This window comes from Actinomadura sp. B10D3 (assembly GCF_039871695.1).
In the GTDB taxonomy this organism is placed as follows: domain Bacteria; phylum Actinomycetota; class Actinomycetes; order Streptosporangiales; family Streptosporangiaceae; genus Spirillospora; species Spirillospora madurae.
In genome coordinates, this window is sequence record NZ_JBDPLY010000008.1 from 113,823 (window position 1) to 171,182 (window position 57,360).

Genomic DNA, 57,360 nt, shown 5'->3' on the forward strand with positions numbered 1-57,360 from the left:
AGCCGCAGCCGCCGCTGCTCGGCCTGCAGGTCGCGCTGGAGCGGCACCATCGGGGTCCGCTCCGGGACGGCGCCGAGCCGCTCGCCGACCACCATGCGCTTCTGGATCAGCTCCACGGGGAGGTCGGCGCCCTCGCACAGGACGGCCCGGGTCGCCTCGGTGACCTCGTCCAGCCCGGCGAGGGGGCGCCCGCGCAGCGCGGCCAGCGCCTCGGCCAGCCGGACGGCCTCGATCACGTGCGCGGAGGAGACGTGCAGGTCCTCCTCGCGCAGGACGCGGGCGGCATCGGTGAGCCAGCGCTCGATCGGCCGGTCGCGGGCCGTGAACAGGTGGTGGTACCAGCCGGGGGAGCGGACCCCCGCGCCGTACCCGGAGCGCCCGGCGAGCCGCCCGTGCGTCCACGGCACCCAGGTCATCGCGACCTTCGTCTTCGGCAGCCCGCGCAGAGTCCGGTCGTCGCGGGTCGCCGGGACCTTCGCCCGCAGCGCCGGGACGTGCCAGGCCCCGCAGACCACGGCGACCTGCTCGTAACCCTCCTTGAGCGTACGGCGCAGCGTCCGGCGCATGTGCGCCTCCCGCTGCTCCTCGCGCCGCAGGTGGCCGGCCGGCAGCCCGGCGGACGCGGCCTCGTCCGGCAGCGCGGCCAGCTGGGCGCGCAGCTCCGCCATGGCCTCGGCGATGGCGGGGAACGGGGAGGGGCCGTCGCCGCGGTGCTCGACGACGTCGTCCCACCAGCGCTCGGCGTCGTCGTAGCCGGCCGCCTTCGCCAGCCAGCCCAGCGGGTCGAGCCGGATGCCCTCCACGGCCGCGGGTGCCTCGGAGTCCGCAGGCGCCTCGGAGTCCGCGGGGGGCGGCCCGGCCTCCCCGGCCGGTTCGGGCTCGGCGGCCTCGTCGTCGTCCGCTTCGTCGCCGGCCGGGACGAGCTGGTTCGCCGCCGGCAGGTCGCAGAACCGGATCTGCGCGCCCGTCGACAGCGCGTACCGGATCGCCTGCCACTCGGGGCTGAACTCGGCGAACGGCCAGAACGCGGCCCTGCGGTCGCCGTCCTCCGGAGCGGGGGAGTAGGCGAGCAGCGCCACCGGCGGCACCATCCCGGGGTCGCCGGCGAGCGCCACGATGGGGTCGGCCTCGGGCGGCCCCTCGATCAGCACCGCGTCGGGCTTGAAGTCCTCCAGCGCGCCGCGCAGCGCACGCGCCGACCCCGGCCCGTGGTGCCGGACGCCGAAGACCTCGACCTGGCTCAAGAGACCTCCCGGCAGGCGCGGTAGAAGTCGCGCCACTCGGGACGGTCGCGGACGACCGCCTCCAGGTACTCCTGCCACACGACGCGGTCGGACACCGGGTCCTGGACGACCGCGCCGACGATCCCGCCCGCGACGTCGGCGGCGCGCAGCACCCCGTCGCCGAAGTGCGCGGCCAGCGCCAGCCCGTTGGTGATCACGGAGATGGCCTCCGCGGTGCTGAGCGTCCCGCTGGGCGACTTGAGCTTGGTGCGGCCGTCCGCGGTGACCCCGGACCGCAGCTCCCGGAACACCGTGACCACGCGGCGGATCTCCTCCAGCCCCGCCGGGGCCTCGGGCAGCTCCAGCCCGGCGCCGATCTGGTCGACGCGGCGGGCGACGATGCCGACCTCGTCCTCGACGCTCTCCGGGAGCGGCAGCACGACGGTGTTGAAGCGGCGGCGCAGCGCGCTGGACAGCTCGTTCACGCCCCGGTCGCGGTCGTTGGCGGTCGCGATGACCGTGAACCCCTTGCGGGCCTGGACCTCGGTGCTCAGCTCGGGCACCGGCAGCGTCTTCTCCGACAGCACGGTGATCAGCGTGTCCTGGACGTCGGACGGCATCCGGGTCAGCTCCTCGATGCGGGCGACGGCGCCGCGCCGCATCGCGCGCATCAGCGGGCTCTCCACCAGCGCCCTCTCCGACGGCCCCTCGGCGAGCAGCCGCGCGTAGTTCCACCCGTACCGGATGGCCTCCTCCGCCGTGCCCGCCGTCCCCTGCACGAGCAGCGTGGAGTCGCCGCTGACCGCGGCGGCGAGATGCTCCGACACCCACGTCTTGGCCGTGCCGGGGACGCCGAGGAGCAGCAGCGCCCGGTCGGTGGCGAGCGTCGCCACCGCCACCTCCATCAGCCGCCGCGGCCCCACGTACTTGGGGCTGATCGCCGTCCCGTCCGGCAGCTCGCCGCCGAGCAGGTAGGTGGTGACCGCCCACGGCGACAGCCGCCAGCCGGGCGGCCGGGGCCGGTCGTCGTGCTCGGCCAGCCGGGCCAGCTCACCGGCGTACTGCTGCTCGGCGTGCGGCCGGAGGACGGCGCCGTCCTCCGCGTCGGGCCGGCCTCCCAGGCCCTCCGATGCAGGCTTGTCTGTCACGGGGTGAGCTCCTTCAGCATCTCGTCGCGGAACCGCAGGGTCGCGGTCAGGTCGGTGACGGCGCGCGGGGCGGCCGGCTCCAGCTCCTCCAGCCGCCCCGCGGCGGCGGGGTCGAGCCGCTGGTCGGCCAGCCGGCACAGCTGGGTGACCAGATGCTCGTCGCGCCGCGTGGGGCGCTCGGCGGACAGGGAGAGCGTCGCGACCACCGCCGCCGCGAGCGGCCCCGTCCACGGCCCGGGGACCCGTTCGAGCACCCGCAGGAGGTCGGGCCGCCCCTCGACCCAGCGGATCAGGTCGGCCGCCGCCGCGTCGCGCTCGCCCCCGGGCAGGACCGAGAGCAGGTCGGCGAGCGCCTCCGGCTCGTCCACCATGACGCCGCCCTTCAGCAGCGCCCGCGCCCACTCGGTGTCGTGCTGGCCGAGCGCGGCCCTCGCCCACCCGATGTGGACGTCGCGCCCGTCCGAGTCCGACACGGCGTCGTTCCGGCCGGACGACCGTCCCGGGCTCCCGGCGGCTGCGCCGAAGGGCAGGCAGACGATCTCCATGGGCGGCAGCCCGAACAGGTCCGTCCAGGTGGACAGCGGGGTGCGGGCGAGGATCTCGCGGAGCCACGCCGCCCGCGTCCCGACCGGCGAGCCCCCGCCCCGCGGCGCGAACGACCCGCTGGGGTGGAAGGGGACGCCGTCGCGCGCCAGGTCCTCGCCGTGGGCCTGCGGCGGTTCCACCTGGATCCACGTCTGCGTGCGGCCGCGCACCGTGCGGGTCCGCGGGATCAGGCAGGCCCGCGCACGCGCCGCCATCCGCTCCCCGTAGGCCGATCCCGGCATGCGGGCCAGCAGGTCGGACGCGAGCTGCCGGACGTCCTTGCCGCGGTCCTCCAGGGCGTCCTCGAGGAACTCCTCGTCGTCGGGCGAGAGGCCGTGCTCGAACGTGGCGAGGAAGGCCGCGCGGTCGGGCGCGGGCTCCTTGGCCCACGTCCCGCGCAGCAGCTCCCGCGCCTTCTCCGGCTCGGTGCGGCGCAGCCTGGTCAGGTAGGCCACGCGGCGGTTGCGGGTCCCGGTCTCCCAGACCTCGGGACCGCCGCCGGGGTCGTCCCCCGAGCCGACCAGGTAGGCCCAGTCGGTGTTCTGCAGCGCCAGCCAGACACCGCGCCTCCCGGACGCCCGCGCGATGGGCGCCCGCAGCACCCGGTCGCCGCGGCCCCGCTCCAGCAGGTCGGGAAGCGACTGCGCGGGCACCCGGAAGCCCCGCGCCGCCGCCGCGTCCAGCCACTCGGGCAGCACCCGGATCTGCTCCCCGCCGAGGATCCGCCGCAGCCGCGCCGCCGCGGCCGTCGGCACGACCGGCGCGTCCTCCACCGGGGCGAGCGCCACCGGCTCGGGCGCGACCGCCGCCGGCGCGCGCCCGGCCCGCCGCCGCACGGCCAGCAGCGCCGCCTGGTCGAGCAGCCGTCCCGCCGGGTCGCCGTTACCGGCGGGCGCCTCCGCCAGGACGGGCGGGTCGCGGCGCTCGGTACCGAGCAGCGCCGCGGTGACGTGCTCGTTCCACGCGCTCACAGGATCACCGTCCCCTCGTCCTCGTGCCATGCGGTCAGCGGGCGCAGGCCGCGCGGGCTCCACTCGCCGGCCATCGTCACCGGCCCGCCGCCCGACAGCGCGAGCAGCCGCCACGGATCGCCCATCCGGAGCGGCAGCGCGTCGCCGGCGTCGTCGACCACGTACAGGTCCCCTCCCGCACGGGCCAGGCGGACGTCCGCCAGCGTCGCGGGCCACCGGTCCAGCCAGGGGTCCCGCGCGAGGGCCGCCGCGTGCTCGTCCAGGAACGCCCGGACGGAGGCCCCGCGCGGCGCGGCCGCCAGGGCCGTCCCCTGGCGTTCGGCGACCAGCGCCCGCAGCGGCTGCGCACCCGCATAGAAGGCCAGCTCCGCATCGACCTCCGTACCCACGACGAGCGACGTGTCCAGAGACGTGCCCGGCGCGGCGAAGGACAGCACGAGCGCGGGACGCCCTGTCCGCCCCTGGAGCCACACCCGCCGCGTGGTCAGCAGGTCTTGCGCGGTGTCGTGCGCCCCCGTCACCGTCCACCGGTCCCGGACGCGCTCCCCTTCGGTGAGCACGTCGTCCTGCGAGACGGTGAAGCCCACCCGCGAACGGACGGTCTCGCGCAACCCGCCGGGCAGCTCGTCACGCCGCCGGTAGGCCTGGACGAGCAGCCGCAGCAGCGCGTACTCCTCCAGCAGGCGGTCGGGCCACCCGGGCCGCCGCGGGACCGACGCGAGCCCCCTGACCTGCCCGGCGAGGGCGCTCGCCTGCGCGTCGACGAGCCGCCGCGCCACGTCGTCCCACAGCCGGTAGGGGGCCTTCTCCGCCTGGGCCAGCCCGTGCGCGACCTGGTCGCGCAGCCACTGGTCGAGCTCGGCCACCCCGTCGTCGACGCGCCGCGCCCGCCGCTCCACCGTCTTCGGATCCCGGGCCTTGGCCGTCGCCGCCGCCCGCCTCTCGGCGGCCTTCCCGGCGCGCTCTCGCCGGTCCTCCACCCATTCGGCGACCCATTCCGGCCGCGGCCCGCCTTCCACCACGGCGTCCGCCCACAGGAGCAGCAGCCCCAGACCGTGCTTGCACGGGAACTTCCGGCTCGGGCAGGTGCAGCAGAAGGCGGGGCCGGTCAGGTCGGCGCACGTCCGGTAGACGGACTTCCCGCTGCCCTGGCACTCGCCCCAGACGGCCTCGTCGTCGCAGCCCGTACGGCTCCACTTGGCGGGCTTGGCGACGCCGCCCGCCGCCTTCGCGGCCGCCGCGTCGGGTGCGAGCCCGACCACCTGCTCCCGAGACCATCGTTCGCTCACACCACCGAAACTATCGGCGGCCTCGGACACTCAGTGGTCCGGACGACCGGCGGCGTCCGGCGGATCCGGCCTCAGCCCGTCCCGCCGAAGCCGGGCGGGGTGGGCAGGTCGGGGACGGAGACGTCCGGGACGAGGAGGGCGCCGCCGGTCAGCAGGGCGAGCAGGGCCGTGGCGCCGAACAGCGCAACCCAGGCGAGGCCCGGGACGCCGGTGAGGTGCGCGAGCTGGTCGGCGTCGGAGCTCGGCGCCATGTGCCGGGCGCGCATCCGCTGCAGCTCGATCACCGGGCGGGTGGCGGCGAGCAGCAGGAACCAGGCGGCCAGGTAGGCGAACCCGGCCTGCACCTCGGCGCTGCCCAGCCACGACACCGCGAAGACGATCGCGCCCGTGGCGATCACCGACAGCGCGCCGTAGGCGTTGCGGATCATCACCAGCATCGCGGCGAGCAGCGCGAGCGAGAACCACAGCATCAGCGTGATCCGCCCGGCCGCCAGCAGCAGCGCGAAGAACAGCCCGAGCAGCGGGGGAGTGAGGTAGCCGGCCATCGCCGTGAAGATCATCCCGGGGCCGTGCGGCTTGCCGCGCGACACGGTCACGCCCGAGGTGTCGGAGTGCAGCTTGATGCCGTCCAGCTTGCGTCCGGTGACCAGCGCGATGAGCGCGTGCCCGCCCTCGTGCGCGATCGTCACGGTGTTGCGCGCGACCCGCCAGGTGGGGCCGTGGAGCACCGAGCCGAGCGCCACGAGGCCGACGAGCGCGACCAGCCAGAGCGGGGGGTCGGGCTGCGTTCCCGTCACGCGGTCCCACAGGTCGGCGATGCTCACTTGAGCCTCCGAAGGATGTCGCCGACCTGAAACCGGGAAGGAATTCGGATCCGGTCGTGACCGGCCCGCCGGAGCCGGGACGTGCCTGGAGGAGAACTCGCCGACAGGTTCCCACATCGTTTACATGACAGCATGGTGAAGTTGCAAGCTCCGTGTTCGTGAGGAGGGCGTACAAGTGTCGGGCCTACCCGGATCCCGGGCAGGCCGCGGTGCTGAACCGCACGTTCGGGTGCGTGCGCAGAACCCCTCCGGAGCGATCCGGGTCGCGCGAGCGGCGGACGGCCCTAGGGCGTTCGGAAGTCCCCGGGTTTCGGCCGGGGGCGAAGTCAAGTTGTCCACGTCCACCTCGGAGTCGTCGTCGCGATGCCCAACATTAGGACGCCGGGGATGACGTTCGCGTTCGGTTCGCCTGGGTCGTTGTCCGGGGACGGCAGTGAATGTGATCAATGTCATGACGTGTCGCCCGTAACCCGCCGTGTCACGGTGGTTCCGCCAGGTCGATCTTCGCGCTCCCGTTCCTCCGTGACCCGCATTACCGTTATCGTGCCCTTCGCGTCCGGGGTGGTGAGCTCCCGCTCCGGGGCGACGAGAGGGTGAGCGGGGATTGAACGGGGACCGATCCTTCGCGCGTGCCGTGGGTGCGCGCGGGTTTTTACGACATTTCCGGCGTGACCGGCTGACCGGCCAGATCGCGACCGGGCTGGTCGGCGTGCTGTGCGTGAGCGCGCTCGTCTACGGAGTGGGCACCGCCAGCGCGCGGTACAAGCTCTCCGACGTGGGGGCCTGGCTGAGCGCGAGCGCACGGGGCCTCGTCGTGCACGCCAACGGGCTGGCCGGCAAGGTCGACGGCAAGGCCGCGGTGGTGCCGCAGATGCGCGGCCACCGTATCAAGATCGTCCAGGACGGCACCACCGTCCTGCTCGTGGACGAGGACACCGGCGTCGTCAGCCGCATCGACCCGTCCCAGCTCAAGATCACCACGAGCCGGCAGGTCGGCGGCCCGGGCATGCAGGTGCTCTCCGGCGCCGGGGCCGCCTACACGATCGACCTCGTCAGGGGCACCGTCCAGCAGATCGACCCGCTGCGGCTGACGCCGGTCGGGGCGCCCGCGACGCTGACCGCGCCGCTCGGGCAGGCCGGCATCGACGCGAACGGCGGCCTGTGGGTGCCCGTCCCGCAGACGGGGCAGGTCGTGCCGTTCCAGCAGGGCCGCCAGGGCGAGCCCGTCGCGGCCGGGAAGGCCGGCGACCGCCTGGCCCTGACGATCGCCGCCGGCACGCCCGTGATCGTCGACAGCACGTCCGCGACGGCGCTGATCGTCCGGCCCGAGGGGACGCAGCGGATCAACCTGCCCGCGCCGGTCACGGAGGCGAGGAACGGGGTCAAGGTCCCGGCGGTCGCCGACGGGCAGGTCGTCCCGATGCTCGGCGACGGCGGCGCGCTGTACCTGCTGAACACCGGGGTCGGCCGGGTCGACTCGGTCGCGCTGCGCATGCCGGATCATGCCTTCGAGCCGCCGCACGTCCTCGGCGCCCGCGTCTACCTCCCGGACCGGACGTCCGGGCGGCTGCTGGTCTTCAACACCGACCGCAACGCCTGGGAGAGGCCGATCACGGCCACCCGGCCCGGCGGGACCATCGAGGTCATCGTCCGCGATCACATGCTGTGGGTGAACGACCCGCTCGGCCCGACGGCGCTCGCGTTCGGCCCGGACGGCCGGGTCAGGCGCATCAAGAAGTACGAGGACAAGATCCCTGGCAGCGCGCGGCGCCCACTGCCCGTCCAGGCGAACCCGGGCAACGGGCAGGGCAACCGCAACGGCGGCGGGGGAGGCCACGGCGGATCCAACGAGGTCCCGCCGCCGGGCCGTCCCGCGCAGCCGCCGCAGAAGAAGGACCCGACCGCGCCCGACCCGCCGACACCCGCCGCGTCCGGCGACAACGGCAGGATCCGGGTCCGGTTCACCGCGCCCGCGCAGCCACAGGGCGTCTACCCGGTGACCCGGTTCGTCCTCCTCGGCCAGGACGGCAGGCCCGTCGCCGATGCGAGCCCGGCGCAGTTCGCCGGGAACAGCCAGGGCGGGACGTTCACCGTCGGCGGCCTCACCTGCGACACGACGACCCACATCTACAAGGTCGCCGCCGAGTACAAGGGCAGGAACGGCAGGACGGCCTACAGCGAGTCCGGCGAGGTCGGCGCCACCGCCTGCACCGCCCCCGGCCCGCCGACCGCCTTCACCGCGAGCGGCGTCAACCATGGCGCGAACCTGACGTGGGGCCGCTCGTCCGGCTACGACGTGACCTACGACATCACCTGGAACGGCGGGTCGGCCGCAGCCACGGGCACCTCCAAGCAGATCACCGGGCTGGCCAACGCGCAGACCTACACGTTCCAGGTGACGGCCCGCAACGGGGCCGGTTCGTCGACGGCCGTGAGCGCTTCGGCGAACCTCGACCCCGCCGCCCACGCCAAGACCTACAACGGGCACCACAACGAGGCCACGAACACCTACCTGCACACCGGGCCGAGCACCACGGCCCCACGTGACGGCTCGTTCCCGAAGGGCTTCACGGGCGCGGTGAAGGTGATCTGCCAGGAGCGGGGCAACACCGTGACCGACGAGCAGGATCCCAGCCTCGTCAGCAGTATCTGGGACAAGATCGAATACGGCGGGCGCGTCCGCTGGGTCAGCGACATCTACGTGAGCACCCCCGGCTCGAACTCGGGGGCCTTCTCCTCGACTCTCTGGGGGTGCACCTGATGACCGAGAACCCAGGAGCGGACGCGGACGCGCTGGCGGGGCGGTTCGCGCAGATGTTCGCGGCGCTGGCCGGGAACATCGAGCGGGTCGTGCGCGGTAAGCGGGAAAAGGTCGAGCTGGCGCTGATCTGCCTGCTGTCCGAGGGGCACCTGCTGGTGGAGGACGTCCCGGGCGTCGGGAAGACGACCCTGGCGCGGGCGATGTCGGCGTCGGTCGAGGCGAAGTGGACGCGGATCCAGTTCACGCCGGACCTGCTGCCCAGCGACATCACCGGCGTGTCGATCTTCAACCAGGGGACGAGCGCGTTCGAGTTCCACCCCGGTCCGATCTTCGCGAACCTGGCCGTCGCGGACGAGATCAACCGCGGCTCGCCCAAGACGCAGTCGGCGCTGCTGGAGGTCATGGAGGAGCGCCGGGTGACGGTCGAGGGCACCCCGCATCCGGTGCCGCGCCCCTTCATGGTGATCGCCACGCAGAACCCGGTCGACATGGACGGCACGTACCCGCTGCCGGAGGCGCAGCTCGACCGGTTCCTGATGCGGATCTCCATGGGCTACCCCGACCACCAGGCCGAGGTGGCGCTGCTCGCGGGCGCCCCGACCGGCGCGATGCTCGACCAGATGCCGCCGGTGATGACCCGCGAGGACCTCTCCCACATGATCGACTTCGCGCAGCGGCTGCACGTGGCGGCGCCGCTGTACGACTACCTCGTCCGGGTCGTCGCGGCCACCCGCGAGCACCCCGACCTGCGGCTCGGCGCGAGCCCACGGGCCAGCATCGCGCTGCTGCGCGCGGCGCGGGTGCGGGCGGCGGCGGCCGGCCGCTCCTACATCGTCCCGGAGGACGTGAAGGCGCTCGCGGTCCCCGTCATCGCGCACCGGCTGATCGTCACGCCGGAGGCCGAGCTGCGCGGGCGCACCGGCGCCGACGTGGTCGCCGAGGCCCTGCAGAACGTCCCGACCCCGCAGGCCGCCGGGGTGTGACGTGCTGACGCCGCTCGGATGGGGGACGGCGGCCGTCTCGGTGCCGCTGTACGCGGCGGGCTGGTGGCTCGGCTATCCGGAGCCCGCGATGCTCGCCGTCGCGGGCCTGGTGGCGGTGGCGGGCGCAGCGCTGTGGACGCTCCCGCGGCCGAAGCTGGACGTGCGCCGGGAGATCGCGCCGCTGAAGGTCGAGCGCGGCGAACCTGCCGTCGGTGTGCTGCACGTGACCAACCGAGGGCGTAGCGCGCGGGGCTTGAGCGCCCGGGATGCGGCCGGGGCGACGTCGGTCGCCGTCGACATCCCGCGCCTGCGGGCCGGCGGGAAACGCTCGGTGACCTACCGGTTGCCGACGGACCGGCGCGGCGAGATCCCGGTCGGGCCGCTGCGGCTGGTGCGCGCCGACCCGCTCCGGCTGGCCCGCCGGGTGCGGGAGTACGGGGCGCCGCAAACGATGCTCGTCCGGCCGAAGACCGTACGGCTGGGGCTGCTGCCGTCCGGGCGCGCCCACCACCTGGAGGGCCCGACCAGCGACCGGTCCCCGGCCGGGACGGCGACGTTCCACGCGCTGCGCGAGTACGTGATCGGGGACGAGCTGCGGCACATCCACTGGAAGTCGTCCGCGCGCACCGGGACGCTGATGGTCCGCCGGCTCGTGGACGCGAGCCTGCCGACCACGACGGTCGTGCTGGAGGCGCGGCCCGAAGCGTGGCCGGAGCCCGACGACTTCGAGCTGGCCGTGGACGCGGCGGCGTCGGTCGCGGTCGGCGCGGCGTCGGCGAGCTTCCCCGTCCGGATCCTCACCGGGAACGGCGCGCTGGCCGACACGCGGGGCGGGCCCGGTGACGTGGAGGTCCTCCTCGACCGGCTGACCGCCGTCCAGCCGGAGGACGGACCGCGGTCGACCGTGGACGCGGTGCGCCGCGTGCCCGCGGGCGGGTCCCTCGTCGTCGTGGCGAACGGGGGCGCGGAGCTGGGGCGGATCGCGTCCGTGCGGAGCCGCTTCGACCGGGTCGTGGTACTGCGGGTCCGGCCGCCGGAGCCGGCGTCGGCGCCGCCCGGTGTCCAGGTCGTCGACGTCGCCGACCTCGACGACCTGGCGGAGTCGTGGCGGCGGCTGGGGAGCGCCCGGTGACCCGGTACGTCTCGCTCGCCGTGACGGCGTGCCTGGTCGCGGTCTCCGGGCTCGCGTTCCAGCGGGTCTTCGGGATCGGACCGGTCGTGCCCGTCGTGGCCGTCGCCGCGGTGGTCCCGACCCTGCTGTGCGGGCTGCTGTCGGGCCCGCGCAAGGACAAGGGCCCGTGGCCGCTGTGGATCTCGCTCGTGCTCACGGTCGTCGCCTGGGCGGGGACGGTCTCGGTCACCGTCCTGCGGCCGGCCCTCGGCGACGGGACGCTGCCGCAGACCCTCCGCGAGGGCGTGCTCGGCTCGTGGAAGTCGATCCTGACGACGCTGCTGCCCGCGCCCGCGAAGCCCGAGTTCCTCGTGCTGGTCAACGTGGTGGTGTGGCTCGCGGCGTTCGCGTCCGCGGAGCTGGCGCTGCGGACCTCGCTGCGCGCCGTCCCGGGCGTCCCGGCCCTCGCCGTGTGGGCGGTCGCGCTGCTGCTCGGCGTGGACGGCCCCGGGACGAACCTCCCGCTCGCCGCCGCGACCGTCGTGCTCATCGCCGTGCTCGTCCTGGTCCGCGCGGACGGTCCCGGCGCGGGGATCGCGTGGCGGCCCCTCGTCATCGGCGTGCCGGCCGCCGGCGTGCTCGGCGGGCTGGCGTTCGCCGCCGGGCCCGTCGTCCCCGTCAGCGCCGAGCCCTACAACCCGCGCGAGCAGGTCGAGGCCCCGCCGCCGCAGCAGCGCGACAGCGTCAGCCCGCTCGACCGCGTCGGCGGCTGGCTACTGAGCCCGGACCAGGTCATGTTCACCGTCGAGGCGAAGCGGAACGAGATCGAGCGGCTCGCCGTCCTGGACAGGTTCGACGGCGTCACGTGGTCGTCCACGGCCCGGTTCGTCCCGACCGGGAGCCGCGTGCCCGAGGGGCCGGCCCCGGACAAGAAGCACGAGGTCGCGCAGCGCATCACGATCCGCGACCTGCCCGGCGTGTGGGTGCCGGCCGCCGACCGGCCCCGGCAGGTCGACGGCCTCCCGGTCGTCGTCGACCCCGGCAGCGGCGCGCTCGCCGCCGCCGAGCCGCTCCGCTCCGGCCAGACGTACCGGGTCGCCTCCGTCGTGCCCGAATGGACGGCCGACGATCTCGCGGACGCGGCCGTCGCGAACGACGCCGAGGCCAGGGCGGCGCGGGAGCTGCCGTGGGGGCCGGGCGCCAAGGAGCCGCCCGTCCAGCTCGCCGAGTTCCGCAAGTTCGCCGAGGCCGCGACCCAGGGCGCCGTGTCGCCCATCCAGAAGGCCGCGATGCTCGCCGAGTACCTCAAGCGCTACGCCAGGTACGACGTGACCGCGCCTCCCGGCCACAGCTACCGGCAGCTCGACTACTTCCTCGGCGAGGGCAGGCGCGGCACGCCCGAGCACTTCGCGACCGCCTACGCGCTGCTGGCCCGGTCGCTGGGGCTCCCCTCCCGGGTCGTCGTCGGCTTCGACGGGGGGAACCGCGCGGGCGGCGCGGTCCAGGTCCGCTCCGGGGACGTGATGGTGTGGCCCGAGATCAAGTTCGACGAGCTCGGCTGGATCCGCTTCAACCCCCTTCCCGACAGCGCCCGCAGGTCGAAGAAGAACGACGCCGTCGCGGCGGGGGAGACCGAGCAGAAGCTGGAGCAGGCGCAGAAGAACGCGGCCTCCCAGCAGCGGGGCCAGGGCCCGGGCAACACCGCGCAGAAGGGCCCGCAGAAGGCACCCGCCGCCGAGCCGGCCCCGAGGCCGTGGTGGGTGTTCGCCGCGATCGGGGCGGGCGTGCTCGTCCTCGGCTACCTGCTCGCCGTCCTCCTCGCGCCCGCCCTGCGGACACGGCGCCGGAGGGCCGGGACGCCCGCCGCCCGCATCACCGGCGCCTGGCACGAGGCGCTCGACCACCTCTCGGACGTCGGCCTGTCCACGGCCCGGACGCTGACCGCGCACGAGGTCGCGCGGTTCGGCGCGTCCGCCGTCGGCGAGGAGGCGCACGGGCACCTCGGCCCGCTCGCCGACCTCGTCAACCGCAGCCGCTTCGCCGCGTCCCGCCCGGACCCGGGCACCGCCGACCAGGCCTGGCACCACACCGACCGGCTGGGGCGCCTCGTCACCACCCGGGCCGGGCGGCTGCGCCGGTTCCGCCGCCGCCTGCATCCGCGTTCACTGCGGGACCGCCGGGGCGGCGCGGACGTCACGACGGGGGAAGGCTGACCGCGATCTCGCCACCGAGGACGGCGCCGCCCTCCAGCTCCAGGTCGTCCCCGCTCCAGAACCGGCCGGGGTCGAACCAGTTCGGCCGGCGGCCCTTCGGCAGCAGCCCCATCGACTGGTACGTCACCGCGACGATCTCCGCGCAGAACGCGGTCTCCATGGCGTTGGCGCCGCGACGCGCGTCGCGCTCCGCCGGCCGCCGGACCGGCACGCGCCCGCGCACCCACCGCGTCGCGAGCTTCGACGTGGACGGGAACGGCGTGCCGTCCAGCCGCGCCACCGCGCGCAGCGCCGCGTCCTCCATCTCCCGGGACGGCGGCGGGTCGAGCTGCCGCAGCCAGGCCCGCTGCCCGTAGCGGTTCCCCCACGCCAGGACGGCGTCGCGCAGGTCGTGCAGCTGCGCGCCGCGGTGGTGCCCGCCGGTCCACATGTCACGCAGCGAGCGGCCGAGCTCGGCGTGCCACATCAGCGGCGGCAGGTCGTCGATGACCAGTGACATGCCGACGTGGTTGACGGGGCTGTTCGTCGTCATCTGGATGGCGCGGTCCGCGACCGTCCGGCCGCGGAACAGCCACACGTCCCCGGTGCGGGTCAGCTCGGCGGCCTCGTCGAGGGAGATGCTCGTACCCGGCATGATCGCTACGGTAGCCGCATGCGAGCGTGGAGAGCGTCAGGTCCGTGGAAGGCACCCAGCCTGTGGAAGGCACCCAGCCTGTGGAAAGCATTGGGCATCGCCGGGTTCATCGGTGTCGCCGCGACGGGTGCGGTGATCGTGCGATCCGAGCGCCGGCGGCGTTCCTACACGCCGGACGAGATCCGGCAGCGCCTCCACGAGCGGCTGGACGGGTCGTCCGGGGAGCGGGCGTGACCGTTCGCACCGTCCGCCCGCCGGACCTGGACGACCTGGAGCGCGCCTGGCGGGCCGTCTCCGCCGTGCTCGCACCCACGCCGCTGATCCCGTCCGGCCTCGCGCCCGGGGCGCTGCTGAAGCTGGAGACGTTCCAGCCGACCGGCGCGTTCAAGGTGCGCGGCGCGCTCGCGGCGGTCGCCGCCCTCCCGGAAGGGGAGCCCGTCGTCACCGCGAGCGCCGGGAACCACGGCCTCGGCATGGGGTACGCCGCCGCGCGGTCCGGCGCGGACGTCGCCGTCGTCGTGTCGACCAAGGCCTCCCCGGTCAAGGTCGACCGGATCGGCGCGTTCCCGGTGCGGCTCGTCCAGCACGGGACGACCTACGACGAGGCCGAGGCGCACGCGATGACGCTGCCCGGCCACTACGTCTCGCCGTACAACGACCCGGCGGTCATCGCCGGGCAGGGCACCATCGGGCGGGAGCTGGACGAGCAGGCGGACGGGCCGCTGACCGTCATCGCGCCGGTCGGCGGGGGCGGCCTCCTCGCCGGCCTCTGCCTGTGGGCCCGCGAGCGCGGGAACGTCCGGGTGCTCGGCGTGGAGTCGGCGGTGTCGCGCGGCGTGTCCGCCTCGCTGGCGGCCGGGCGGGTCGCCGCCGTCGAGGTCGGCGAGACCTTCGCCGACGGCCTGCCCGGCAACCTCGAACCGGGCTGCGTCACCCCGGAGGTGATCGGGGACACCGCGGAGATGACGGCCGTCACCGATGACCAGATCCGGACGGCCCTGCGCTGGCTGTTCCACGAGCACGGCCTGGTCGCCGAAGGTGCGGGCGCCGCGGGCGTCGCCGCCGTCCTCGCCGGGAAGGCCGAGGTCACCGGCCGCCCCGTAGTGATCATTTCCGGGCGGAACATAACCGTCCCGACTTTCACCGACGCCATTCAAGAAAGCTGACTTTCTCCCTTTCTTTCAGAACACACCCCTATAGCGGACGGATTTCACTACGGTGTCCGATGCGACGGGGTAGGTGATCGGGACGTGGCGGGACCGGTGGGGATGCTGTTCCGGCGCGACCGGCTGACGGGCCAGGTCGCGGTCGGGCTCGTCGGCGTGCTCGTCATCGCCGCCGGCGTCTACGGGGTCGGCGTCGCCAGCGCCAAGTACCGCCTCGCCGACGTCGGCGCCTGGCTGGGCGCGCGGGGCAAAGGCCTCGCCGTGCACGTCAACGGCCCGGCCGGCAAGGTGGACGGCCGGGCGGCCGTGGCCCCGCAGATGCGCGGCCACAACATCAAGGTCGTCCAGGACGGCTCCACGGTGCTGATCGTCGACCTGGACACCGGCGTGGTCAGCCGGCTCGACCCGGCCCAGCTGGACATCGGCACGAGCCGCCCGCTCGGCGCGGGCCTCCAGGTCCTCGCGGGCGCGGGGAAGGCGTACACGGTCGACTCCGTCAAGGGCGTCGTCCAGCAGATCGACCCGGTGGCCCTGACCCCGGTCGGCGCGTCCGCCACGCTGCCGCCGGTCCTCGGCCAGGCGGGCATCGACGCGCGGGGCACCCTGTGGGTGCCGGTGTCGAAGGACGGGCAGGTCTCGCCGTTCGCGGACGGCCGCCTCGGGCCGCCCGTCCGGGTAGGCGGGCCCGGCGACGCCTCGGCGCTCACCATCGCGGCCGGGGAGCCGGTCGTCACGAACGCCACCGCCGCCACGGCCACCGTCGTCAAGCCGTCCGGTGGGCGGCTCACGCTGAGCCTGCCGACGACCGTCCGGCAGGCGGGACGCGGCGGCGTGCTGGCCCCGCCCGCCACCGACGGCGTGACCGTCCCGCTCCTGGTGCCCGGAACCGGGTCCCTCATCACCGTCGACACAGGTACCGGTCGCTACTCCAGCACCCGGCTCGCAATGCCGCGGCACCGCTACCGGGCGCCGCAGATGCTCGGCCCGAAGGTCTACATCCCGGACGAGACGGCCGGCGCCCTGCTCGTGTACGACGCCGCGGCCAACCGGTTCGAGGAGCCAGTCCGGGTCACCGGGCGGCGTGCCACGCTGGACGTCTTCGTCAAGGACGGGATGCTGTGGGCGCACGACCCGTCCGGTCCGCGCGCCGTCGTGGTCGACGAACGGGGCGGCCGCAAGAACGTCGACAAGTACAAGGACCGGGTGGCGGGCGGGCCGAACCGGCGCGCGATCCCCCTCCCCGGCGGAGGAGACGCCCCGCCGGCGGACGCCGGCCGTCCGCCGCGGACGCCCGCCCCGCCGCGTCCCGGGCAGCCGCCGGCGCCGCCGGGCAACGTGGCCGTCACCCCGGGGGCGGGCACGATGCGGATCGACTTCCAGCCCTCCCAGGGCCAGGGGATCATCGGGTACGTGCTCAAGGACGTCCCGTCCGGCCTGGCGGCGAGCCCGGCGGTGATTCCCCAGAGCGCCGGCCCGCTCACCTTCACGGTCAGGGGCGGCGACTGCGGGCGCGAGTACCGGTTCCGCGTCGCCGTCCGCTACCGGGACTCCCGGGGCCGGACGCGGGAGCGGGTCTCGGCGGCGAGCGACCCCGTCCGGCCGTGCGTGACCCCGGGCGCGCCGACCGGACTCGGCGCGCGGGCCACCGCGACCGGGGCCAGGGTCTCCTGGACCGCCCCGGCCGGCGCCTCCGCCTACCGGCTCAGCTGGGACGGGCCCGTCAGCGGCAGCAGGACGGTCTCCACGACGTCCGCGACGCTCGGCGACGTCGCGACGAACGGGTCCTACACCTTCACCGTCGCGGCCGTGAACGGCGCCGGCACCGGGACGACGGCGTCCGTGAACGCGACGCTGACCGGCCCGACCAACCGGTACCCGGTGGAACGCAATGAGAACTCCAATGCTTACATCAGGAACACACCGGACGCCAACAACGGCACCACCGTCGCCACCATGAAGGACAACAACGGCGAGATGGTGACCGTGCATTGCCAGGTGAAAGGCGCCTACTACAACAGGAACGCCACCCTCGCCGGCGATATGTACGTCCGGCTCACCTGGCAGGGGAAGACCGGCTACCTGATCGGCTACCTCGTCGACACGCCGGGGGAGTGGACGAGCTTCGCCGGGCCGCCGGTGTGGAAGTGCGGTTAGCCCTTCTTCGTCTTCGTCTTCGTCTTTCCCGGGCGGATGCAGGCCGGCTGCGACCATGACACGTCGGGCGCCTGGCCCTGGTTGAGGCGCAGCACCGCGCCGACCTTGAAGCAGTAGGCGACCTTGGGTCGCAGGCCCGGGATCGTCGCCGACCGCGAGCCGGCCTGGACCGACACGATCGGCCTCGACCCGGCCGGCTGCTGCTGGACGAGCAGCGGCAGTTCCCGCGCGGCGGGCGGCAGCGCCCACAGGAGCGCCGCCGTCCGCCCGACCGGCCGGGCGACCACCTTGCGCGGGCGGGTCGCCGCGAGCTGCGCGGGCGTGATCGGCTGCGGCGCGCCCGTGACCTGCCCCTGCGGGGCGGCCCGGGTCGCCGGTGCCGGGTCGGCGGGCTGCCCGCCCTCCCCGGAGCCGCCGTCCCCGGCGAGCGCGAGCGCCCCGATGCCGAGCGCGAGCCCGCCGGTGAGCGCGACGCCCGCCGCGACGATCAGGCCGCGGCGGGGACCGTCCTGCGGCCGGTCCTGGGTGATCTGGTCCGGGGCGCCGTGCGGCGTCGTGCGGGAGCCCGCGGGAGAGCCGACGGTGTGGGCCCCGCTCGCCCGGGGGTCGCCCGCTTCCGGTGCTTGCGGCCAGGCGGGCGCGGGTGCGGGCGCGGGGCGCGGGCCGTCCTGCGGGAGGAGCGCGTCCGGCGTCTGCGGCGGGAGGGCGCCCGGCGCCCACGGGGACGGCGGCTGCTCCGGCGGCGCGGCGGGCGCCTGGGGCGGCGCGGCGGCGGCCGGCGCGGCCGGCGGCTGGGCGGTGGGCGCCCACTCCGGCACGCGCGGCGGCCCCGAGGTGTCGGGGAAGGAGGGGCGCGGACCGGCCTCGGGGGCCGGCAGGGCGGACCCGCTGCTGTGCGGCACGTCCGTGACCGGCAGCCCCAGCTCCGCCTGCACGCGCTGGAGCGCCTGCGCGAACTCGACGGCGGTCGCGAACCGCTGCTCCGGCGTCTTCGCCATCGACTGCGCGATGACGTCGGCGACCTGCCGGGGGACGTCCGGACGCGGGATCGGCGGCGGCGCGTCGTTCAGGATCCGCAGCATCAGCAGCGCGATGCCCTCGCCGGGCGGGCCCTTGAACGCGGGCTGCCCGGCCAGGAGCTGGTACAGCGTCGAGCCGAGCGAGTAGATGTCGGCGCCGACGCCCGGGGGCCGGCCCTCCAGAACCTCGGGCGCGGCGTGGTGCGGGGTGAACGCCTGCGTGTGGGTCGCGTCGAACGAGTCGACCAGGCGGGCGATGCCGAAGTCGGCGAGCGCGGGCTCCCCGTACCGCGACAGCAGCACGTTCTGCGGCTTGACGTCCCGGTGCAGCACGTCGGTCTCGTGGGTCGCGGCGAGCGCGCCCGCCATCTTCACCCCGATCCGCAGCACCTCGGCGAACGGCAGCGGCCCCTCCCGCGCGAGCCGGTCGGTGAGAGCGCCGTGCTCGAAGTACTCCATCGCGATGTAGGGGCGGCCGGAGCGGGTGGTGCCGGTGTCGAGGACGGTCACGATGTTCGGGTGGCCGGAGAGCCGCCCGGTGATCTTGGACTCGCGCTGGAAGCGCCGCATCGCCGCGTCGTCGACGGCGCTGACCGACAGGACCTTCAGCGCGACCATCCGGTCGAGGCGCTCCTGGTGCGCGCGGTAGACGACGCTGAAGCCGCCCTCGCCGACCTGCTCCAGTACCCGGTAGCCCGGGACGTCCTCGGTCATGGGTCCGGGGATCCCTCTCCGTTGCTCGTCTCGTCCGGGTCGCGGCGGGGGCGCGATCATTCGATGTCCTGCGGCCCGGGGAGGTTCCCCCGGAGGTCAACAGCGTAGTACGGGGACGAATCAGACGCGGCTGGTCTCCGCGGATGGTCCCGCGCCGCCGTGGCCTGGCGGATGGCACGGAAATGAGATGACATTTCCATCGGCCTCGGTAATCATTGCGCCAATTCCGTTCGGTGGCCGCTTTCCGCGCCCTAACCTCGGGGTTCGCGACGAAGGAACGGCCCAGAGGGAGTGGCTCGCCGTGACGGACGATGTCATGACGAATCCGCGGACGGAAATGCCGCCGACGAAATCGGCATATGGCGACCTTGTCCGAATGGCTTATTTCGTTCTGCCGGGACGGGGCAAGCGCGTCTACCGGCTGGCGATCGCCCGCCGGATCGTGGACTCCACCGCCCGCGGCCCCCGCGACCGCTCCCCGGCCGGGCACGCCCGGCGCCGCACCCGCGTCCTGCGCCGGGCCATGCGCCCCTCCCGCCGGTTCCAGATCGGGCTCGGCCCGTGGCTGCGCGCGCTCCCCACCCGGCTGCCCGACCCCGCGCTGACCGCGGCCCTGTCCAAGCTCGAACCGCACGTCCGCGTCGCCTACGTCCTGCGGTACGTGGAGGGGATGCCCCGCTACGCCGTCCACGACCAGCTCGTCGAGCTCCGGGTGCGCGAGCCGTGGCCGGTGATCCGCGCCGCCGAGGCCGCCGTCGTGCCCGCCCCCCGGCGCGGCGAGGAGTTCGAGCCCGCGCTGCTGCGTCCCGTCCGCAACCGCTCGCTGCTGCCCGTCGCCACGGCCGCCGCCCTCACCGTCGCGCTCGCCGGCGCGCTGGTCATGACCGAGCGCTCCGCCCCCCGCGAGGCGCCGAGTGCACTGCGCGTCGTCACGGCGGCACCGGACGCCTGGACGCGCGGCGCGCGCACCCTCGACGTCTGGCCCGCCCGCGGCGACCTCGCCGGCGACCGGGCCTTCACCCGGCGCGCCGCCGCGGCGTGGGCCGCCGCCCCCGCGGACCGCCGCGCCTCCGGCGGCACCGCCCAGCTCCTCTTCGCCGGCCGCCTCGGCGGCGCGCCCCTCGCCGTGCTGCGCAGCGGCGGCCGGCTGGCCCGCTACACCGGCGGCCGGCTCGACGTCGTCACCGCCGGCACCGGCGCGTCCGCCCCGATCGCCCTCGGCGGCGGGCACTACCTCCTCGCCCCCTGGGACACCGTGCCCGAGAGCCTCACCGGGCGGCGGCTGGCGGTGTCCGGCGGGGTGACCGGTCCCGTCCGCCCGGAGAGCGGGTGCGGCCGCGGCCCCCTCTTCCACCTCGGCTCCCGGACGTTCGGCGACCTCGGCGCCCCGCGCGCCGCCGTCCTGACCTACCACTCGCCCGCCTACCGCCCCGGCGGGCCCGGCCGCCCGGCGCGCCTCGGCCCGGCGGCCCGCGACCTGTGGGACCGCGTGGCCTGCGCGACGCCCCGCCAGGAGCGGCCCGTCGCCGAGGCCATGGCGTTCGAGTTCTGGTCGGGGAGGCTGCCGCACGGCGGGAGGTCCGCGAGCTGGGCCTGCACCCGGCTGACGTACGCCGACGCGGGGACGGCCGCCGCCGCGACGCTCCTCGCGGCCGAGGACCGGGCCACCGGTCCCTGCGACGCGGACCGCCCGGTGAGCGGGACGTGGTGGCGCGCCCCCTCCGGCCGCTCGTACTACGTGGCCGCGGCCGGGCGGGGCCTCGTCCCGCACGCCGACGGCGTCCGCCGCACGACGACGCGGAAGCGCCTGCTCGTCGCCAAGGGCACCCCCGGATCGCGCGTGACCCTGACGGCTCGCTGACGGTGCCCCGGATCAGCGCCCGCTTACCCTGATCGGGCACACTGGGGGGAACCGAACGAGATTCAGGGAGTCGCAGATGGGCAAGGGGCCGCTCTCCGGAGTACGGGTGATCGAGCTGGCCGGGATCGGCCCGGGGCCGTTCGCGGCGATGCTGCTGGCCGACCTCGGCGCCGAGGTGTTCCGGGTGGACCGCGCCTCCGCCGTCCGGGACGGCGAGACCGCCGGGGGGACCGACTTCAGCAACCGCGGCAAGCGGTCGATCGCCGTCGACCTCAAGAACGAGCGCGGCACGGAGGTCATGCTCCGCCTGGTCGAGAAGTCCGACATCCTCCTCGAAGGGTTCCGGCCGGGCGTCACCGAGCGCCTCGGCATCGGCCCGGACGCCTGCCTCGCCCGCAACCCGCGCCTCGTCTACGGGCGGATGACCGGCTGGGGCCAGGAGGGCCCGCTGTCGCGGACCGCCGGCCACGACGTCGGCTACATCGCGATCACCGGCGCGCTGCACGCCATCGGCCGCGCCGGCGGCCCGCCGCAGGTCCCGATGAACCTGCTCGGCGACTTCGCGGGCGGCAGCATGTACCTGGTCGTCGGCGTGCTGTCGGCCCTCCTGGAGGCGCGGGCGAGCGGCCGCGGCCAGGTCGTCGACGCCGCCATCGTGGACGGCACCGCGCACCTGTCCACCTTCATCCACGGCTTCCTCGCGGGCGGCCTCTGGGAGGACCGCCGCGGCGTCAACATGCTCGACACCGGCGCCCCCTGGTACGACGTCTACGAGACCGCCGACGGCCGCCACATGGCCGTCGGCGCCATCGAGCCCCAGTTCTACGCCGAGTTCCTCCGCCTGATCGGCCTCGACGGCGAGGACCTGCCGGGCCAGCACGACCGGTCCGGCTGGCCCGCGCTGCGCGAGCGCTTCGTCGCCGTCTTCAGGACGAAGACCCGGGACGAGTGGACGGAGATCTTCGTCCCGAGCGACGCGTGCGTGGCCCCCGTCCTGTCCATGACCGAGGCCGCCGCGCACCCCTACAACACGGCCCGCGACGTCTTCCCCGACCTGGCCGGCCACCGCCAGCCCGCCCCCGCCCCCCGCTTCTCCCGCACCCCCGCCGCGACCGACGGCGTCCCCGTCCTGCCCGGCGGCCAGACGAGGGCCGTCCTCGACGACCTGGGCTTCGAGGACACCGACGCCCTCCTCAAGGAGGGCGCCGTCGCCCAGGCCTGACCCGGTCACCGGCGGGTGTCAGGAGGCGGCACGAGGCTCGAGGCGCGTGCCCTGGCGGAGGCCGATGGACATGATGTCGCTGGGCGCGTCCAGCTCCAGGCGGTGCCACAGGCCGCGCGGCACGATGAAGGCGTGGCCGGCGGGCAGCGCCGCCATCTGCTCCTCGCCACCCGGCTCCTCGGGACGCAGGTAGATCCGCACGCCGCCGGACAGGCAGCACACCGCCTCCTCGGCCGCCGGGTGCATCTCCCAGTGGTCGGCGTGGACGTCGGCGTCGGTCTCCACGTGGAACGTCGCGACGTGCCAGGAGCCGTCGCCGGTCGTCATGCGGCGCTCCGCGGCCCGGACGTCGCCGTCCGGGTGGAACGTGAGGCCGGAGGCGAACATGTCGATGGGGTTCATGAGCGTGTTCCTTCCAGTCGGTTCTCGCGATTCGAGGGGATGGACGGGGTCTGCGCCGTGCGGCGGGGGAGGGCCGCGGCGGCCGCGGCCGCCAGCAGGAAGAGAGCGGCCGAGACGGTGAGGGACAGGGCGTAGCCGCTGTTCAGAGCGGACTCGGTCGCGGCGCCGCCGGTGCGGTGCGCGGCGACGGTGGCGAGCGCGGCCAGGCCGATGCAGCCGCCGAGCTGGCGGGAACTGTTGAGCAGCCCGGAGGCCATGCCGGCCTCGCCGGGGGCGACTCCGGTGGTGGCCGCGACGGTGACCGGCGCCAGGACGAGGCCGGTGCCGACGCTGCACACCAGGGACGGGCCGAGGACGTCGGTGAGGAAGCCGCCGCCCGGACTGATCAGCGCGAACCAGCCGAGGCCCGCCGCGCCGAGCAGCGCGCCCGGGACGAGCGAGGCGCGCGGCGAGCGGGCCGAGGTGATCCGGGTGGCGGCCACGGAGCCCGCCACGAGCCCGGCCGAGAAGGGCAGGAACGCCAGGCCCGTCTCCGCGGCGCCCATGTGCAGGACCTCCTGCATGTACAGCGACACGAAGTAGAACGCGGAGAACTGGCCCGCGGCGGCGAGGAACACGATCACGTTTGCGCCGGCCACCCACCGGCTGCGCAGCAAGCCGAGGCGGACGAGCGGCGCCCTGACCCTGGACTCGGTGAACACGAACGCCGCCAGGAGGCACGCGGCGGTGGCGAGCGTGGCGAGGGTCGCCGGGGACGTCCAGCCGAGGGAGTCGGTGCGGACCACGCCGAAGACGAGGAGGCCGATCCCGCAGGTCGCGAGGACCGCCCCGAGGACGTCCGGCCGGTCGCGTCCCGCCGCCGCCCCGGCGGGGACGCCCGCGGGCACGAGCGCCAGCGCGGCGGCGACGATGGGCAGGTTGACCAGCATCACCCAGCGCCAGCCCGCGTACTCGGCCAGCACGCCGCCGGCCAGCACGCCGAGCGCGCCGCCCGCCGCGTTCACCGCGCTCCAGACGCCGAACGCCCGGACGCGGGCGCGTCCCTCGAACGTGGTGGTCAGCAGGGCGAGCGCGGCCGGCGCGACGGCGGCGGCGCCGAGGCCCTGGCCCGCCCGGGCGGCGATGAGCTGCCAGGGCGCCTGGGCGAGACCGCCGGCGAGCGAGCACAGGCCGAAGACCGCCAGGCCGAGGACGAACAGCCGGCGCCGCCCGAAGAGGTCGCAGGCCCGCCCGCCGAGCACCAGGAACCCGCCGAACGTGAGCGCGTAGACGTGCACGACCCACGACAGGTCGACGGGCGCGAAGCCGAGGGCCGCGCGGATCGCGGGCAGGGCGACGTTGACCACCGCCATGTCCAGGGCGACGACGAACTGCGCGATGCACGCGGCCGCCAGCACCACCCCAGGTCGAGAATTTTTGTACATGTAAGAAAAGTAACCCGGGACGCCGCCCGCTGTCGAGCCGGGGATGATGGACGCCATGCCGCGACAGACCGAACGGCGGGGCCGCCCGCCCCGCATCTCACGCGCCGACATCGTCGCCGCCGCCCGCCGGATCGTGGCGGAGGAGGGCGTCGGCCGGCTCACCATGCGGAGGCTGGCCGGGGAGATCGGCGGCACCCCGATGGCGCTCTACCACCACGTGCGCGACAAGGACGAGCTGCTCCTGCTGCTGGTGGACGACTACGCCGAGAGGAGGCTGCGCCGGCCCGAGCTTCCCGGCGACCCGCGCGAGCGGGTGGTCGCCGTCGCGGCGGCGATCCACGACTCGCTCGCCGGCATCCCGTGGATCGCCGAGGTCCTCACCGCCGACGACCTGATGTCGCGGTCGGCGCTGTGGTTCGTCGAGCAGATCCTGGACGGCCTCGCCGAGTGCGGGCTCACCCCCGAGCGGGCCGTGCACGCCTACCGGGCCATCTGGTACTACACCGCGGGGGAGATCATCGTCCGGGCGGCGGCGGCCCGCCGGCGGGCCCGGGACGACCGCCCGACCTACCGCGACCAGGTCTTCGCCGAGCTGGACCGGACGGAGCTGCCGCGGCTCGCGGAGGTCGCCCCGGACTGGGCGCCGCTGACCGCGCAGGACACCTACCTGGACGGGCTCCGCGCACTCGTCGACGGGCTCACCCGCGCATGACCGCCCCCTGGGCGGCCCGAACCGGGCGGTGCGGGTGCGTCCCGGCGAAGACGCAGGTCGGATGATGTGCGCGCCGAACCGATTGTGAATCGGCTGACAATCTCCCCGAGGTAACCGGCGGCCGGTCCACAAGACCGCGCCGGAAAGCGGCCGTACGTTGTGGGCACTCCACCCCGACCGTCACGACGCGCAGGAATGGCCGGACATCCGGCCGTTTCGTCGTGCCCGCATTAAGGGAGATGCCCATGCGTTTCAGACGGCTCCGCTCATGGGCGGTCACGGCCGCCGCGATGATCGCCGTCTTCGGCGCGCCGGTACCCGCCGCGCACGCGGAGATCAGCCCGGAGGGAGCGAACGACTGGAACTGCAAGCCCTCGTTCACGCACCCCCGTCCGGTCGTGCTGGTGCACGGCACTTTCGAGAACATGGCGTTCAACTGGCAGAAGCTCTCGCCCGCGCTGAAGAAGGCCGGATACTGCGTCTACGCCCTCAATTACGGCGGGCCGAAGGACGGCCCTATCCAGGGAATCCATGACATTCCCACCTCGGCCGGTGAACTGTCGGCATTCGTCGACAGGGTGCTCGCGTCGACCGGGGCGCCGAAGGTCGACATCGTCGGTCATTCGCAGGGCGGCATGATGCCGCGCTATTACATGAAGTTCCTCGGCGGGGCCGCCAAGGTGAACAAGCTCATCGGGATCGTCCCGTCCAACCACGGCACCAACATGTCGGGGCTGGTGGAACTCGGCAGCCTGCTCGGCATCACGCAGGCGGTCGTCCGGGCCGCGCCGGCGGCCGGCCAGCAGATCGTCGGCTCCGACTTCCTCAAGAAGCTGAACGAGGGCGGCGACACCGAGCCCGGCCCGACGTACATCGTGCTCGCCACCAGGTACGACGAGGTCGTCACGCCGTACACGTCGGAGTTCCTGAACGGCTCGAACGCCCAGAACGTGCTGCTCCAGGACAAGTGCCCGAACGACACCAACGCGCACGTCGGCATCGCCTTCGACCCGGTGATGATCAAGTTCGTGCTGAACTCGCTCGACATCTGGGGCCCGTACTGGCCCATCGACTGCGCGCGGCCGCTCGGCTGACGCGCCCGGTCCCGCGGCGCCCGGTGGCCTCGCCCTTTCACCACCGGGCGCCGCGCCTCCTCCCCGGAAACGCCCGTGCCCTGCCTGTCTCGTCGGCCTGTCTCGTCGGCCTGTCTCGTCGGCCTGTCTCGTCGGCCTGTCTCGTCGGCCGGTCGCGTCAGCCGGTCGCGTCCGCCGCGGCGTGCGACCAGATGCCGAGCGCGTCGTCGACCTGCTCCTCGGTGACGATCAGCGGCGGGATCATCCGGACGACGTTGCCGTACGCGCCGCAGGTGAGCAGCAGCAGCCCGCGCTCGGCGGCGGCCTTGTGCGCCCGCGCCGCGGCGGCGGCGTCGGGCTCGCCGTCCCGGGTGGTGAACTCGCTGGCCTGCATCAGCCCGAGCCCGCGCACGTCGCCGATCTCCGGGTGGTCGGCGGCGACCTTGCGGAGCCCGTCGTTCAGCCGCGCGCCCTGCCGGGCCGCGTTGCCGACGAGGTCCTCGTCGGCGATGACCTGGAGGGTGGCGAGCGCGGCGGCGCACGCGACCGCGTTGCCCCCGTACGTCCCGCCCTGCGACCCCGGACGCGCCTTCTCCATCAGCGCCGCCGGCGCCGCGATCGCCGACAGCGGGAACCCGCTGGCCAGCCCCTTCGCCGTGATCAGGACGTCCGGGCGCGCCGCGGAGTGCTCGTGCCCCCAGAACCGGCCGGTCCGCCCGAAGCCGGTCTGCACCTCGTCCATGATCAGCAGGATGCCGTGCCGGTCGGCGCGCTCGCGCAGCCCTTCCAGGAACGCGGGCGGCGCCGGGATGTAGCCGCCCTCGCCGAGCACGGGCTCGACGACGAACGCGGCGGTGTCGGCCGCGGGGCTGGCGGTGACGAGCAGGTAGTCCAGCTCGCGCAGCGCGAAGCGGGTGGCCTCCTCCTCCGACCAGCCGTACCGGTAGGCCTGCGGGAACGGTGCGATGGCGGCGCCCGGCATCAGCGGGCCGATCCCGGCGCGGAACTTCGTGCCCGCGGTGGTGAGCGCGGCGGCGCCCATCGTCCGGCCGTGGAAGGAGCCGTGGAAGACCACGATGTTCTGCCGCCCGGTCGCGTGCCGGGCCAGCCGGATGGACGCCTCGACGGCCTCGCTGCCGCTGTTGAGGAAGAACAGCGAGTCCAGGCCGTCCGGAAGGACGTCGCCGAGCGCCTCGGTGAGCCGCAGCAGCGGCTGGTGCATCACCGTCGTGTACTGCCCGTGGATCAGCGTCCCGACCTGCTTCTGCGCGGCCTCGACCACGCGCGGGTGGCAGTGGCCGGTGTTGGTGACGCCGATGCCCGCGGTGAAGTCGAGGTGCCGGCGGCCGTCGGTGTCGTACAGGTACACGCCCTCGCCGCGCTCGGCAAGGACAGGGGTGGCCTGCTTGAGCAGGGGTGAGAGCGTCGCCATGCGTCCCTCCGGTAGATTGTCGACAATCTGCAATGTAGGTGCCCCGCGGTCCGGATGTCCAGGGCCGGGGGCGGGCCGGCGTCAGGTGACGCGGAGCCGTTCGATGGAGTCGGTCATGTGCTCCTCGATGAGGGTCAGCAGCCGCTCCTCCTCGCCGTCGCCGATCGCGTCGACGAGCCGCCGGTGCTCCTCGACCAGCTCGGACGGCTCGGGGTAGGTGTCCTGCAGGGCGTTCAGGCACATCCGCGTCTCCACCAGCAGGGTGTGCGCCATCCGCTCCAGCCGGGGGCTGCCGGACGAGCTGACCAGCACCTCGTGGAACGCCTGGTCGGCGTCGCTCATCGCGACGCGGTCCCGCTGGCTCGCGGCCTCGACCAGCGCGTCCAGGGCGTCGGTGAGCCGGGCGACCGCCTCGCCCCGGTTCCGCTCCATGATGAGCTGGCAGGCCTCGCGCTCGATCGCGAGCCGGGCGAGGTAGACGTCCTCGACGTCCCCCTCGTCGAGGGTGATCACGAACAGCCCGCGGTGCGGCTCGCTGACGAGCAGGCCCTCCTGGACGAGCCGCTGCATCGCCTCGCGCAGCGGGCCGCGACTGATGCCGAGGCGCCCGGCGAGCTCGGCCTCGCCGAGCTGCGCGCCGGGCTCCAGCGACCCGTACATGATCGCCGAGCGCAGCTCGTCGGAGACGATCTCGACGGTCGACTTGCGGGGGACAGGTTCCAGCTCACCCAACCGGCCCATGGGCGGGCCCCTTTCGTCACGGCTTCCAGGTATGTCGTCCCGCGGCGGGGACGGTGGCGGGCGCGGCGAACAGCCGGCCCAGCCCGGTGCGCGGCGGGAGGCCGCCGGGGCCGGACGCGAGCCGCAGCCCCTCCCACACGCTCACCTGGTTGGCGGTCAGCACCGGCTTGCCGACCCGCTCCTCCAGCTCGTCGAGCCAGGCCACGGTGTGCAGCGCGGTGTCGGGGACCAGCACCGCCTCGGCGTCCGGATGGTCGTTGGCCGCGACGAACGCGAGCACCTCGTCGCGGCCGAGGGTGCCGACCTCGGCGGCGGTGACGATGCCCCGGCAGGACAGCGCCACCACCTCGATGCCGGCGTGCGCGAGGAACGCGACGAACCGCTCGGCGACGTCGGCCGGGTAGGTCGCGGCCACCGCCACCCTCGTCACGCCGAGGGCCTGCGCCGCGTTCACGAACGCGAACGAGGTGCTGGACGCGGGCACGCCCGCCGCCTCCCGCACGCCCGCGACCTGCTGCGCGGCACCGTCCCAGCCGAACACGAAGCTGCCGCTGGTGCAGGCCCACACCGCGGCCCGCACGCCCAGCCCGCGCAGCGTCCGGGCCCCGTCGCCGAGGACGTCGGCGCCGCCGATGTCGAGCAGCGCGTCGACGCGGTGGGCGTCCTCGCGCATCAGCGTGTGCACGACGGGCAGGCTGACCCCGCCGGCTCCCGATTCACGCAGGGCGCGCTCGATGACCGGATAGTCGTCCTCGGCGCTGTAGCCGGGGTAGAGGAATCCGGCGCTCAACCCGTTATGGCCCATGTTGTCGACAATCCTAACCTCGCGGATCATGGCGGTCAGGCCGCCGTGGACGGGGCGAGCTGGACCAGCGACTGCCCGGGACCGGCCGCCGAGCGGCCCATCGCGCGCAGCGCCGAGCACATCGTCACCTGGTTGGCGGTCAGCACCGGCTTGCCGATCATCTGCTCGAGCGGCGCGATGATGTCGTAGGTCGGGACGTTCGTGCAGCTGATGAAGACGGCCTCGGCCTCGGGGCCGTCCACCGTCGACACCGCGGACACGATCTCGCCGTACCCGACCTTCCAGATGTGGCTGAGCAGCCCCATCCCGACCGACGACACGACCTCGATGCCGTACTCGCGGAGGAACGACACGAGCCGCTCGGTGACCGCGTCGATGTAGGGCGTGACGACCGCGATGCGGCGGACGTTCAGCAGCCCGAGCGACTCCACCAGCGCGCCCGACGTCGTCGTCGACACCGGCGCGCCGGCCGCCGTCATCGACTGGTGCAGCTGCAGCTCGCCGGCCTTGCCGCGGATGAAGCTGCCGGACGCGCAGGCGTAGGCGACCGCGAGCGGCTCGGGGGCGAGCACGTCGCGGGTGGCCTGCCGGACGATCGACTGGTCCGACAGCGCGGACGCCATCTCGACGGTGACCGGCACCGGTACGTACGGGAGCCGGGTCATGTACAGCGAGACGTCGTCGGGGGTCCAGCGCCACAGTTCGCGGTCGAGCGCGAAGTCGAAGGGCGCGACCACGCCGATGCCGTGCTGCGCGAGCAGCTCGGGGCCGACGACCAGCGTGGGGTCGAATGTCATCTGGGTGCCCACCGCTCTAGGACTCGGCGCGGGTGTAGACGAGGCGCTCACCGACACCGCCGGAGCGCCAGACGTCGTTGCACGCCTCGGCCATCCGGTCGAGGCCGTCGACGATCGTCGCGTACACGTTGCCGGGCACCCAGCCGACGTCGCCGTTGAGCAGCAGGTTGTTGCGACCGTAGAAGATCGCGAGGTCGATGACCCCGGGCAGCGCGTGGATGTTCTTCTCCTCCTTGAACTTCCGGTCGAGCATCCCGCCCGGGAAGGAGAAGTAGACGACGTCGCCCGGGATGGGGGTGACGGTGGGGTTCTCCAGGCCGACCTCGTCCTCGGAGAACCGCTCGACCATCGTGTACACCTCGTTGCGGGCGTACTTGGCGTGGTACGCGTCGCCTCCGAGGGGCAGGGAGCGCCAGACGGCCTCGCAGGTCCGCGGCGCGTCCTTCTCCAGCAGCTCCGCGACGCACGAGACGCCACGACGCTCCAGAGTGATGGTCATGAGCTTGGGCATGCCGGACCTCCCCGTGAAGTGGGGTTGGCGAGATCGTCGCCACCCGAAAGGACTCTCCATGGACGTGGGGGGTGCCCCCCCACACCCCCCGGAGGGGGCTTGAGTTAGAGCGCTCTGGGATCCGTCCTGGCCAGGCTTCGGTTGCGACGGTCTTGCAGCACAGGGGTCAGTGCGGTGACCAGGGCCGTGGTGCACCGTGCTGATTGTTGACAATCCTACGAACGCTTTCTAGCGTGTCAATGCCTCCACGAGTTGCCTTCTCGTAAACTCAGCACACCCCGGAAGTGACACCGATGGATCCTGTTCAGCACGCCTCCGGCGGCCCGCCCGACGTGGTGGTGCTGGTCGGGGACGTCGAGCCGCGCGGCATGGCGGAGGCCGAGCGCCTCGCGCGGGTCCGTTACGTGCGCGAAACAGCCCTTGCGGAGGCGCTTCCGGGCGCCGACGTCCTCTTCATGTGGGACTTCCTTTCCGACGCCCTCGCGGGGGCCTGGCCGGAGTCCGGCGGGCCCGGGTGGGTGCACATCGCGAGCGCCGGTGTGGAGCGGCTGATGTTCCCGGCCCTCATCGAAAGTGAGACTAAAGTCACCAATTCGCGAGGTGTGTTCGACGAGCCGATCGCCGAGTACGTCCTCGGGCTGGTGCTGGCCTTAGCCAAGGACCTTCCCGGCACGCTGCGCCTGCAGGGTGAGCGGCGCTGGCGGCACCGCGAGACCGAGCGCGTCACCGGGGCCCGCGCGCTCGTCGTCGGCACCGGCCCGATCGGCCGCGCCATCGGCCGCCGGCTGTCCGCGGGGGGCCTGGCCGTCACCGGGGTGGGCCGCACCGCCCGCGACGCCGATCCCGACCTCGGTGCCGTCCACCCGATGGAGCGGCTGGACGAGGCGCTCGCCGAGGCCGACTACGTGGTGCTCGCCGCGCCGCTCACCCCGCAGACCCGCGGCATGGTCGACGCCGCCGCGCTGGACCGGATGCGGCCGTCCGCGCGATTGATCAATGTGGGCCGGGGCGCGCTGGTGGCCGAGCCCGATCTCGTCAAGGCGCTGCGCGCCGGGCGGATCGCGGGCGCCGCGCTCGACGTCTTCGAGGACGAGCCGCTGCCGCCGTCCTCGCCCCTGTGGGACATGCCGAACGTCATCGTGTCCCCGCACATGTCCGGCGACGTGATCGGCTGGCGGGACGAGCTGGTCCGGCTGTTCACCGCCAATCTCGGCCGCTACGTGTCCGGCCGCCCGCTCCGCAACGTCGTGGACAAGCGGCTCGGCTATGTGGGTTCGAACCAGAGGGGGTAGCCATGGCCGACGCGGCCGATCTGACCGCGACCGAACTGGTGGAGGCGTACGCGGCCGGGACGCTCTCCCCGGTCGAGGCCGCCGAGGCCGTCCTCGCCCGGATACGGCGGGACGACCCGGAGCTCAACGCGTTCTGCCTGGTCGACGAGGAGACCACGCTCGATATGGCCCGCGAGGCGGCCGGGCGGTGGCGGCGGGGCGCGACGCTCGGGCCGCTGGACGGCGTGCCCGTCTCCATCAAGGACGTCCTGCTCACCCGGGGCTGGCCGACGCTGCGCGGCTCGACGACGATCGACCCGGCCGGCCCGTGGGATGAGGACGCCCCGTCGGTGGCCCGCCTGCGCGAGCAGGGCGCGGTGTTCGTCGGGAAGACGACGACGCCCGAGTTCGCCTGGAAGGGCGTGACCGACAACCCGCTGACGGGCGTCACCCACAACCCGTGGGACCCGTCCCGCACGCCGGGCGGGTCGTCCGGCGGCGCGGCGGCGGCCGTCGCGGCGGGGATGGCGCCGCTCGCGCTCGGCACCGACGGCGGCGGCTCGGTGCGCATCCCGGCCGCGTTCACCGGCACGTTCACCATCAAGCCGACGTACGGCCGCGTCCCGCACTACCCGGCGAGCCCGTTCGGGACGCTCGCGCACACCGGCCCGATGACCACCACCGTCGCCGACGCCGCCCTGCTCCTGGACGTGATCTGCGGCGCCGACGGCCGCGACTGGTCGTCGCTGCCGCCGCCGGAGGTCCCGTTCACCGAGGCCGATCCGGACGACCTGACCGGCCTGCGGATCGCCTTCAGCCCCGACCTCGGGTTCGCGCGGGTCGACCCGGAGGTCGCGGCGTCCGTCGCCGCCGCCGCCGAGGTCTTCGCCGAGCTGGGCGCGAAGGTGGAGCAGGCCGACCCCGGCTTCGGCGACCCCGTCGAGGACTTCGAGGTCCTGTGGTTCGCGGGCGCGGCCAAGGTGGTCGAGCACCTGCCGCCGGAGGCGTTCGCACGCCTTGACCCGGGCCTGCAGGAGATCTGCGAGCAGGGCGCGCGGTACTCGGCCGTCGAGTACCTCACCGCCACGGCCCGCCGGATGGAGCTCGGCCGGGTGATGGGCCTGTTCCACGAGCGGTACGACCTGCTGCTCACCCCGACGATGCCGATCGCCGCGTTCGAGGCCGGGCGGGAGGTCCCGCCGGGTTCGCCGTCCCCGCGCTGGACGAGCTGGACCCCGTTCACCTACCCGTTCAACATGACGCAGCAGCCGGCCGCGAGCCTGCCGTGCGGGTTCACCTCCGGTGGCCTGCCGGTCGGCCTCCAGGTCGTCGGCGCCCGGCACGCCGACGCCCTGGTCATGGCCGCGTGCGCCGCCTACGAGAAGGCGCGGCCGTGGAAGCGGTTCACTCGAAGGTGATGACGGCGCGGCCGCGGTGGGTGCCCTCGTCCATCGCGGCGAGGACGCGCGGGGCGTCGTCCAGGGTGATGGGCGTCACCTCGGGGGCGATGCCGTGCGCCTTCGCGAAGGCGAGCGTGTCGCGCAGGTCGTGCGGCGAGCCGGACGGCACGCCCATCACCCGCAGCCGGTTGGAGACGAGCGCCACCGGCGGCACGCTCACGTTCTCGGCCCCCATGCCGAGGTAGAGCAGGGTGCCGTCGGGGCGCAGGCCGCCGAACGCGGCGAGGCCGGTCCCGGTGTCGGGCGCGGTGTTGGCGACCACGTCGGCCCCGCCCCAGGCCCGCAGCGCCTCCGCCGGGTCCTGCTCGGCGGTCGCGACGAACAGCTCGGCGCCGGCGTCCAGCGCCTCCTTCTCGGCGCGCCGCGACCGGGACACCACGGCGACGCGGGCGCCCATCGCGACGGCGAACCGGAGCGCCATCGTCCCGACGCCGCCGGTGCCGAGCACGGCGACCCTCGACCCGGCGGCGGTGCCGGCGTGCCGGAGGCCGTTGAACGCGGTGATCCCGGCGCACATCAGCGGTGCGCCGGCGACCGGGTCGAGGCCGTCCGGCAGCGGGGTGGCGAAACCCGCGCGGCCCAGGAAGTACTCGGCGTAGCCGCCGTCGGTGTTCACGCCGGTCACCTGCTTCGGCGCCCCGGTGCACAGGATCTGGTCGCCGCGGACGCACTGGTCGCAGGTTCCGCACGACCCGTAGATCCAGCCGGTGCCGACCGGCGTGCCGACCTCGGGCCACGTGACGCCCTCGCCGAGCGCGGCGACGACGCCGCTGATCTCGTGCCCGGGAACGGCCGGGAACGTCCCGAACGGGTAGTGGTCCCGCAGATGGTTGACCTCGGAGTAGCACATCCCGCAGGCGGTCACCTTCACCAGGATCTCGCCGGGGCCCGGTTCGGGCACCTCCCGCTCGACGATCTCCAGCGGCTTGCCCGGCCCGGAAAGCACGGCGCTGCGCATGGCCGCGCCCCCTCTCGTGTCTCGTGACGGCCGTCCGGCCGTCTATAGCGTTGGTACGAGAAAGACTATAGTCACGCTACACGGGTCTTGCATAGCGATGTTCAGAACTTTTCTGTAGCATCGTTACCGTGACCGCTCAGAAGGACCTCGCCACGCGGGACCGGATCGTCCACGCGGCGGCCCGGCTGCTCTCCGAGGCGAACGGCGAGCCCGTCTCGACGCGGGCCGTGTGCACCGCCGCCGGCGTCGGCGCGCCGACCCTCTACCACCATTTCGGCGACAAGCAGGGCCTGTTCGACGCCGTCGCGGCGTACGGGTTCGACGAGTACCTGGCGACCAAGCGCGCGCAGGGCAGCACCGGCGACCCGGTCGAGGACCTGCGCCGGGGCTGGGACCTGCACGTCGAGTACGGCGTCACCCACCCGGCGTTCTACACGCTGATGTACGGGACCTCCCGGACGCCCGCCGCCGCGAAGGAGGCGCACGCCATCCTGCTGGGCCTGGTCGAGGAGGTCGCGCGGGCGGGCCGGCTCCGCGTTCCCGTGGAGACCGCCGCGCGCATCATCAATGCCGCCGGGGTGGGGCTCACGTTCTCGCTGATCGCGGCGCCCGCCGGGGAGGAGGCCGACCGGGAGGCGTCGGTTCGGATGCGTGAGGCCGTGCTCGCCGCCGTCACCGTGCCGTCCGACGCGGCCCCCCTCAGCGACGCGGTGGCCCAGAAGGCCGCCGCCCTGAAGGCCGCCCTGGCCGCGGCCCCGCCACCCGTCCTGACCGCCTCGGAGACCGCCCTGCTCAACGAATGGCTTGACCGCCTCGCCGACTGAGCCGCCCCGCGCCGGAGGGCGCGGCGCCTACTCGCCTCCGAGTTCTTTCTGGCGCTTCTTCTGGCGGCTGGACTTGCGGCGCCTCACGCCGACCCCGCCCCAGAACGCCAGGCCCTTCACCACCACCGTGGGGGAGCCGGGGACGCCGGGGCCGCTCGCCCGCTGGTCGAAGCCGCCCATGATGCCGAGGCCCTTGACGTGCACGGTGATGTCGTCCGGCACGATGATCTCGAACCCGCCCATGATCGCCAGCGCCCGGATCGTGACCCTGTCCTCCGCGAACCGGGCGTCGCGCAGATCGATCTTGCCGCCGCCCCAGAACGCGAACGCGCTGAACTTGCGCGGGACGTTCCACACGCCCGAGCGCCGGAACCCGCTCATGACCCCGATGCCGCTCTTCCAGGACGGCGCGCCCTCCATCGGCCGCCAGTCCGCCCCGGCCGCCGTCGCCGGCGGCGCGGCCGTGCCCGGCGCCGGCAGGTCGCGGGTGAGCGGCTCCAGGTCCGCGTACGTCTTCGCCGCGTACACCGCGTCCAGCCGCTCGTCCAGTTCGGCGAGCGTCAGCCGCCCCTCGCCGGCCGCCTCGCGCAGCACGTGCGCGACGCGCTCGCGGTCGGCGTCGCCGGCCCGCATCTCCGGCGCTCCGGGCGTCCCGGCATGCTCGGGGAGGTTCGTCATGCCCGCAGCCTAAACCAGCGCCCGCGACGGGACTACTTCACCGCGAGGACGCGGGCTCCAGGCGGATGACGACCGATTTGGACGTGGGCGTGTTGCTGACCTCGGCGGTGCTGTCGAGGGGGACGAGGACGTTCGTCTCCGGGAAGTACGCCGCCGCGCACCCCGGCGCCGTCGGGTAGGCGACGGTGCGGAACCCGGGCGCGCGCCGCTCGGTGCCGTCCGACCACTCCGACACCAGGTCGACGAGCGTGCCGTCGGCGACGCCCAGGCCGGAGAGGTCGGCGGGGTTGACGAACACGACGCGGCGCCCGGCCTTGATGCCGCGGTAGCGGTCGTCCAGGCCGTAGATCGTGGTGTTGTACTGGTCGTGGCTGCGGACGGTCTGGAGCAGCAGCCGCCCCTCCGGGACCCGCAGGACCTCCAGCTCGTTCACCGTCAGGTTGGCCTTGCCGGTCGCGGTCGGGAACCGCCGCTCGTCGCGGGGCGCGTGGGGGAGCGTGAACCCGCCCGCCTCGCGGATGCGGGCGTTGTAGTCCGCGAACCCGGGGACGACCCGGGAGACGTGGTCGCGGATCACGTCGTAGTCGCGCTCCATCGCGTCCCAGCCGATGCCCGATCCGGGGAGGACGGCCTTGGCGAGCCGGCAGACGATGGACACCTCCGACAGCAGCCGGTCCGACGCCGGGGCGAGGCGGCCGCGCGAGGCGTGCACCATGCCCATCGAGTCCTCGACGGAGACGAACTGCGGCCCCGACTCCTGCTCGTCGCGCTCGGTACGGCCGAGCGTGGGCAGGATCAGCGCCACCTCGCCGGCCACCGCGTGCGACCGGTTGAGCTTGGTGGACACCTGGGCGGTCAGCCGGCAGCTCCGCAGCGCCGCCTCGGTCACGGCGGAGTCGGGGGTGGCGCGGACGAAGTTGCCGCCCATGCCGAGGAAGACCTTCGCCCGGCCGTCCCGCATGGCGCGGATCGCCTCGACCGTGTCGACGCCGTGCTCGCGCGGCGGCTCGAACCCGAACTCGGCGGCCAGGGCGTCCAGGAAGGCGGGCTTCGGCTTCTCCCAGATGCCCATCGTCCGGTCACCCTGCACGTTGGAGTGGCCGCGCACCGGGCAGACGCCCGCGCCGGGCCGGCCGATGTTGCCGCGCAGCAGCAGGAAGTTGACGATCTCGCGGATCGTCGGCACCGAGTTGCGGTGCTGGGTGAGGCCCATCGCCCAGCAGACGATGATCCGCTTCGCGCCGAGGACGTCCCCGAGCGTCGCGGCGATCTCGCCGCGGGTCAGGCCGGTCGCCTCCAGCACGTCGTCCCAGTCCAGGCCGAGGACGTGCTTGCGGAACGCGTCGAAGCCGTGGGTATGGGCGTCGAGGAACTCCCGGTCGACGGCGTCGGGCGCGTCCGACTCCAGCAGCATCCGGTTGAGCGCCTGGAACAGGGCCAGGTCGCCGTTCAGCCTGATCTGCAGGAACCGGTCGGCGAGGACCGTGCCCTGGCCCGTCACCCCGGACGGGCGCTGCGGGTTCTTGAACCGCATCAGCCCCGCCTCGGGCAGCGGGTTGACGGCGATGATCCGCGCGCCCTCCTTCTTGGCCCGCTCCAGCGCCGACAGCATGCGCGGATGGTTCGTGCCCGGGTTCTGCCCGACGACGAAGATGAGATCGGCCTGGTAGAGGTCGTCCAGCAGCACCGAGCCCTTGCCGATGCCGATGGTCTCGCTCAGCGCGGACCCCGACGACTCGTGGCACATGTTGCTGCAGTCCGGCATGTTGTTCGTGCCGAACGCGCGGGCGAACAGCTGGTAGGCGAACGCGGCCTCGTTGCTCGTCCGGCCGGAGGTGTAGAAGACCGCCTCGTCCGGCGACTCCAGCGCCGTCAGCTCGCCCGCCAGCAGCCGGAACGCCTCGTCCCACGACACCGGCTCGTAGTGCTCGGACCCGGCCCGCTTCACCATCGGCTCGGTCAGCCGTCCCTGCTGCCCGAGCCAGTGGTCGGACCGCTCGGCCAGCTCCCCGACGGTGTGCGCGGCGAAGAACTCCCGGGTGATCCGCCGCGTCGTCGCCTCCTCGGCGACCGCCTTCGCGCCGTTCTCGCAGAACTCGGCGACGTGCCGGTGGTCGCCCTCCGGCCACGCGCAGCCGGGGCAGTCGAAACCCTGCTTCTGGTTGACGCGCAGCAGGGTCAGCGCCGTCCGGCGGACGCCCATCTGCTCGTACGACTGGCGCAGCGCGGCCGTCACCCCGGGCACGCCGGCCGCCCAGGCCTTCGGCTTGGAGACCTCCAGACCCGAGTCGTCGAAGTCACCGGCGGGCGCCTTGCGCGTCATAGGGCCACATCCTCATGGTCGTCCGACCGTTCTACTGTCGCACGATAACCCGTCCTACTGCGGCGGTCCTTCCGCCAGGCGGAGGCTGGTCCCCGCCCGGCCGCCGTCGCGCGTCGTCCATTCGATCCGGACGACGTCCCCCGGGTGGTGGGACAGCATCAGGGCGGTGAGCGCGGCGGGCGTGTCGACCGCGTTCGCGCCGAGGGTGACGATCGCGGCGCCGACGGGGATCCCCGCCGACGCGGCGGGCGAGCCCGGCACGACCTCGGTGACCAGCGCGCCCGGCGAGCCGCCGTTGGAGCGGACCTTGACGCCGAGCATGGCGGTCCTGCCGATGTGCACGGTCGAGGACGCCTCGCCGCGCTGGATCTGCCGGGCGATCTCCAGCGCCCGCTCGGACGGGATGGCGTACCCGCGGTGGTCCTTGTCGCGCTCCGCGCCCTTCACCGAGAACCCGGCGGACGCGGCGGTGTTGATCCCGATGACCTTGCCCGTGGAGTCCAGCAGCGGGCCGCCGGAGTCGCCCGGCTTGATCGGGGCGCTGGTCTCGATCAGCCCGGTCAGCCGCTCGGAGGTCCCGTTGCTGTCGTCGCGCGCGGTGACGGACTGGTCCAGGGCGGTGACCTTGCCGGTGACGACGGTCGGGGTCCCGCCCTTTCCGCCGGCGTTCCCGACGGCGGTCACCGCGTCGCCGACGTTCACCGACGACGCGGGGCCGAACCGGGCCGCCTTCAGCCGGGCCGCGCCGGCCAGGCTGATCACGGCGATGTCGCCCGTCCGGTCGTAGCCGACGACCTGCGCGGTGTAGGTGCGGCGGTTGTCGGTGTCGGTTCCCTTGATCGCGGTGGCGCCCTGGATCACGTGGTTGTTGGTGAGGACGAGGCCGGCCGGGGTGAGCACGATGCCCGTCCCGGCGGCGCGGGTGCCGTTGAGGGCCTGCTCGGTCTCGATGTTGACGACGCCGGGGCGCCGCCCGCTGGGCTTGGCGGGCTTGGTGCTGCTCGGGCCCGCGTCGACGGGCGGCGCGACGTCGTCGGTGCCCTGCTCCATCACCCGGCAGCCCGGGACGAGGAGGGCGAGCAGCATGACCAGGAGGACCGGCAGCAGGCCGCGGGCACCGCGCCGCGCGGGTCCCTCGCTCACCATGGGCCTCCTCCCGAGCAGGTTCCTCCCATGATTCCCGATTTCTAGGGAATAGTCGCCGGCCGATCCCCGGGGCCGCGCGGACGATCAGATGGTGAAGTACCGCCTCGGGTTGCCGACGAGCATCTGGTCGATCTGCGCGTCGGTGACGCCCGCCTCGCGCAGCGCGGGCAGGACGTCGTCGCTGATGTGCCGGTAGTGCCAGTTCGGCTGCATGGCCGGCACCGTCGCCGGGTCCGGGCCGAACCAGTCGATGAAGCAGCTCGCGTCGTGGCTGAGGACGATCCGGTCGGCGTACCCGCGCTCGCACAGCGCCGCGATGGTGGCGACCCGGTCGGCGGTCGGGTTGATGACGTCGAGGCCGAACCGGTCCATGCCGAGGATCGCGCCGGTGTCGGCCAGCTCCATCAGGTAGTCGAGGTCGTTGCTGTCGCCGGCGTGCCCGACGACGAGCTTGGTGAGGTCGACGCCCTCCTTGCCGAGCAGGTCCACGACCGTCCGGCCCGCGTGGCTCGAGCTCTCGGTGTGGACGGTGAGCGGCGCGCCCGTCTCGCGGTGCGCCCCGGCGACGGCGCGCAGCACGCGCTCGACGCCCGGCGTGAGGCCGGGGCGGTCCACGGCGCACTTGAGGAACGCGGCCTTGACGCCGGTCCCGGCGATGCCCTCGGTGAGGTCGCGGACGAAGAGGCCGATCATCGGGTCCGGGCCCTCGTCCACCATCGTGCCGGGGCCTCGGTGGTGGAACTGGAACGGGACGTCGTTGTAGGTGTAGATGCCCGTGGCCACGATGATGCCGAGTTCCGGGACCTGCTCGTTGATGCGCTGGATCCGGGGGATGTAGCGGCCGAGCCCCCACACGGTGGGGTCGGCGATGGTGCGGATGCCCCGCTCCACCAGCTCGCGGAGCTTGCCGACGGCGTCGGCGACCTTCTCCTCCTCGTCCCACCAGTCTCCGGTGCCGTAGTTCTCGACGTGCTCGGATCCGAGGACGAAGACGTGCTCGTGCATCAGCGTGGGGCCGAGGCCGGCGACGTCGGCGGGGCCGTGGATCGTCTCAACTGCGGGCATCGGCTTCTCCCTCTCCGTGCATACCGACTGGTCGGTTTCTGGCAAGCTATGCGCAGGACACATCCGAGTCAATGCCGCGCACCAGGGAGGTGCCCAGGTGACGGATACGGAACCGACGCCGGTCCCCGGATCGACGCCGACCGAGGCGATGCTGCCCGAATCGACGGTCCCGGTCAGGCAGAGCGCGGTCGAGCGGCGGATCCTGGACGCCGCGCTCCGGCTGTTCGCCGAGCGCGGCTTCGACGGCACGTCCGTGCAGGGCATCGTGGAGGCCGCCGAGGTCACCAAGGGAGCCCTCTACCACTACTTCGACTCCAAGGACGATCTCCTCTACGAGATCTACCACTCGCTGATCGCCCGGCAGCTCGCCGATCTCGGCGCCGTGCTGGCGGAGGGGCCGCCGCCCCGCGAGGCGCTCCACGCGGTGCTGGCCGGGCTGATCCGCAGCACCGCCGAGCACATCGACGAGGCCAAGGTGTTCTCCCGCGAGATGCACCGGCTGGACAGCGCCCGGATGCGGTCGATCCGCGCCGACCGGCGCCGCTACCACGTGACGTTCCGGGGGATCGTCGAGCGGGGCCAGCGGGACGGCGTGTTCGGCACCGCGACGCCCGCCGAGACGGTCACGATCGTCGCGCTCGGCATGGTCAACCAGATGCCCACCTGGTACCGCGCCGACGGCCCGAAGACCGCCGACCGGCTGGCCGACGAGGTCGCGGGCTTCGTCCTGGACGCCCTGGACCGGGGCACCGCCTCCGGCCCGGACGCTCAGCGCCGCGTCTGAAGGGGCAGCGCGGCGTCGCGGACGTCGGCGAGCTCGGCGTCCCAGTCGGCGGGCGGCGCCAGCGGCGTCAGCACGAACTTCGACAGGCCCGCCTCGACGAGCCGCTTCAGGTGCGCCTGTACGCCGTCCAGGTCGGGGACGAGGTCGCCCGCCGGCGCCGGACCGCTGACCCGCCGGGCGCGCGCCAGCCGCTCCTCGGCCCCCGGCGGCAGCGGCCCCCGCCGGTAGGGGACGATCGCGCCGAAATGCTCCTCCTCGATCTCGCGTCCCGCGCCCGCCGCCGCCTCCTGGACGATCCGCCGGCCGCGCTCGGCCTCCGCCGGGGTGGTGAACGCGGCGAGCCACCCGTCCGAGAGGCGCCCGGTCCGGCGCAGCTCCGCGTCGGACGTCCCGCCCATCCACACGTCGAAGCCCCGCGCGGCCGGCTTCGGCAGAACGCGCAGCCGCTCGTAGCGGAACCTCGGGCCGTCGTGGGTCACCTCGTCCTCGGCCCAGAACCGGCGCAGCAGCGGCAGCGCCTCCTCGAAGATCGCGGCGCGCTCCTCCCGCCGCACCCCGAACGCCTGCTGCTCGCCCGCGTGCCGCTGCCCGAGCCCGAACGCGGGCAGCAGCCGCCCGCCCGAGACCACGTCCAGCGACGCGAGCTCCTTCGCCAGGACCGCGGGGGAGCGCCCCGGCAGCGCCATCACGGCGGTGCCGAACTTGATCCGCGACGTCAGCGCCGCCGCGTAGGTCATCGTCACCACGGGGTCCAGCACGGGCCCGGTGACCCGCTCGGTCACCCAGAGGGAGTCGAACCCCTCGCGTTCGAGGCCGCGCGCGAGAGCGGCCAGCGCGTCCGGCCCGAGCGTGGACGCGGCGGGGGCCATGCCGATGCGAATGATCACACCACGACCGTACGCGGCGTCAGTTCTGTCACACAACCCTGCAGGCGTTCAGAACGGGAACCGCTCCGCCGCGGCGACGAACGCCCCGGTCACCGTGGCGATGGTGAGGACCGACACCCCCGCGAGAACCGCCCACCGCCCGGCCTGGTAGCCGACGGGGACGCGGCCCGAGCCGCGGCCGCGCACCGGCCAGGGGGCGCGCAGCGGCGCCGTCCCCGGGATCTCCTGCGGGGCGTCGGCGAGCGGCCGGTCGCCGTTGGACGCCGCGGTCGCGGGCAGCCCGGTCACCCAGCCGAGCAGGTCGGCGACGCCGGCGGGCTCGGTGCCGAGGCCGGAGGCGAAGTACCGCACCTGGGCGGCGACCTGGTCGAGGGCGCGGACGGTGTTGCCGAGCCCGACTCGGGCGAGCCACTCGCGCAGGTCGGTGTCGTCCAGGCCGCGGCCGATCTCGGTGCGGGTCAGCAGGTCGGTCTTCGTGACGATCACGGCGACGCGCTTCTGCCGGCCCTGGTCGGGGCGGGAGCGCAGCTCGTTCAGCACCCGCTGCAGGGTGTCGGCGGGGTCCTCCTCCGACGACGCGGCGGCCTCGTCGACGAACGCGCGCTCGTCCCCGGTCAGCGTCCGGCGCAGCTGGGGGAGCGCGAGCGGGTCGACGATGAACAGCAGCGCCTCGCTGTGGTCCAGGTAGCGCAGCGACCTGACCTCCGTGGCACCGGTGTAGTGCTCCCCGGCGGGGTCGAACAGGTAGAGGATCCGGCGGGCCCGCCCCGGCAGCTCCACGTCCACCATGGTCGCGAGGGGGAGTTCCGGACCGGTCTTGGCGAGCCGCCCGCCGCGCTCGAACTCGCGGATCGCGCCCGCGTACGCCTGCGCGTGCCGCCGCTCGACGAACGCCAGCCGGCCGTGCACGGCGCGGGCCCGCGCGTGCAGCGCGCGGATGCCGAGCACCATGAACGTCGTCTTCCCCGCGGCCGGGCCGCCGACGAACGGCAGCGGCTCCACGCGGACGCGCCCGATCCGCTCGGGGAGGCGCCCGCCGCAGTGCGGGCAGTACGCGGCCAGCCGGAAGCGCCCGAGCGGGACGGTCGTCGGCAGCCGCGCGCCGCAGCGGCACACGTGCCGGAAGGCGCCCCCCGCTCCGGGCGCCAGGTGCGGGTGCCGGGCCCCGCAGCCGGGGCATTCGTACTCGGGCAGGCCGATGCGCTCGTAGCAGAAGGGGTGCGGGCACGTCTGCAGGATGCGCCCGTACATCATGAAGCCGCGCTCCACCGCCGCGAGGACGAGCACGCACCCGAGCCACACGGCGAGGCCGAACGCGGCGACCAGCCCGTACAGGACGGTCAGCGCCAGCACGAAGACCGAGGCGGGCACGGCCGCGGCGGCGATGCCCGCGCACAGCGCCAGCCAGGCGGGGAAGACGAAGAAGCCCCACGGGCCGCCGAGCAGCGTCCGCGTCAGCTTCAGCACGACGCTCCTGGCCGTCCGGTACACCTGCGGGACGACGGTCCGGCTGATCGTCCACCAGTCGCGCCACACCTGGCCGAGCAGGTAGTGCCGGTAGGCGATGTCGGGGGCGGCGACCGGGGACGGGCCCTCCAGCGTGGACGGCGCGAGCGTCCGGCAGGCGTGCAGGTAGTAGAGGCCGAGCGCCGCCGCGCCGGCGACGACCAGCGTCGCGGCGAACAGCACGGGGAACAGGTACATGAACCCCAGCCACATGGCGGCCAGCCACACGACGATCAACAGCAGCACGATCACGGGGTGCACGCGCTCACGCCCCCTCTGCCCGCAGGGTGCGCAGCTCCTCGCGCAGGCCGGGCGAGCCCGCGAGGTGGGAGTCGATCTGCCGGGCCGCCAGCCATCCGGCGGACGCAGCGGCGGCCCACCGCTCCAGGCCCGGTTCGCGGGCGCCGCCGCGCCGCATCCGCAGCACCACCTCGACCAGGTCGTCGCGCTCGGCGACCGCGGCGGAGCGCAGCGGGCTGCGCCCCCGGCGGGCGCGCTCGCCCAGGCCGGTGATCCAGCGTTCCCCCACGCGGGCGCGGGTGGCCTCGGGGAGGGCGGCGAGGAGGGCGGAGCGGAACCGCGGCGGCCGTGCGGTCAGGCGCCGCACGGCGTCGGTGAACGCGCCGTCCGCCACCTGGGCGGTCGCCTCGCCCGGGTCGGCGAGGACGGAGAGCGCCCGCGCGGCCCGCTCGCCCCGCCCGGCCGCGAGCGCCTCCGCGTACGCCTGGACGAGCGCCGCGTCCCGCGCGGCGGGGCCGTCCGGGAGCAGTTCCCGCACCCGGGCGGCGAGGCGGAGCGCGGGGAGCTCGCCGAGCGAGGGGCGGGGCCGGGAGGCGAGCCGCCCGAACGTCCGGGACGGCAGGCCGGCGAGCGCCCGGGACGAGGCGAACTCCGCCGCGTGCGCCTCCAGGAGGCGCAGGCATTCGCCCGCCGTGGGCGGTTCCGCCCACACCTCCGCGAGCGCGGGTTCGGTCCTGGAGGGCGGCGCTCCGGCGGCCAGCAGCGCGCGGGTGACCGCGATCCGGCGGTCCGCGTGCCGCCGCCCGACCGAGGCCAGGACGGGGATCGCGACGTCCGGTTCGGATCCGAGGTCCCCGGCGTGCTCGTACAGCAGGTCGCACACGTCCGGGTCGTGGAGGTCGCCGGGGCCGTCGGCTGCGGCCCGGTGCGCGAGGCCGGTGAGCACCCCCTCCATCAGCGCGTCCCGCAGCGCCCCCGGGCAGGCGTCGATCGCGGTCTTCAGCTCGGGGCCCGCGCAGGGCACGGCGTTCGCCGCGGCGCGGGTCACTTCGGCGGGGGCGACGCGGACACCGGTCAGCGCGGCGACCGCCGCCACGCCCGCGATCTCGGGCAGCGTGCCGGCCGCCGCGAGCGCGGCCGTCACGGGCGACTCCTCGCCGGGCGTCTCCTCCGCGACCTCCACAAGGTCGTCCGGCAGCAGGTGGCGCAGCGCCGGGTCCCGCAGGGCCAGCTCCGTGAAACGCCATGCGCACCGCCGCGCGAGGGCCGTGTCCCGGGTGCGCCGGGCCCGGTCGTGGACGGCCAGGAGCAGGGGCATCCGCAGGTTCGGGACGCAGGGTGCCAGCTCCTGCCACAGCCACTCCGGGACCTCGTCCGGCCGCCGGGACAGCAGCACCGCCGCGGCGTCCTGCTCGGCGTCCGTGAGCGGCTCGTACCTGCGGCCGAGCGCCACCAGTGCCGCGGCCCGCTCCAGCGCGGACGGCCCGCCCTCGTCGGGGTCGAGAAGGGCCAGTTCGCCCAGGCAGTCGAGGCCCGCGAAGTCGGCGCGCCGCCAGCAGGCGGCGACGGTGCGGCCGAAGAGGGACGCCGGCGTGCCGAACTCGCCGAAGCCGTGCTCGACGTGGAGGGCGAAGGTGTCCCCGGCCTGGGTGCGCGTGGCGGACCAGACCCCGGTGGTCGTGCCCACCAGGGTCTGCGCCGCGCCGTCCGGATCGGCGGAGTAGGTGGTGAAGGTCAGCCGCGCCGCCGTGTCCACCGGCAGCGAATAGGTGATCAGAGCGATCCAGCGGACGATCGTCTCGACCTCGTCCGCGATGAGGACGACGCGGCCGTGCCCCTGCTCCAGGACCTCCGCGGCGGCGTCGGTGAGAAGGGCGAGCGTGCGGTGCGGAGCCTCCAGGCCGGACGAGGCGAGCCAGCGGGCCAGCGCCTCGGGGGACAGCGTGTCGTCCGGAGTCAGCTCCTCCAGCTCCGCGAGCCGGTCGTCCTGCGCGGGCCACGGCGTCCACAGCGGGGCGTGCCAGAGCTCGGCGGGCCGCAGGCCCTCCAGCTCGCCGGGCTCGGCGACGACCGCGTGGGCGAAGAAGTTGCCGTAGCGGCCCGAGTAGTCGCGGCCGAGGTAGCGGCAGCGCAGCAGCAGCGACCGGCCGTCCACCCGGTCGTACAGGAACGCGACGGGGAACGCGCCGAGCTCGGCGTCGTCGGGGGACGGCGGCGCGTCCGGCGGCGGGCGGTACGACAGGTAGGGCGTCACCGCGGCCCGCACCCCGTCCGGCAGGCCGGGGGTCTCGGCGACGAACTGGAACCCGGCCCGCCCCGTGGGCCCGCGCCGGGCGGAGGTGTAGTGCAGCTGCCACGCCACGGCTACCCCCCTCCGGGACGGACGCCGTCGAGCATCCCGAAGCGGTGCAGGAGCCACAGCAGCGGGTCCTCGGCCCGGTACGGCCGGACGCCGCCCGCGCCGACCCGTCCTCCCTCGGGGACGCCGCCGAGCGCCGACAGCCCGAACAGCGCGTGGTCGGCGTACTGCTGCCCGAGGTAGGTGTCGAGCTGCCCGGCCTGCCAGTCGTGCAGCAGCGCGCGGACCTGCTCGTGCACCGCGTCCCTGTCGTCCAGGTCGAGGACGCCCTGCCCGGACCGCGACCGGTGCAGCGCCGACTGCGCCAGCAGCGCCGGCCGCAGCACGTCGATCTTGGTGAGCGCGACCGCCACCGGGACGGGCAGCGGCTCGCCCGGCCGGGTGCCGTGCCGCTGCCGGAGCGTCTCGGTGACGCGGGCGATGATGTCCAGCGGCTCACCGCCAGGGTCCTCGCCCGCCGCCGGCGGCCCCGGGACGGTGTCGCGGACCTGCGTCCGCGCGCCCGGCAGCTCCAGCGGGTCGACCAGGAAGATGATCGCGTCGGCGGCCTCCAGGTACCGCAGGTGCAGGTCGGTGGCCTCGCGGCTGCGCAGGTCCTCGCCCGCGGTGTCGAACAGCACGAGCGCCAGCGACTCGTTGCGGGGGCGGGAGAAGCGCCCCCGCCGCGTCCTGGTGAGCAGGTACACCAGGGGCTCGCGCGGCCCGGTCGCGGCGCTCGCCGTCGTCGGCAGCAGCCGCCGCTCCTCCAGCAGCGGCCGGGCGAAGTCGCGCTTGTACCGCTCGATCGTCCGGTCGTCGCACGCGACGAGCGAGGCGTCCAGCTCCGTCCCGACCCGGTTCATCAGCTCGTGCAGCAGGACGGCGATGTAGGTGCTCTTGCCGGCGTTCTTCGCGCCGACGAGCGCGACGATCCGACCGGGGGAGTCGCAGTACGCGGCCGGCAGCGGGTTGTGGCACTCCGGGCAGGCGCGGTTCCCCGTCGGCACCCCGCACTCCGGGCAGTCGGCCCGCCCCTTGCGCCCGGACGCGGCGAACACCGGCGGCAGCGACGCGCCCGCGGTGGAGCCGGTGTACTCGGCCAGCCTCTCGTCGAGGACGGGCGCGCACCCCTGCCGCCGCCCGGCCTGCCCGCGGCACCGGAACAGCACGCGGTGCGGCGCGACCGACGCGAAGCAGTACGGGCAGGTGATGCCCTGCCTGGACGTCACGCCGGGGATGCCCGCCCGGGCCAGCGGTCCCGCCATCATCCGACCCGCAGCCGGCGCACGGGGGGATCGCTCAGCTCGGCGACCTCGTCGTCGGCGAAGCAGCGCAGCCAGTAGGGGGCCGGCGCGTCCGGCGCGTCCAGCGACAGCTCGCCCGGCACGGGCACCTGCTCCCACACGCCGAGCGTCTCGCCGTCGGCGGCGCGGTGCGGCATCACCTTCCCGGTGCGCAGCACCAGCGACAGCCGCGCCACCCGCAGCGGATGGGGCGAGGTGAGCCGGACCGTCAGCGTCTTCCGCCAGGGCGGACCCGACCGCAGCACGTCGTACCGGACGATGGTGCGCGCGGCGACCTCCGCCATCACCGGCGGGCCGGTCACCCGGGTGCCGCCCACGGTCCCGGCCGCCGCGACCGACAGCTCGACCGGCTCGTCCTCCGGAACCGCCAGCCGCACGCCGCCCTGCGTGTCGTAGGCGGCGCGTGTCACGGCCTCGCTGGAGGGCGCGCCCGCGCCGTGCCGGGGCCCGCCGCCGATCCGGTAGACGATGTCGACCTCGGCGACGTCGGGCGGCCAGTCGAACCCGACGTGCACGTACGCGCCGCGCCGCTCGGCGACCAGCCGGCGCGGCGGCGGCAGGTTCACGTGCCGGTGGTGGGCGCCGATGGCGGCGGTGCCCTCCGCGACCGTCACCGCGAGCAGCCACCCGCCCCTCCCGGGCCGCACCGCCAGCCCGCCGGGCGCGGGCGTGCCCGCGAGCCGCCGCGTCTCCCGCCGCACCTCCTCCAGCGGGACGAGCGCGCTGCGCGGCCACGGCGGCGGCCCGTCCGACAGGACCAGCTCGACCGTCCCGTGGCCCGGCGGGTCGAAGCGGGCCCGCACCAGCCCGGGGTCGGCGGGATCGGGCTCGGCGCTCAGCTCGTACACGGGCTCGGGCGGCGCGCTGGGCGTGGCCGACGCCCGCACGCCTTCCGTCGTGACCTCCTGCCCGGACGGGTCGAGGTAGACGGCGCAGATCCGGTAGTGGTGGGTCCGCCCGTTCGGGACGGGTTCCCGGAACCCGTCCCGCCCGGCCGCGACAGGCCGCCCGTCGCGGACGACGACGACCCGCGCCGCCTCGGCCGGGCACCGCCACCGCCCGGTCACCTGCCCGTCACCGGGCAGCAGCTCGACTTCGGCGGGCTCCGGCCGCACCGTCACCGGCCCTGCCACGGCGGGCGGGGCGGCGGCCTCTCCGCGCAGCGCGAACACCGCGTAGTACACGGGCGCGTTCACCGGCGGCCGCTCGTCGAGCGCCCCGCCGATCGCGTCCCCGTCCCGGACGTCGCGCGGCGCCCGGCCCGTCCGCCGCACGACGTGGTAGAGCACCTCGCCCGCGGTGGACGGCGACCGCTCCCAGGACAGCCGCACCGACGCGCGGCCGTCACCGCCCGCGCCGGGGTCGACGTCGGCGTGCAGGGCGGGAACGGGGCGCGGCGGGAGGCGGCGCCGGTGCGCCTCGGCGCCGGGAAGGTCGCGGACGAGGCGGAGCGCGTCGGACAGGAGGCGGAACGCGCGGTCGGGGTCGGCCTCGGCGGTGGCGGCCTCGCGGAGGCGCAGCGCGGTGTCGAGGCGGTGCCGGGCCTCGGCGGCGAGGATCTCCTCCTCCGGGGGCTCGGCGCCGGGCGCCGGGTGCGGCACCTTCGCGGCGTCGGCCAGCTCGGACGCCGCGTACACGTCGCCGGCGTCCAGCAGGGCGCGGAGCCGTCCCGCGAGGCCGCCGCCCGGCCCGCTCTCGCGGACGACGGCGAACACCAGACGGCGCGCGTCGCCCTGCTCGACGCCGAGGTCCTCGACGGCGTACTGGAGCAGGCCGCGCTCGGACGCCCGCTGCCGCAGCCGCTCGCGGAGCCGGTCGGCCACGTCGAACAGCAGCAGGTCCGCCAGGTCGGCCCCCGACCGCAGCGCCGCGAGGATCGTGTCGGCGTGGGTGGTGCTGGTGTCGCGGCTGCGGCGCGCCCACTCGGCGCCGGCCGCCGCCACCGCGTCCCCGTCGAGGCGCAGGGTCCCGCCGGGCTCGGCGAAGCCGTCCAGCAGCCGGATCGGGCCGGTCAGCCGCCTGCCGAACACGAAGTCGGCGAGGTGCCGCCTGCCGAGGACGTCGAGCGACTCCTGCACCTTGCGGAACGCCGGGTAGGGCGCGGCGGTCGGCAGCGGGTCCGGGTCGCGGATCTCGATGCGGTCGGCGGCGGCCAGTTCGGCCAGCTCGGCACGGGTGATCCCGGACGTGCGGGCGATGGCCTCCAGCTCCGCGGGTGCCGCCATCCGCAGCGCCCCGGCCGCGTCGGCGAGCCGGGCGCGGGCCTGGCCGCGGCGCCGCTCCCCGCGCTCCCGGCCGCCGCGCAGCCGCCCCTCCAGCGGCCGCAGGTCGCCGCGCTCGGCGGCGGAGAACAGCGGGACCAGCTCGCGGTGCTCGGCCTCCAGCCGGTCGATGAGTTTGCGGTACTTCAGCTGCCCGCGCGCCCGCCGCCAGCACTGCCGGACCTGCTTCACCCGCGCCGCGACGTCCGCCGCGGCCAAGGGGAGGTCCAGGGCGTACCGGACGCGCAGGTCCTCGGGGGGCTGGTCGCCCGCGGCACGCGCGGGCTCCAGCACCTCCCGCCGGTAGTCGTCGTCGAACGCCACGGGCGCCTCCAGGGGGTCGGCGGGCCGCTAGCTGACCTGGACCCGGGACAGGGCCTTGCGGGACCGCTCGACCTCCTCCTCGGACATGCCGCCGACGTCCACCTTCAGCTCCAGCCGCTCGCCGGTCTCCTTCTCCACGGCCGTGACGTTCAGCAGGCCGGAGGAGTCCAGCGCGAAGGTGACCCCGATCGGCCAGCCCGCCTTCTTGCCCGGCGGGACGCGGATCTCCCCGGTCGCGATCTCGGTGTTGTCGATCAGGTCGGTGGACTCCACCACCCCCGCCTGCTCCATCACCCGGATGTCGGCGGACGTCTGGTCGTCGTAGACGGTGAAGAAGTCCTCGGTCTTCGCGGCGGGCAGCTCGTCGTTGGCGTGCACCAGGTGCGCGACGTTCTCGGCGCCGGTCTCCCGGTCGACGACGACGATCCCGAACGCGTGCGAGGCGACGGTCTTGATCTGCCGCCCGGCGATCTGCCGCTGCTGCTCGGCCGACAGCCCGGCCCGGGCCGCCATCTCCTCGGCGCGCTCGGCGGCGCCCTCCCGGACGAGCCGCCGGTAGGTCTCCTCGAACGCGTACAGCGCCGCGCCCTTCGCGACCGCGAGGTCGGGGTCCTGCAGGCGGGGCGCGAGGCCGAGCTCGGTCTCCAGCCGGGCCGCGACGACCGGCATCTTGGTCGACCCGCCGACCAGGACGAGGTCGTCGTAGTCCTCCACGCCCTTGTCCGCCGCCGTCGACAGCGTCCGGCCGGTGATCTCCACGGTGCGGTCCAGGAGGTCCTTGGTCAGCTCCTCCAGCTTCTCCCGCGTCACCTCGACGGCCGCGACCCGTCCGCCGTGCATCACCCGGACGGTGTGCGCGGTGCGGGTGGTGAGCGCCTTCTTGGCGTCCTCGGCGTCGCGGCGGAGCTGCTGCTCGGTCTGCTTGTCGTCGAGCGGGTCGCCCGCGTCCGGGTGCTCGGCGCGGAACCGCTCGGCGAGGTGCTCGACGAGCCGCGCGTCCCAGTCGGCGCCGCCGAGCTCGTGGTCGCCGTCGGTGCACACGACCTCGATGTGGCCGTCGCGCAGCGCGATGACGGTGGTGTCGAACGTCCCGCCGCCGAGGTCGTAGACCAGGATCGTGCGGTCCTGCTCGGGGTTGAGGACCCCGTAGGTGATCGCGGCGGCGATCGGCTCGGACACGATGTCGACGACGTTCAGCCCGGCGATCCGCCCGGCCTTGCGGGTCGCGTCCCGCTCGGCCGCGCCGAAGTAGGCGGGGACGGTGATGACGACGTCCCGGGCGTCCTCGCCCGTGGTGGTGCGCGCGTCCGTCGCGAGCTTCAGCAGGATGAACGCCGACACCTCCTCGGGGGTGAAGTCGATGCCGTGGATGGGGCGCGTCACGTCCCGGCCCATGTCCCGCTTGATCAGGCTGACGACGTTGTCGGGCTCCAGGACCGCGGTGTCCTTGGCGGTCGCGCCGACGATGACGTTCTCGCCGCTCTCGAAGAACACGACGGACGGCGTGGTGTCGGTGCCCTCCAGGTTCCGCAGGACCGCGGGCCGCCCCACATCGTCGATGGAGGCGATGCAGGAGTACGTGGTTCCCAGGTCGATCCCGTAGACGGCCATGTCCCTCACCCGCTGTTCGTCGTCTGTCCGGTGTTCACCGTGCCGCCCTCCCCGCCGGGGCGGCCCGTCGCGGCGGCGGAGCCGGACCCGTTCCCCCCGGCCGCCCTCCCGTCCTCGCCGGGCGCTCCGCCGTCCTTTCCGCCCGGTCTCCCGCCGAGGCGGCCGACGCTGACCGCCGCCTTGCGCAGCACCTTCCCGCCCTGCTCGAACCCGTCCGCCCCGACGCCGGTGACCGTGCCGTCGCGCAGCGGGTCGTCGACGGGCGTGACCGCGACCGGGCGGTGCCGGGACGCGTCGTAGGGGGCGCCCGGCTCGACCGTGAAGCGGTCGACGCCGAGGCGCGCGAGCGCGTCGGCGACGTCGTCGGCGACGGCGGCGAGGAGCAGCGCCGTCTGCCGCGGGTCGGGCGGCTCGGCCTGCTCGGGCGCGCTGAGCCGCTCGGACTCGCGGCGCGCCTGGTCGTGCAGCCGGTACAGGGCGGAGCGGACCGGCTCCAGCATCGCCTCCAGCTCCCCGCGGCGGAGCCGCTGGTTCTCCGCGTGCAGCCGGTCGATGACGGCCTCCCGGTGCGCCGCGCGCTCGTGCTCGCGGTCGAGCCGCGCCGCCAGCCCGGCGAGCGCCTCCCGCACCTCGGCGCGGAAGTCCGCGCCGGCATCGCCTGCGGGCGCCGCTCCGGGCTCGGCTCGGGAGTCCTCGTTGACTGGGGGTTCCCCGTCCCTCGACACGTGCAGTTACCTTAATGCTGGACGGCAGGAGGCGACAGGCCATTCGATGACCTTCACCGGACTCTAGTTTGACCTGTACCCGCCATTCCAGCACCGACCTCCCGTGCCGCTTTCTCATGACGAGACCTTGCGGTAACACGGAGGAAACGGCCGTCACGGAGGCTGGGGGCCTGGCACGGAGACAGGAGGTGGCGATGTTGCTGCGGATACGGGTGCGCCTGCCGGACCGTCCCGGATCGCTCGGCCAGGTCGCCCGGACGCTGGGCGCGGCGGGCGCGGACGTCGTCCAGATGGCGGTGCTGGAACGTGACAACGGGCGGGCGATGGACGACTTCACCGTCGTGTGGCCCGCCGGCGCGGGGACCGACCGGCTCGCCGAAGGGCTCGGCTCGGTGCCCGGGGTGGAGGTCGTCGGGATCTGGCCGACCGTCGAGCCGCAGGGCGCCTTCCCCGACGCGGCCGTGATCGGGCAGGTCGCGGCGGTCCCGGAGCACGGCGCGCGGATCCTCGCCGACGCCGTCCCGGCGATCCTGAGCGCGGACTGGGCGGGCCTCGCCGAGCTGGAAGGGGAGGGCGGGGCGGTGCTGGTGCACGTCAGCGCCGGCGGTCAGCCGGGGGCGGCCCTGCCGGGGCTGCTGCCGCTGCGGCCGCGGGCGTTCACCGCGCCGGACGGCACGCGGTACGCGGTCTGCCCGCTCGCCAAGGGCAGCCTCGCGCTGGTCGTCGCCCGGACGGGCGCCCCGCCGTTCCACCGGACGGAGGTGTTCCGGCTGGAGCAGCTCGCCGGCGCGGCGGACGCGGTCCTCTACGCGGAACGGCCGCTTTTCTGACCTGGTGGTCACGGCGGTCGCGGGCCTAGAGTCGGCTCCTGGGCGTTGTCGCTTCCTGGAGGTGGCCGATGGCCGTTCTGCTCGCCCCGTACGCCGAAGCCAGGCCGGACGCCCCCGCGATCGCAGATGAGCGCGGGGCCACGTCGTGGCGGGAGCTCGACGCCAGGACCGACCGGTTGGCGGGCGCGCTGCGCGGCCTGGGCCTCGGCACCGGCGACGCGATCGCGATCCACTCCGGCAACCGGCGCGAGTACTTCGAGCTGATGTGCGCGGCGACGCACGTCGGGCTCCGGTACGTCATGGTCAACTGGCACTGGACGGCCGACGAGCTGCGCTACGTCCTGGAGGACGCGGGCGTGCGGGTGCTGTTCACCGAGGACGCGTTCGGAGACGTCGCGCGGGAGGCGTCCGAGGGGCTCGGCCTCGCCGGGCGCGTCGCGTTCGGCGAGGCGGTCGAGGGCTTCACCCCGTACGAGGAGTTCCTCGCGGCGGGTGCGCAGGAGGAGATCACCGACCCGGTCATGGGCTTCCCGATGTTCTACACCTCGGGCACCACCGGCCGGCCGAAGGGCGTCAGCCGCAAGGTGCTGGGCGTCGACGCCCCGATCGAGACGGCGGCGCTGATCGGCGACGTGTTCGCCGGCGCGCTCACGATCCCGCCGGACGGCAGGTCGCTGCTCGTCGGGCCCGTCTACCACTCGGCGCAGTGGCTGTGGTCGTTCATGTTCCTGCTGCGGGGGCGGTCGTTGGTCATCCGGCGGAGCTTCGACCCCGCCGAGACGCTCGCGCTCATCGACGAGCACGCCATCACGAACGTCCATCTCGTCCCGACGCAGTTCGTCCGGCTGCTGCGTCTGGACGAGGAGACCCGCGCCGCCTTCGACGGCTCCAGCCTCGCGGTCGTCTGGCACGGCGCCGCGCCCTGCTCGCCCGAGGTCAAGCGGCGGATGATCGACTGGCTGGGCCCGATCGTCTCGGAGTACTACGGCTCCACCGAGGCGTCGGTGAACAGCGTCATCACCGCGCGGGAGTGGCTGGAGAAGCCCGGCAGCGTCGGCCGCCCGCTGCCCACGACCGAGGTGCACGTCCTGCGGGAGGACGGCGAGCCCGCCGCGCCGGGGGAGCGCGGCCAGATCTACTTCCGCTACACCAGCGGCGACGACGTCGAGTACTGGGGGGACGAGGAGAAGACCCGCTCGGTGCACCGCGAGGACGGGCTGTTCACCACCGGCGACGTCGGCTACCTGGACGAGGACGGCTACCTCTTCCTCTCCGACCGCGTCATCGACATGATCATCAGCGGCGGGGTGAACATCTACCCGGCGGAGGTCGAGGGCGTGCTGATCACCCATCCGGCCGTCCGGGACGTGGCGGTGTTCGGCGTCCCGGACGAGGAGTTCGGCGAGCAGGTGAAGGCGGCCGTCGAGCTCGGCGACGGCGCCGTCCCCTCGGACGGGCTCGCCGCCGAGCTGATCGCGCACGTCCGCGCCTCGCTGGCCGGGTACAAGGCCCCGCGCTCGATCGACTTCGTCGACCGGATGCCGCGGACGCCGACCGGCAAGCTCTACAAGCGGCTCCTGCGCGACCCCTACTGGAAGGACCAGAAGCAGAAGATCTGAGTCAGTCCAGGAGGGCGAGCACCGCCTCCAGGTCGGTGAGGCACGCGTCGGAGCCGAGGCCCTGGGCGACGGCCGCCGCCGCCGCGGTGCCCCAGCGCGCCGACTCCAGGACGTCCTCGCCGTGCGTGAGGCCCGTGATGAACCCGGCGCAGTACGCGTCGCCGCATCCGGTCGTGTCGACGACCTCCACGGGCAGGACGGGCAGCCGGTGCACGCCCTCGGCGGTGGCGACGAGGCTCCCGTCGGCGCCGAGCGTGACGACGACCGTGCTCGGCCCCTTCCCGAGCAGCGTGGCGGCCGCCTTCTCCGGGTCGTCCTCGCCCGTCATCGCCGCCGCCTGCTCCTCGTTGGGCAGGACGTGGTCGACGTACGGGAGGAACGCGGCGGCGCCGGTCAGCAGGTCGGGCATGTTGGACAGCAGGTCCATCGTCACGACGGTGCCGGACTCGCGGGCGGCGGCGAGCATGTCGAAGAACGCCGGGTCGTTGAGGCCGAACGTGACGTCGGGACCGCCGAGGTGCACCACGTCCGCCGCGCCGAGGAGGCCGGGCCCGACCGCGCCGGCGGTGAGGGTCAGGTTCGCGCCGGGGACGTGGAAGCTCGGCCGCCCGCCGTCCGGCCGGATCGGCAGCACGGACGCGCTGGTCTGGTCGGCCGTCCGCCGGACGAGCCCGGACACGTCCACACCGTCGCGCCGCATGATCGTGACCAGCAGGTCGCCGAGGTCGTCGTCGCCGATGGCGCCGACCGAGATCACCTCGTTGCCGAGCCGGGCGAGGGCGACGGCGGTCCCGGCGGCGGCGCCCGCGGCGGTCACCCGGATCTGGTCCACCACGACGGTGTCCTGCCCGTCCGGGATGCCCTGCACGGGGCGGGCGAGGACGTCCAGGATGTGCGCGCCCAGAGTGACAACCGTCATGACCGGCCCCTTCGTGATCGTCAGGGCCGTAGCGTACGCGGTGGGAACCGTGAGATGTGAGAGGTATTCGCATGCTGCTGGAGGACGAGCGGGCCGAGCTGTGCGCGATCGGCCGGAGGCTGGCCGAAACCGGTCTGGTGACGGGCGCGTCGGGCAACATCAGCGTCCGTTCGGGCGACCTGGTCGCCGTCACGCCGGGTGGGATGATGCTCGACCGGATGGAGCCCGCCGACTGCCCGGTGGTGACCCTGTCCTCGCGGCTCGCTGAGGGGGCCCGGGCACCGTCGTCCGAGACCCCCATGCACCTCGCGCTCTACGAGGCGACGCCCGCCGCCGCGATCGTGCACACCCATTCGACCTACGGCGCCGTCGTGGCGACGACGATGCCGGAGTTGCCGCCGATCCACTACAACACGCTGCTGCTGGGCGGCGTGGTGAAGGTCGCCGAGTACGCGACCTACGGGACGCCCGAGCTGGCGGAGAACGTCCGTGCGGCCATGGCGGGCGGCAAGCGCGCCGCGCTGATGGCCAACCACGGCGGCGTCACGATCGGCCGGGACCTCGACGAGGCGTTCGAGAACGCGCGCCTTCTGGAGTGGCTCTGCGGCGTGTACGTCCGCGCCAGGGCGATCGGCGAGCCGCGCGTCCTGACCGAGGAGGAGCTGGCGAGGGTGGTCGAGCGGGGGCTCGCGCCGCCGGAGTTCCCGCGCGTGTAACCTAACGCTTGTTAGGTAACCCAGGGAGGCCCGCGTTGCCCTTCGTCCTGATCGACAAGCCGCGTCCGGACGTCACGCTCATCACCCTCAACCGGCCCGACCGCATGAACGCCATGGCGTTCGACGTCATGGTCCCGTTCCGCGAGGCGCTGGAGGAGGTCGGCCGCGACAACGGCACCCGCGTCGTCGTCATCACCGGGGCGGGGCGCGGGTTCTGCTCCGGGGCGGACCTGGAGAACCCCGGTCACATCCCCGGCATCGACGGGCTGACGCTCCCCACCATCGCGCTCCGGTCCATGGAGCTGCTGGACGACGTGATCCGCGCGATGCGCCGCGTCCACCAGCCGGTCATCGCGGCGGTCAACGGCCCGGCGATCGGCGGCGGCCTGTGCCTGTCCCTGGCCGCCGACATCCGGCTCGGCTCGGACACCGCGCTGTTCCGCGCCGCCGGGATCAACAACGGGCTGACCGCGAGCGAGCTCGGCCTCAGCTACCTGCTGCCGCGCGCCATCGGCGCGTCCCGCGCGTTCGAGATGATGCTGTCGGGGCGGGACGTCGACGCCGCCGAGGCCGAGCGGATCGGGCTGCTGTCCCGCGTCGTCCCCGGCGGCAAGCTCCTCGACGCGTGCTACGAGCTGGCCGAGCGGATCGCCGGGTTCAGCCGTCCCGGCACCGAGCTGACGAAGCGGATGCTGTGGTCGAGCCTGGACGCCGCGAGCCTGGACGCCCACATGGGCCAGGAGGGCCTGGCCCAGCTGTACGTCCGGCTCACCACCCACAACTTCGAGGAAGCGATCAGGGCGCGGAAGGAGCACCGGCCGCCGGACTTCCAGGACTGACGCACCGCGGGCGGGTGCGGCGCTGGTACGACCACGCCGCGGCGCCCAGCGCCGTCCCGTAGACGGCGAACGCGACGATCCCGCACGCCGCGACCGTCCAGCCGGACCACCCGTGCAGGAGCGGGTCGTCGGGGAGGTCGCCCAGCCCGACGACGGGCGGCAGCAGGTACCCGACCGTCCCCACGACGCCGTACGGGCCGAGCGTGAGGGCGCCGAGCCAGGCCGGCGCGAGCGGCAGCCAGCGCGGCACGCCGCGTCCCGCGAACGGTGTCCAGCGGGGGAAGACCTGCCCCCACTCGCGCGTGAGCGCGAACAGGAGGACGACGCCCAGCGCCGCCGAGAGCGTGGTGAAGTCCAGCCCGTACTTCTCCAGCGTCAGGACCAGCCCGGACGCGCCGTTGCGCTCGAACTCGGCGACGACCCGCTCACCCTCGATCCCGGCGAACGAGCCCCCGAGCGCCCAGGTCGTCTTCATCACGGCGTAGGGGACGAAGGCGAGCGTCCCGGCGTAGGCCGCCCAGTGCACTCCACGCGGCGGGGCCGACACGGGCGCGGGCCTCCGTACCGTGCCCGTGTCGGCGTGCACCCGGCCGCAGCGCGCGCACGCCCCCGCCGTCCGGCGCTGGTAGGCCAGGGCCGCGCCCGCCAGCAGCGCCGCGCCCGCCGCGCACAGGATCTCGACGCCGAACGCCGGCCAGTCGTCGACCGTCCCCGTGAAGGCGAGCTGCAGCGCGTTCATGACGAACCCGAACGTCCCGGCCCCCGCCACGGCGAACGCGCCCCAGAGCCCGGCGAGCGGCCACCAGCGCGGCATGTGCCGCCCGACGTCCCGGACGCTCGACACCGCCATGATCCCGCCGGCGCCCAGGCACGCGGCGATCACCCACGCCACCGGCCGCATGCCGTCCAGCCGGTTCCCCGCCTCCCCGCCGAACGCCCAGTAGAGGGCCACGGCCA

47 protein-coding genes and 1 pseudogene (2 of these 48 running past the window's edge) are annotated in these 57,360 nt (G+C 74.5%); 20 read left to right on the forward strand and 28 right to left on the reverse strand.

The window, feature by feature from the left end; translation table 11 throughout:
• From ABGB11_RS15265 to ABGB11_RS15285, 5 genes are all read right to left on the reverse strand, one after another.
• Window positions 1–1,244, reverse strand: partial view of a DUF5682 family protein gene (locus ABGB11_RS15265; RefSeq protein WP_347633088.1) — the 5' portion only. It extends 1,084 nt beyond the left edge of the window; 1,244 of the gene's 2,328 nt are visible here — the first part of the coding sequence; it begins with the start codon at window positions 1,242–1,244; its stop codon lies off the left edge, out of view.
• Window positions 1,241–2,344, reverse strand: a complete 1,104-nt coding sequence (locus ABGB11_RS15270) for an AAA family ATPase (RefSeq protein WP_347633298.1) — start codon at window positions 2,342–2,344, stop codon at window positions 1,241–1,243. The genes ABGB11_RS15265 and ABGB11_RS15270 overlap by 4 nt, the downstream gene beginning before the upstream one ends.
• Before the next feature lie 23 nt (window positions 2,345–2,367).
• On the reverse strand, window positions 2,368–3,927 hold the full coding sequence (locus tag ABGB11_RS15275; protein WP_347633090.1) for a DUF5691 domain-containing protein: 1,560 nt from the start codon (window positions 3,925–3,927) through the stop codon (window positions 2,368–2,370).
• Window positions 3,924–5,216, reverse strand: a complete 1,293-nt coding sequence (locus ABGB11_RS15280; protein ID WP_347633092.1) for an SWIM zinc finger family protein — start codon at window positions 5,214–5,216, stop codon at window positions 3,924–3,926. The genes ABGB11_RS15275 and ABGB11_RS15280 overlap by 4 nt, the downstream gene beginning before the upstream one ends.
• 71 nt (window positions 5,217–5,287) lie before the next feature.
• Window positions 5,288–6,040 (reverse strand): M50 family metallopeptidase, encoded by a 753-nt coding sequence (locus tag ABGB11_RS15285; protein ID WP_347633094.1) that lies wholly within the window; start codon window positions 6,038–6,040, stop codon window positions 5,288–5,290.
• 158 nt (window positions 6,041–6,198) lie between these two features.
• Here ABGB11_RS15285 and ABGB11_RS15290 point away from each other — a divergent pair.
• From ABGB11_RS15290 to ABGB11_RS15310, 5 genes and pseudogenes are all read left to right on the forward strand, one after another.
• Window positions 6,199–6,279 (forward strand): annotated as a pseudogene (locus ABGB11_RS15290) (helix-turn-helix domain-containing protein); the annotation flags it as partial.
• A 365-nt stretch (window positions 6,280–6,644) separates the two neighbouring features.
• Entirely contained in the window at window positions 6,645–8,801 is a 2,157-nt protein-coding gene (locus ABGB11_RS15295; RefSeq protein ID WP_347633096.1) for a fibronectin type III domain-containing protein, read from the forward strand.
• On the forward strand, window positions 8,801–9,784 hold the full coding sequence (locus ABGB11_RS15300; protein WP_347633097.1) for a MoxR family ATPase: 984 nt from the start codon (window positions 8,801–8,803) through the stop codon (window positions 9,782–9,784). Before ABGB11_RS15295 ends, ABGB11_RS15300 begins: the two co-directional genes overlap by 1 nt.
• Before the next feature lies 1 nt (window position 9,785).
• The gene (locus ABGB11_RS15305; protein WP_347633099.1) at window positions 9,786–10,916 is read left to right on the forward strand and encodes a DUF58 domain-containing protein; all 1,131 of its coding nucleotides are present in this window, start codon (window positions 9,786–9,788) and stop codon (window positions 10,914–10,916) included.
• Window positions 10,913–13,108 carry a DUF3488 and transglutaminase-like domain-containing protein gene (locus tag ABGB11_RS15310; protein ID WP_347633101.1) on the forward strand — a complete coding sequence of 732 codons (2,196 nt, stop codon included), beginning with the start codon at window positions 10,913–10,915 and terminating at the stop codon, window positions 13,106–13,108. Before ABGB11_RS15305 ends, ABGB11_RS15310 begins: the two co-directional genes overlap by 4 nt.
• Here the strand turns inward: ABGB11_RS15310 and ABGB11_RS15315 are convergent.
• A complete protein-coding gene (locus ABGB11_RS15315) occupies window positions 13,089–13,742 on the reverse strand; it encodes a hypothetical protein (protein ID WP_347633103.1) in 654 nt (217 codons plus the stop codon). The two genes, ABGB11_RS15310 and ABGB11_RS15315, sit on opposite strands and share 20 nt — an antisense overlap.
• A gap of 18 nt (window positions 13,743–13,760) precedes the next feature.
• On the opposite strand from ABGB11_RS15315, the gene ABGB11_RS15320 reads away from it, so the two are divergent.
• The 3 genes from ABGB11_RS15320 to ABGB11_RS15330 all read left to right on the forward strand — a co-directional run bounded on the left by ABGB11_RS15320 (window position 13,761) and on the right by ABGB11_RS15330 (window position 17,062).
• Window positions 13,761–13,976, forward strand: coding sequence for a hypothetical protein (locus tag ABGB11_RS15320; RefSeq protein WP_347633105.1), 216 nt, complete (start codon window positions 13,761–13,763; stop codon window positions 13,974–13,976).
• Complete coding sequence (locus ABGB11_RS15325; protein WP_347633107.1) at window positions 13,973–14,908, forward strand: pyridoxal-phosphate dependent enzyme; 936 nt, start codon at window positions 13,973–13,975, stop codon at window positions 14,906–14,908. The genes ABGB11_RS15320 and ABGB11_RS15325 overlap by 4 nt, the downstream gene beginning before the upstream one ends.
• An 84-nt stretch (window positions 14,909–14,992) precedes the next feature.
• On the forward strand, window positions 14,993–17,062 hold the full coding sequence (locus tag ABGB11_RS15330) for a fibronectin type III domain-containing protein (RefSeq protein WP_347633109.1): 2,070 nt from the start codon (window positions 14,993–14,995) through the stop codon (window positions 17,060–17,062).
• Here the strand turns inward: ABGB11_RS15330 and ABGB11_RS15335 are convergent.
• The gene (locus ABGB11_RS15335; RefSeq protein WP_347633111.1) at window positions 17,059–18,795 is read right to left on the reverse strand and encodes a serine/threonine-protein kinase; all 1,737 of its coding nucleotides are present in this window, start codon (window positions 18,793–18,795) and stop codon (window positions 17,059–17,061) included. The two genes, ABGB11_RS15330 and ABGB11_RS15335, sit on opposite strands and share 4 nt — an antisense overlap.
• 376 nt (window positions 18,796–19,171) lie before the next feature.
• Here ABGB11_RS15335 and ABGB11_RS15340 point away from each other — a divergent pair, with 376 nt between their 5' ends.
• Both ABGB11_RS15340 and ABGB11_RS15345 read left to right on the forward strand, forming a co-directional pair.
• Window positions 19,172–20,656, forward strand: coding sequence for a hypothetical protein (locus ABGB11_RS15340; RefSeq protein ID WP_347633113.1), 1,485 nt, complete (start codon window positions 19,172–19,174; stop codon window positions 20,654–20,656).
• A 76-nt stretch (window positions 20,657–20,732) separates the two neighbouring features.
• A complete protein-coding gene (locus tag ABGB11_RS15345; protein ID WP_347633115.1) occupies window positions 20,733–21,878 on the forward strand; it encodes a CaiB/BaiF CoA-transferase family protein in 1,146 nt (381 codons plus the stop codon).
• Between the two features lie 18 nt (window positions 21,879–21,896).
• Here the strand turns inward: ABGB11_RS15345 and ABGB11_RS15350 are convergent, their stop codons facing one another.
• A complete protein-coding gene (locus ABGB11_RS15350) occupies window positions 21,897–22,280 on the reverse strand; it encodes a cupin (RefSeq protein WP_347633117.1) in 384 nt (127 codons plus the stop codon).
• The gene (locus ABGB11_RS15355) at window positions 22,277–23,704 is read right to left on the reverse strand and encodes an MFS transporter (protein WP_347633119.1); all 1,428 of its coding nucleotides are present in this window, start codon (window positions 23,702–23,704) and stop codon (window positions 22,277–22,279) included. The genes ABGB11_RS15350 and ABGB11_RS15355 overlap by 4 nt, the downstream gene beginning before the upstream one ends.
• 55 nt (window positions 23,705–23,759) lie before the next feature.
• Here ABGB11_RS15355 and ABGB11_RS15360 point away from each other — a divergent pair, with 55 nt between their 5' ends.
• Both ABGB11_RS15360 and ABGB11_RS15365 read left to right on the forward strand, forming a co-directional pair.
• The gene (locus tag ABGB11_RS15360) at window positions 23,760–24,416 is read left to right on the forward strand and encodes a TetR/AcrR family transcriptional regulator (protein WP_347633121.1); all 657 of its coding nucleotides are present in this window, start codon (window positions 23,760–23,762) and stop codon (window positions 24,414–24,416) included.
• A gap of 245 nt (window positions 24,417–24,661) precedes the next feature.
• Window positions 24,662–25,510, forward strand: a complete 849-nt coding sequence (locus ABGB11_RS15365; RefSeq protein ID WP_347633123.1) for an alpha/beta fold hydrolase — start codon at window positions 24,662–24,664, stop codon at window positions 25,508–25,510.
• Between the two features lie 157 nt (window positions 25,511–25,667).
• Here ABGB11_RS15365 and ABGB11_RS15370 read toward each other — a convergent pair whose 3' ends face one another.
• The 5 genes from ABGB11_RS15370 to ABGB11_RS15390 all read right to left on the reverse strand — a co-directional run bounded on the left by ABGB11_RS15370 (window position 25,668) and on the right by ABGB11_RS15390 (window position 29,763).
• Window positions 25,668–26,921 carry an aminotransferase class III-fold pyridoxal phosphate-dependent enzyme gene (locus ABGB11_RS15370; RefSeq protein WP_347633125.1) on the reverse strand — a complete coding sequence of 418 codons (1,254 nt, stop codon included), beginning with the start codon at window positions 26,919–26,921 and terminating at the stop codon, window positions 25,668–25,670.
• A gap of 81 nt (window positions 26,922–27,002) precedes the next feature.
• Window positions 27,003–27,662, reverse strand: coding sequence for a GntR family transcriptional regulator (locus tag ABGB11_RS15375; protein ID WP_347633127.1), 660 nt, complete (start codon window positions 27,660–27,662; stop codon window positions 27,003–27,005).
• 16 nt (window positions 27,663–27,678) lie between these two features.
• On the reverse strand, window positions 27,679–28,467 hold the full coding sequence (locus ABGB11_RS15380) for a maleate cis-trans isomerase (protein ID WP_347633129.1): 789 nt from the start codon (window positions 28,465–28,467) through the stop codon (window positions 27,679–27,681).
• Between the two features lie 35 nt (window positions 28,468–28,502).
• Window positions 28,503–29,264 carry an Asp/Glu racemase gene (locus tag ABGB11_RS15385; RefSeq protein ID WP_347633131.1) on the reverse strand — a complete coding sequence of 254 codons (762 nt, stop codon included), beginning with the start codon at window positions 29,262–29,264 and terminating at the stop codon, window positions 28,503–28,505.
• Window positions 29,265–29,280: 16 nt separating this feature from the next.
• A complete protein-coding gene (locus ABGB11_RS15390; protein ID WP_347633300.1) occupies window positions 29,281–29,763 on the reverse strand; it encodes a DUF3830 family protein in 483 nt (160 codons plus the stop codon).
• A gap of 380 nt (window positions 29,764–30,143) precedes the next feature.
• Between ABGB11_RS15390 and ABGB11_RS15395 the strand changes: the two genes are divergently transcribed.
• Together ABGB11_RS15395 and ABGB11_RS15400 are read left to right on the forward strand one after the other, a co-directional pair.
• The gene (locus ABGB11_RS15395) at window positions 30,144–31,067 is read left to right on the forward strand and encodes a D-2-hydroxyacid dehydrogenase (RefSeq protein WP_347633302.1); all 924 of its coding nucleotides are present in this window, start codon (window positions 30,144–30,146) and stop codon (window positions 31,065–31,067) included.
• Between the two features lie 2 nt (window positions 31,068–31,069).
• Window positions 31,070–32,464: an amidase gene (locus ABGB11_RS15400; protein ID WP_347633133.1), complete on the forward strand. Its 1,395-nt coding sequence runs from the start codon at window positions 31,070–31,072 to the stop codon at window positions 32,462–32,464.
• On the opposite strand, the gene ABGB11_RS15405 is transcribed toward ABGB11_RS15400, so the two are convergent.
• Entirely contained in the window at window positions 32,451–33,464 is a 1,014-nt protein-coding gene (locus ABGB11_RS15405; RefSeq protein WP_347633135.1) for an alcohol dehydrogenase catalytic domain-containing protein, read from the reverse strand. The two genes, ABGB11_RS15400 and ABGB11_RS15405, sit on opposite strands and share 14 nt — an antisense overlap.
• A 128-nt stretch (window positions 33,465–33,592) precedes the next feature.
• Here ABGB11_RS15405 and ABGB11_RS15410 point away from each other — a divergent pair, with 128 nt between their 5' ends.
• Window positions 33,593–34,288 (forward strand): TetR/AcrR family transcriptional regulator, encoded by a 696-nt coding sequence (locus tag ABGB11_RS15410; protein WP_347633137.1) that lies wholly within the window; start codon window positions 33,593–33,595, stop codon window positions 34,286–34,288.
• 27 nt (window positions 34,289–34,315) lie between these two features.
• On the opposite strand, the gene ABGB11_RS15415 is transcribed toward ABGB11_RS15410, so the two are convergent.
• The 4 genes from ABGB11_RS15415 to ABGB11_RS15430 form a co-directional block, all read right to left on the reverse strand.
• On the reverse strand, window positions 34,316–34,966 hold the full coding sequence (locus ABGB11_RS15415; RefSeq protein WP_347633139.1) for a DUF1707 domain-containing protein: 651 nt from the start codon (window positions 34,964–34,966) through the stop codon (window positions 34,316–34,318).
• A 37-nt stretch (window positions 34,967–35,003) separates the two neighbouring features.
• Window positions 35,004–37,289, reverse strand: a complete 2,286-nt coding sequence (locus ABGB11_RS15420; protein WP_347633141.1) for an FdhF/YdeP family oxidoreductase — start codon at window positions 37,287–37,289, stop codon at window positions 35,004–35,006.
• 54 nt (window positions 37,290–37,343) lie between these two features.
• Window positions 37,344–38,432 carry a S1C family serine protease gene (locus tag ABGB11_RS15425; RefSeq protein WP_347633143.1) on the reverse strand — a complete coding sequence of 363 codons (1,089 nt, stop codon included), beginning with the start codon at window positions 38,430–38,432 and terminating at the stop codon, window positions 37,344–37,346.
• Window positions 38,433–38,519: 87 nt separating this feature from the next.
• Complete coding sequence (locus tag ABGB11_RS15430; protein WP_347633145.1) at window positions 38,520–39,500, reverse strand: phosphotriesterase-related protein; 981 nt, start codon at window positions 39,498–39,500, stop codon at window positions 38,520–38,522.
• A gap of 97 nt (window positions 39,501–39,597) precedes the next feature.
• Between ABGB11_RS15430 and ABGB11_RS15435 the strand changes: the two genes are divergently transcribed.
• Window positions 39,598–40,284, forward strand: coding sequence for a TetR/AcrR family transcriptional regulator (locus tag ABGB11_RS15435; protein ID WP_347633147.1), 687 nt, complete (start codon window positions 39,598–39,600; stop codon window positions 40,282–40,284).
• On the opposite strand, the gene ABGB11_RS15440 is transcribed toward ABGB11_RS15435, so the two are convergent.
• Genes ABGB11_RS15440 through grpE form a run of 7 tightly spaced genes read right to left on the reverse strand, consistent with a single transcriptional unit; the run spans window position 40,269 to window position 51,480 of the window.
• On the reverse strand, window positions 40,269–41,171 hold the full coding sequence (locus tag ABGB11_RS15440) for an LLM class flavin-dependent oxidoreductase (protein WP_347633149.1): 903 nt from the start codon (window positions 41,169–41,171) through the stop codon (window positions 40,269–40,271). The two genes, ABGB11_RS15435 and ABGB11_RS15440, sit on opposite strands and share 16 nt — an antisense overlap.
• Before the next feature lie 48 nt (window positions 41,172–41,219).
• Window positions 41,220–42,938, reverse strand: coding sequence for a hypothetical protein (locus ABGB11_RS15445; protein ID WP_347633151.1), 1,719 nt, complete (start codon window positions 42,936–42,938; stop codon window positions 41,220–41,222).
• A gap of 4 nt (window positions 42,939–42,942) precedes the next feature.
• Window positions 42,943–45,279, reverse strand: a complete 2,337-nt coding sequence (locus ABGB11_RS15450; RefSeq protein WP_347633153.1) for a hypothetical protein — start codon at window positions 45,277–45,279, stop codon at window positions 42,943–42,945.
• Window positions 45,280–45,281: 2 nt separating this feature from the next.
• Entirely contained in the window at window positions 45,282–46,520 is a 1,239-nt protein-coding gene (locus ABGB11_RS15455; RefSeq protein WP_347633155.1) for a hypothetical protein, read from the reverse strand.
• A complete protein-coding gene (locus tag ABGB11_RS15460) occupies window positions 46,520–49,144 on the reverse strand; it encodes a hypothetical protein (RefSeq protein WP_347633157.1) in 2,625 nt (874 codons plus the stop codon). The genes ABGB11_RS15455 and ABGB11_RS15460 overlap by 1 nt, the downstream gene beginning before the upstream one ends.
• Before the next feature lie 27 nt (window positions 49,145–49,171).
• Window positions 49,172–50,755 (reverse strand): Hsp70 family protein, encoded by a 1,584-nt coding sequence (locus ABGB11_RS15465; RefSeq protein WP_347633159.1) that lies wholly within the window; start codon window positions 50,753–50,755, stop codon window positions 49,172–49,174.
• Window positions 50,756–50,760: 5 nt separating this feature from the next.
• Window positions 50,761–51,480 carry a nucleotide exchange factor GrpE gene (grpE, locus tag ABGB11_RS15470; RefSeq protein WP_347633161.1) on the reverse strand — a complete coding sequence of 240 codons (720 nt, stop codon included), beginning with the start codon at window positions 51,478–51,480 and terminating at the stop codon, window positions 50,761–50,763.
• A gap of 194 nt (window positions 51,481–51,674) precedes the next feature.
• Here grpE and ABGB11_RS15475 point away from each other — a divergent pair, with 194 nt between their 5' ends.
• Window positions 51,675–52,310 (forward strand): ACT domain-containing protein, encoded by a 636-nt coding sequence (locus ABGB11_RS15475; RefSeq protein WP_347633163.1) that lies wholly within the window; start codon window positions 51,675–51,677, stop codon window positions 52,308–52,310.
• Between the two features lie 68 nt (window positions 52,311–52,378).
• A complete protein-coding gene (locus tag ABGB11_RS15480) occupies window positions 52,379–53,929 on the forward strand; it encodes an AMP-binding protein (protein ID WP_347633165.1) in 1,551 nt (516 codons plus the stop codon).
• 1 nt (window position 53,930) lies between these two features.
• Here ABGB11_RS15480 and ABGB11_RS15485 read toward each other — a convergent pair whose 3' ends face one another.
• Window positions 53,931–54,848: a sugar kinase gene (locus ABGB11_RS15485; RefSeq protein ID WP_347633167.1), complete on the reverse strand. Its 918-nt coding sequence runs from the start codon at window positions 54,846–54,848 to the stop codon at window positions 53,931–53,933.
• A gap of 71 nt (window positions 54,849–54,919) precedes the next feature.
• Here ABGB11_RS15485 and ABGB11_RS15490 point away from each other — a divergent pair, with 71 nt between their 5' ends.
• Entirely contained in the window at window positions 54,920–55,564 is a 645-nt protein-coding gene (locus tag ABGB11_RS15490; RefSeq protein WP_347633169.1) for a class II aldolase/adducin family protein, read from the forward strand.
• Window positions 55,565–55,599: 35 nt separating this feature from the next.
• Complete coding sequence (locus tag ABGB11_RS15495) at window positions 55,600–56,403, forward strand: enoyl-CoA hydratase (RefSeq protein WP_347633171.1); 804 nt, start codon at window positions 55,600–55,602, stop codon at window positions 56,401–56,403.
• On the opposite strand, the gene ABGB11_RS15500 is transcribed toward ABGB11_RS15495, so the two are convergent.
• On the reverse strand, window positions 56,360–57,360 hold the 3' portion of the coding sequence (locus ABGB11_RS15500) for a hypothetical protein (protein ID WP_347633173.1). 70 nt of this gene lie beyond the right edge of the window; 1,001 of the gene's 1,071 nt are visible here — the last part of the coding sequence; its start codon lies off the right edge, out of view; it ends in the stop codon at window positions 56,360–56,362. The genes ABGB11_RS15495 and ABGB11_RS15500 overlap by 44 nt on opposite strands.

Bases quoted from the DNA above. Each gene is read 5' to 3' on its own strand.
- ABGB11_RS15300 (WP_347633097.1), top strand. From the start codon at position 8,801: ATGACCGAGAACCCAGGAGCGGACGCGGACGCGCTGGCGGGGCGGTTC.
- ABGB11_RS15315 (WP_347633103.1), bottom strand. From the start codon at position 13,742: ATGCCGGGTACGAGCATCTCCCTCGACGAGGCCGCCGAGCTGACCCGC.
- ABGB11_RS15320 (WP_347633105.1), top strand. From the start codon at position 13,761: ATGCGAGCGTGGAGAGCGTCAGGTCCGTGGAAGGCACCCAGCCTGTGG.
- ABGB11_RS15335 (WP_347633111.1), bottom strand. From the start codon at position 18,795: ATGACCGAGGACGTCCCGGGCTACCGGGTACTGGAGCAGGTCGGCGAG.
- ABGB11_RS15340 (WP_347633113.1), top strand. From the start codon at position 19,172: ATGGCTTATTTCGTTCTGCCGGGACGGGGCAAGCGCGTCTACCGGCTG.
- ABGB11_RS15345 (WP_347633115.1), top strand. From the start codon at position 20,733: ATGGGCAAGGGGCCGCTCTCCGGAGTACGGGTGATCGAGCTGGCCGGG.
- ABGB11_RS15350 (WP_347633117.1), bottom strand. From the start codon at position 22,280: ATGAACCCCATCGACATGTTCGCCTCCGGCCTCACGTTCCACCCGGAC.
- ABGB11_RS15355 (WP_347633119.1), bottom strand. From the start codon at position 23,704: ATGTACAAAAATTCTCGACCTGGGGTGGTGCTGGCGGCCGCGTGCATC.
- ABGB11_RS15360 (WP_347633121.1), top strand. From the start codon at position 23,760: ATGCCGCGACAGACCGAACGGCGGGGCCGCCCGCCCCGCATCTCACGC.
- ABGB11_RS15365 (WP_347633123.1), top strand. From the start codon at position 24,662: ATGCGTTTCAGACGGCTCCGCTCATGGGCGGTCACGGCCGCCGCGATG.
- ABGB11_RS15370 (WP_347633125.1), bottom strand. From the start codon at position 26,921: ATGGCGACGCTCTCACCCCTGCTCAAGCAGGCCACCCCTGTCCTTGCC.
- ABGB11_RS15375 (WP_347633127.1), bottom strand. From the start codon at position 27,662: ATGGGCCGGTTGGGTGAGCTGGAACCTGTCCCCCGCAAGTCGACCGTC.
- ABGB11_RS15380 (WP_347633129.1), bottom strand. From the start codon at position 28,467: ATGGGCCATAACGGGTTGAGCGCCGGATTCCTCTACCCCGGCTACAGC.
- ABGB11_RS15385 (WP_347633131.1), bottom strand. From the start codon at position 29,264: ATGACATTCGACCCCACGCTGGTCGTCGGCCCCGAGCTGCTCGCGCAG.
- ABGB11_RS15390 (WP_347633300.1), bottom strand. From the start codon at position 29,763: ATGACCATCACTCTGGAGCGTCGTGGCGTCTCGTGCGTCGCGGAGCTG.
- ABGB11_RS15395 (WP_347633302.1), top strand. From the start codon at position 30,144: ATGGCGGAGGCCGAGCGCCTCGCGCGGGTCCGTTACGTGCGCGAAACA.
- ABGB11_RS15400 (WP_347633133.1), top strand. From the start codon at position 31,070: ATGGCCGACGCGGCCGATCTGACCGCGACCGAACTGGTGGAGGCGTAC.
- ABGB11_RS15405 (WP_347633135.1), bottom strand. From the start codon at position 33,464: ATGCGCAGCGCCGTGCTTTCCGGGCCGGGCAAGCCGCTGGAGATCGTC.
- ABGB11_RS15415 (WP_347633139.1), bottom strand. From the start codon at position 34,966: ATGACGAACCTCCCCGAGCATGCCGGGACGCCCGGAGCGCCGGAGATG.
- ABGB11_RS15420 (WP_347633141.1), bottom strand. From the start codon at position 37,289: ATGACGCGCAAGGCGCCCGCCGGTGACTTCGACGACTCGGGTCTGGAG.
- ABGB11_RS15430 (WP_347633145.1), bottom strand. From the start codon at position 39,500: ATGCCCGCAGTTGAGACGATCCACGGCCCCGCCGACGTCGCCGGCCTC.
- ABGB11_RS15455 (WP_347633155.1), bottom strand. From the start codon at position 46,520: ATGGCGGGACCGCTGGCCCGGGCGGGCATCCCCGGCGTGACGTCCAGG.
- ABGB11_RS15465 (WP_347633159.1), bottom strand. From the start codon at position 50,755: ATGGCCGTCTACGGGATCGACCTGGGAACCACGTACTCCTGCATCGCC.
- ABGB11_RS15475 (WP_347633163.1), top strand. From the start codon at position 51,675: ATGTTGCTGCGGATACGGGTGCGCCTGCCGGACCGTCCCGGATCGCTC.
- ABGB11_RS15480 (WP_347633165.1), top strand. From the start codon at position 52,379: ATGGCCGTTCTGCTCGCCCCGTACGCCGAAGCCAGGCCGGACGCCCCC.
- ABGB11_RS15485 (WP_347633167.1), bottom strand. From the start codon at position 54,848: ATGACGGTTGTCACTCTGGGCGCGCACATCCTGGACGTCCTCGCCCGC.
- ABGB11_RS15490 (WP_347633169.1), top strand. From the start codon at position 54,920: ATGCTGCTGGAGGACGAGCGGGCCGAGCTGTGCGCGATCGGCCGGAGG.